Source organism: Prosthecodimorpha staleyi, assembly GCF_018729455.1.
GTDB lineage: Bacteria > Pseudomonadota > Alphaproteobacteria > Rhizobiales > Ancalomicrobiaceae > Prosthecodimorpha > Prosthecodimorpha staleyi.
The window spans coordinates 115,107-171,361 of sequence record NZ_JAHHZF010000005.1; the positions used below are offsets into that span (position 1 = coordinate 115,107).

A 56,255-nucleotide genomic window follows, 5' to 3' on the forward strand; every position below is an offset into this window, starting at 1 on the left:
TTTCCCCGCCGCCTGACAACCGCTTTCTCTGACATGCCGGCAGAAGCCTCACGCGGCCGCGACCGGCCGCGCGTCGACGGCTTCGCCGGCGCGACGCGGCGCCGATCAGTCCTTCTTCAGCTTGGCCAGCGCGGCGAATGGCGACGGCTTGGCCTCGTCCGGCTCCGCAACCCCATAGGCTGCGGCATCGAAAGCAGCCCCGGGCTTGCGCGGATAGGGATCGATGCCGAGCACGAATTGCTGCTCGGCCACCGCTCCGGGGTCGAGCGTTCCGCCCGCGAAGAAATCCGGCGGATCCTCGCCGGTCGCCTCCGGATCGGCCTCGGCGGCCGCAGCCAGCCGCTTCAGCCAGGATTCCTCCTCGGCCTCGGGGGCGAATTTCACCTCGATCGCCTCGTCGACCTTCGCCTCGATCGGCTCCAGCGACACGACGCAGGTTTGCGTGATGTCGGCCGAAACCCGGCCCTCCATGATGAAGCCGGTCCGCGACCAGGGCTTCACGGTGACTTCCGCTTCCAGGCGGTGGATCGCCGGCAGGTCGAGATCGGCGGCCAGCGCGGTGCGCTCGGCCTCGGTTGCCACGATCCGGACCGTGGTTCCGTCGCCGGGAATGTCCGCGATCGACACGATGCGCGAGAGAATCGGTTTGGGGTCGGCAGGGCTGGTCATGACGGGCTCACGGGGGTCGGCGCGGCACCGGCGTCGGGGCTCGGCGCGGTGGGACGGGAATTGGGATCGGCGAAGCTGACCGGATCCGGCCAGACGATCCGCGCCTCGATGAGATCGTCTGCGGACTGGCCGTCGAGCCGCGCGGTGGCGGCGAGCATGTAGGCGGCGACGCGGGCCGCCGGATCGGCGGCTCCGGCATCGCCGCGATAGACGTTGCGCAGCACCGCGCTCGTCAGTTCGGTCGCATCGCCGGCCGCGATCGCGCGGCTGTAGGCCTGGGACCGGCCGGCATAGGCCATGCCGAGCTTCTTCATCTTCTTTCCGACCGAAAGATCGCCGACGCCGAGCTCGCGCAGATTGCGGTCCATGTCGGTGAAGAAGATGTCGAGCACATCCTGGGCGGCAGCGCGCGTGGCGGGCGCCTCCCGGCCGAGCCGGTGGAACATCAGCGTGGCATGGACCAGGATCATCTCGAAGCGGCCCTCCACGGTATCGGGCACGGCGTGATCGAGATAGAAGGCCGGCTGCCGCGCCTGTGCCACGATCGCGCCATAGACCGCTTGGCGAGACTCGGGAATGCGTCGGCCGAAAAGTCCGAACAGCATCGGGTTTCTGGTCCTCGGGGTTCCGGAGCCGTGGGGTCCGGGTCGTCTCGTTCCGGTATCAATTGGGTACGGGCATCCAGAGCCCGGCCGTTGTCTTCCGACCTATCGCAGGATAGGGAAGATGCCAAGTCGGCCGGGATGCGCGCCCGGCAGTTCTGTCCATTCGGAGATGCGAGCATGCGGACACAAGTCGGACGACGGATCGGCGCCATGCGGGGCTTCCGGCCCGGCCGGCGGATCGCTCTCGTCGCCGCCGCGACCCTGCCGCTCCTGCTCGGCGCCTGCGCCGACGAGGTGATGCACGGGTATGTGGTGTCCGATCTGGCCCTCAGCCAGGTGCAGGTCGGTAACAGCCGCGAGCAGGTGCAGCTCGTGCTCGGCACGCCCTCGACCACCGCCACGGTCGGCGGCGAGGCCTTCTACTATATCTCGCAGAAGACCAGCCGGCCGGTCGCCTTCCTCGACCCGTCCGTGACCGACCAGCGCGTGCTCGCCGTCTATTTCGACGAGAAGGGCAAGGTGCGCGAGATCGGCAATTACGGACTGCAGGACGGCAAGGTGTTCGACTTCATCTCCCGTCGCACCAAGACCTCCGGCACCGACTACGGCTTCGTCTCCCAGATCCTGAAGGCCGGCCCCGGCCTCGGCATGATGGGCCTCGGCGGCTCGCGCTGAAGCGCGGAAACGCCTTCCGAGGCGATCTTTGCGAGCCGGCATGACGCGCCCCGTCGTGCCGGCTTTGCCATGTCGCGGCTTGGCCATGTCGCAGCTTCGCCATGGGTCGCAGGCCCTGCCCTGCGCCGGACAACCCGACGATGCCGCCGGACCGGCCGAAAGCGCTCAAAGGAAAGGCCCGCGGGATCGCTCCCGCGGGCCTTCCTGTTCGTCGTCGGCCGACCCGAAGGCCGCCTGCCTCAGCCGTGGGCCAGGATGGCCAGCAGCAGCAGGGCGACGATGTTGGTGATCTTGATGGCGGGGTTCACGGCCGGGCCGGCCGTATCCTTGTAGGGGTCGCCGACGGTGTCGCCGGTGACCGAGGCCTTGTGGGCGTCGGAGCCCTTCATGTGCCGGACGCCGTCCTTGTCGACGAAGCCATCCTCGAAGGACTTTTTGGCGTTGTCCCAGGCGCCGCCGCCCGAGGTCATCGAGATGGCAACGAACAGGCCGTTGACGATGACGCCGAGCAGCATGGCGCCGAGGGCGGCGAAGCCATGGGCCTTGGAGCCGGACGCCCACAGGACGCCGTAGTAGACGACGAAGGGCGCGAGAACCGGCAGCAGCGAGGGGATGATCATCTCGCGGATGGCAGCCTTGGTCAGCATGTCGACGGCGCGGCCGTAGTCGGGCCGGTCGGTGCCCTTCATGATGCCGGGCTTCTCGCGGAACTGACGACGGACCTCCTCGACGACCGCACCGGCCGCGCGGCCGACGGCGGTCATGGCGATGCCGCCGAAGAGATAGGGGATCAGGCCGCCGAAGATCAGGCCGGCGACGACATAGGGGTTCGACAGCGACAGGTCGATGGCGCCGATGCCCTTGAAGTAGGGCACGCCGCTATCGACGAAGTGCTTGATGTCGTTGGTATAGGCGGCGAAGAGCACGAGCGCGCCGAGGCCGGCCGAGCCGATGGCGTAGCCCTTGGTGACCGCCTTGGTGGTGTTGCCGACCGCGTCGAGGGCGTCGGTGGTGTGGCGCACTTCCTTCGGCAGGCCGGCCATTTCGGCGATGCCGCCGGCATTGTCGGTGACCGGACCGAAGGCGTCGAGGGCGACGATCATGCCGGCGAGGCCGAGCATGGTGGTGACCGCGATGGCAGTGCCGAACAGGCCAGCGAGCTGGAAGGTGACGACGATGCCGGCGATGATGACGAGGGCCGGCAGCGCGGTCGATTCCAGCGAGACCGCGAGGCCCTGGATGACGTTGGTGCCGTGGCCGGTCACCGACGCCTGGGCGATGGAGACCACCGGACGCTTGCCGGTGCCGGTATAGTATTCGGTGATCCAGACGATCAGGCCGGTGACGACGAGGCCGACGAGGCCGCAGAAGAAGAGATTGGTGCCGGTGATGTCGATACCGGCGACCGTGCCGATCTTGCCCCAGCCGATGGTCAGCGAGGTTGCGCCGGCGAGGCCGACTGCCGAAAGCAGCGAGGTCGCCCACAGGCCCTTGTAGAGCGCGCCCATGATCGAATTGTTGGCGCCGAGCTTGACGAAGAAGGTGCCGACGATCGAGGTCACGATGCACACGCCGCAGATCATCAGCGGATAGAGCATCGCGGAGGCCAGGATCGGGGTGCCGACGAAGAAGATCGCCGCGAGCACCATGGTGGCGACGACGGTCACCGCATAGGTCTCGAACAGGTCGGCGGCCATGCCGGCGCAGTCGCCGACATTGTCGCCGACATTGTCGGCGATGGTGGCCGGGTTGCGCGGATCGTCCTCGGGAATGCCGGCCTCGACCTTGCCGACGAGGTCGGCGCCGACATCGGCGCCCTTGGTGAAGATGCCGCCGCCGAGACGGGCGAAGATCGAGATCAGCGAAGCGCCGAAGCCGAGCGCCACCAGGGCGTCGATGACGACGCGGTCGCTCGGAGCATGGCCGAGCCCGCTGGTCAGAATGGCGTAGTAAACCGTGACGCCGAGCAGCGCGAGGCCGGCGACCAGAAGACCGGTCACGGCACCCGACTTGAAGGCGATGTCGAGGCCGGCGGCGAGCGACTGGGTCGCAGCCTGGGCGGTGCGGACATTGGCGCGGACGGAGACGTTCATGCCGATGAAGCCGGCGAGGCCGGACAGAATCGCGCCGATCGCGAAGCCGATGGCGACCGGCAGGCCGAGCAGGTAGCCGATGACCACGAAGATCACCACGCCGACGGCGCCGATCGTGATGTACTGCCGCTTCAGGTAGGCCTGCGCGCCTTCCGCGATCGCTCCGGCGATCTCCTGCATGCGCGCCGATCCGGCGTCGGAGGCGATCACCGATTTGATCGCCCATACGCCATAGGCGATCGACAGCAGGCCGCAGAATATGACGAGTAGAATTGACATGACGCCTCCAGTAGGACCACCGCGGGGCGACGATCTTGGCGATCGCCCGGGGCACGCGGCAACGGTTCCGATTCCTCGCTCGGATGTCGTTCTTCGTTCTTGCAGTCGGAGGAAGGGCGCCCCACCGCCGCCCCCCAAAAAAGCGCCCTACGGTAGCTTCGCGCCACGGCGCGTCAAGGTGTCGTATGGCCTGAAAAATATGCGCGAAAATCGCTACGCGCGGTCCCGGATGGCGGCGCCGGGCGCGGACCGGGAAGCGGGAGAAACGGGTCGCGCGGGCGGGATTGCGGACGGGAATTGCGGATCGCCCGATCATACCGGGCCAGATCGCGGCCGGCGGCGGCGCGGGGCGGCAAGCCCGGACCGGTTGGGCCACCCGGCCGCATGCGGGTCGTCGGCGGGTACCGTCGTGATTCGGACGGGCGCCCGCATGCTCGACCACGACCGGCATCGACCACGCGCGGCATCGACCACGACTGGCATCGACCACGACTGGCATCGAGCACGACTGGCATCGAGCACGACCGGCATCGCCGCCGGTCGGCAAGGTTGCCCATTCGTCGGACCAACCCGATCGTCGGGCCAGCCCGATCGTCGGGCCTCGCCCGGGCCGCGCGGCGACGGTGAGGCCCGACGAACGGACCGCAGGATCGGCGCGCCGTAACCCGGCGCCGGAGCGTCCGGCGGCAGGGGGCGGGGCGTCTCCGGCAGGATCGGCGGCGAACGCCGAGGCTGCGCCCGTCTGTCAGGCGGCCGACGCCACGGCGGTGTCGGTCACGCCGGCGGACGCAGCAGCTTCGAGCAGACCTCCTCGCCCTGCGGGCCGGCATTCTCCATCACGGTGCCGAACTCGATCAGTCCCCGGCCCGAGACCTTGATGTTGACGACGCAGGACGTGCGTGACGACGTGTCGATCTGCGACAGCAGGCCGGAAGCCTTCTGCCAGCCGAACAGCTTCGCGGCCTCACCGAGATCGACGCCGGCCTGTTCCTTCTTGAAGGTGAAGACCATCATGCGCGCACCACCGCTGAGCGGCTGGATGCTGGTCGGCGCGCCCCAGAAGACGATCAGATCGTCCCCCTTGCGCCCCTTCCACGCGGCCAGAACGCGTTCCGCCGGCCCCAGGGCGGCGGTGCTCACGGCCGGGGCCGGCTTGGGCGCGGGATTGACCGGCTTCGGCGCGGCGAGCCCGGTTGTGGCCGGCTTTGGCGGCGGGGGCGGCGCGACCTGCGAATCCGGCTTCAGGCCGGATTGGGCTGCGGCACCCGTGGAGACAAACGCGATGGCGGAAGCGGCGAAAAGGCATGAACTGAAAATGCGGCGCACTGCCCTCATGATTGCGTCTCCCTGAAATGCACGCAATTCAGATTAGGCGACCACAACCGACCGTCAACATTTTAATGTATTTCCAAAACGATAAAACTAAAAGTGGCGAAAGCCCTCAGCTCCGATTGCGATCGCGCGGTCGTCGGAACCGGTGATCGTCACGATCGGCGCGTCCGCGTCGACGGGCGCCGCACCGACCGTGCCGATCGCCGTGACGCCGATGCCGCAGTCGGCCGCGGCGCGCTCGAAATCCGACGCGGCTGCGGCCGGCACGGCGACGAGGAGCTCGTAGTCGTCGCCTCCGGCCAGGATGGCGCGCAGCAGTCCGGGCTCGGCCTCCAGCGCATGAGCGGCGGCGGGCGAGAGCGGAACGGCCGCCGCCCCGATCCGGATCGAAACGCCGGAGCTGCGGGCCATGCGGCCAGCATCGATGACGAGACCGTCGGAGAGGTCCATCGCACCCCGGGCATGGGCGAGGATGGCGGGCGCCAGCGCCACCCGTGGCTCCGGCAGAAGGTAGCGGGCGAGCAGGTGATCGCGCGCGGCCGGGGTGAGCCCCCAGGCCGAGGCGCGATCGGGATCGAGCCGCAGCATCAGGCCGAGCGCCGCATCGCCGAGGGTGCCCGAGACGTAGAGCCGATCGCCCGGCCGGGCGCCGCCGCGCCGGACCATGCGGCCCTGCGGCACCGCCCCGATCGCCGTGATCGAGATCACCAGCCCGTCGGGCGAGCGGATGGTATCGCCGCCCCAGAGCGCGACCCCGAAGCGGGCCTGGTCGGCGCCGAGGCCGGCCGCGAAGGCTTCCATCTGATCGACCCGCCAGTCGGCCGGCAGGGCCAGCGACAGGAGATAGCCGAGCGGGCGGGCGCCCTTGGCGGCGAGGTCGGAAAGATTGACGCGCAACGCCTTGGCGGCGACCGCGTCCCAGGGATCGTCGGCGAAGAAGTGGATGCCGGCGGCGACCGCATCGGTCTTCAGGACCAGGTCGGCGCCGGGCGGCGGCGTCAGGCTCGCGCAGTCGTCGCCGAGCCGGAAACTCGCCGGATCGGTCGCGAGCGGCCGGAACCAGCGGGCAATCAACGCGTCCTCGGACGGGCGCACCGGTTCGGCCATGTCCCCTCCCCGGGCCGACGCCGCGGTCCGCGTCAGGCGAACTCGCCCGGACGCAGGTCGCGCGCGAGCTTGTCGAGCACGCCGTTGACGAGGCGCGGCTCGTCCTCGACGAAGAAGGCCTTGGCCACGTCGAGATATTCGGAAATGATCACCTTGGCGGGCACGTCCTTGCGGGCGATCAGTTCGAAGGTCCCGGCGCGCAGGATGGCGCGCAGCGTCACGTCGATGCGCTTCAGCGGCCACCCCTCGACCAGCGCCTTGTGGACGAGCGGGTCGATGTCGCGCTGCACCCGGACGACCCCGGTGACGATGTCGCGGAAATAGGCCGGATCGGCCTCGCGGAAGGTCAGCCCGTCGATTTCCTTGCCCAGCCGGAACGCCTCGAACTCGGCGAGCACATCCCCCAGTTCGACCCCGGCGATATCCATCTGATAGAGCGCCTGCACGGCGGCGAGCCGGGCCGCGCCGCGCTTGTTGGCCGGGCGGACGGGCGCCTGCGCGTCCTTCTCTGCGTTCACAGTCCGAATCTCCGTTTGAGCGCGATCATCGCCAGACAGGCCGTGGCGGCGCCGCCGCCCTTGTCGAGCCGATCCGCCTTGGCCCGTTCCCAGGCCTGCGCTTCGTTTTCAACCGTCAGAATGCCGTTGCCGAGGGCGATCGACCGCGCCGTGGTCAGGTCCATCAGGGCGCGGGCCGATTCGTTCGACACGATCTCGTAGTGGGTGGTCTCGCCGCGGATGACCGTGCCGAGCGCGACGAAGCCGTCGAACGGCCCCGTGTCCGGCGCGGTCGCCCCGCGCGCCGCCGCCTCGACGGCATAGGCGATCACGGCGGGGATCTCCAGCGCGCCCGGGACCGTGATGGTCTCATGGCTGACGCCGGCCGCGTCGAGCGCGGCGCGCGCACCGGCCAGAAGGGCGTCGGCGAGATCGTCGTAGAAGCGCGCCTCCACGATCAGGACATGGGCGCCCTTCACGGCGGCCGGATCATAGGCGGCGGTATGACTCTTGGTGCTCATCGGCGATCCTTCGGACGGCGGCGGAACGGCGTCAAGCCCGCGCCGCGACCGTGGGGAAAGAAGTGCGGGCGTTAGCCGCATCCGCCTCGGCCAGCCGGGCGACGTAGCGGGCCATCAGGTCGACCTCGATATTGACGTGGTCGCCGGCCTGACGGGTACCCCAGGTGGTGACCGCGAGGGTGTGGGGGATCAGCATCACGGAGAATCGGTCGCCCTCGACCGCGTTGACGGTCAGCGAGGTGCCGTCGAGCGCGACCGAGCCCTTCCGGGCGACGAAGCGGGCGAGTTCGGCCGGCACCTTGAAGGTGAAGATGGCCATCTCGCCCTCCGCCCGCCGTTCGACGATCGCGGCCAGACCGTCGACATGACCGGTGACCATGTGGCCGCCCATCTCCTGGCCGAGCGTCAGCGAGCGTTCGAGATTGATCCGGGTGCCGACGGCCCAGTCTGCCATGGAGGTGACCGCCAGGGTCTCCGGCGAAGCGTCGACATCGAACCAGGCCCCTGCCCCGTCGCGGCCACGGTCGACCACGGTCAGGCAGATGCCCGAACAGGCGATCGACGCGCCGAGATCGATGCCGTCCGGCGAATAGCCGGTGCCGATGCGCAACCGCACGCCTGCCTCGAGCGGATCGCGCTGCCGGACGGTGCCGATATCGGTAACGATGCCGGTGAACATGGATTCTCCTTCAGCGGCCGAGGCGGCGGTAGGTGACGAGGCGATCCTCGCCGATGCGGCGGCGATCGATCGGCTGATAGCGGCCATCGCGGCCGGATTCGAGCCCTTCCAGGGATGCCGGTGCCGCCACGCCGCTCGCCCCAATCACCGCGCTCGAACGGAACAGCGCGACTTCGTCGACGAGATCGGCGCTGAGCAAGGCCTCGGCCAGATCGGAACCGCCTTCGACCAGAACGGACGGGATGCCCTTCCAGGACAGGCTGGTCAGTCCCTTGACGAGATCGACATGCCCGTCGGGCGCCATCGGCACCATGACGATGTCGACGCCGGCCGCGCGCAACGCCTCGATGCGGCTGCGCGGCGCCTTCTCGGTGGTCAGCAGATGCACCGGCACCTGTCCGGCGGAACGGACCAGACGGCTTTCGAGCGGCAGCCTGGCATGGCTGTCGACCACGATCCGGGCCGGCGAAGCACCCTCCATGCCGGGCAGTCGGACGGTCAGGTCCGGATCGTCGACCAGCGCGGTGCCGATCCCGACCATGACGGCATCGACTTCCGAGCGCAGAACCTGCGCATAGGCGCGCGCCGCGTCGCCGGTGACCGGAACCTTGGCGACGCCGCGCCGTCCGATCATGCCGTCGGCCGAGACCGCGAGCTTGAGGATCATGCGCGGCCGGCCGCGCCGCATGCGGGTGAAATGATTGGCGAGGCCACGTTCGGCCTCGGCCGCGCCGACGCCGACCACCACCTCGACCCCGGCGGCGCGCAGCATGGCGTGGCCGCGGCCGGCGACCCGGCTGTCGGGATCCTCCTGGGCGGTGACCACGCGGGCGATGCCGGCCTCCAGGATCGCCTCGGCGCAACCCGGGGTCGGCTTACCGTGCTGGGAACAGGGTTCGAGCGTGACGTAGAGAGTGGCGCCGCGCGCCCGCTCACCGGCCTCCGCGAGTGCGATCCGTTCGGCATGCGGCCGCCCGCCATGGGCGGTGGTGCCGCGGCCGACCACCTCCGGCCCGTCCGGCCCGGCGCGCACCACCACGGCGCCGACCGAGGGGTTCGGTCGGGTCAGCCCGAGATGGCGACGCCCCATGCGCACGGCGGCATCCATGAAGCGGCGGTCGAGGTCTGAGACCCGTCCCGCGGACATGTGGTCGGTCTGGCTCAATCCGGCACCGGTGGCGCGCTCGGCGGCGTGAACCCGACCGGACCGATCACTTGTCGCGATCGGTCTCGTCCTGGCTCAGTTCGCCGAGTACGGTTTCGAAATCCTTGGCCTCGCGGAAGTCCCTGTAGACCGAGGCGAAGCGGACATAAGCGACGTCATCCAGGCTTTTCAAGCCTTCCATCAGCAACTCTCCGATCTGCTGGGAGGGGATCTCGGGTTCGCCGAGGCTCTCCAGCTGGCGGACGATGCCGTTGACCATGCGCTCGATCCGCTCCGGATCGACCGGCCGCTTGCGCAGCGCGACCTGCACCGAGCGCATCAGCTTGTCGCGGTCGAAGGGAACGCGGCGGCCGGATTTCTTGACGATGATCAGTTCGCGCAGTTGCACCCGCTCGAAGGTGGTGAAGCGGCCGCCGCAGGACGAGCAGACCCGCCGGCGCCGGATCGCAGCCCCGTCCTCGGTCGGGCGCGAGTCCTTCACCTGGGTATCCTCGCCTCCGCAATAGGGACAGCGCATCGCTCGGCTCCGGTTCGATTCGGGTGGTCGGTCCGGCGCGAGATGTACGCGGATTCGCGAAGGAGCGGAAATCCGGCGCGGACCGATGCTCACTTCCGGACGAAGGTCACCAGGCGGGTGGTCGTGCCGATGGCGTTGGTGGTGTTGGTGAAGGTCAACGTCGCCCTGTAGGTGCCGTTGTTGAGCTTGGCGGCGGCCGCCTCGTTGATCGAGAGCGTGATCGCCGCCTCCGGATCGGTCGCGGTGCCGGCGGTCGCGCTGACCTTCAGCCATTTCGGGATGCCGGCGCCGCCGGCCGTGATCGTATAGCCGACATCGCCGTTGGCGCCGAGCACGGTGTAGCTCTTCGCCGCCATCGAATAGTCGGCGCTGGTCAGGCGGGTCACGGTCCAGCCGTCGGTCGGAGAGACGACCAGCGTGGGCGGATCGGTGACGGGCGGGATGGTCGCTGCCGGGAAGGTCGTGGTCAGGATGGTCTTCGCCGAATCGATCCGAATGCGTCGCGCGGTGACGCCCGATGCGGTGATGGCGCGGCCGGAATTCTCCAGCGCGGCCTCCATGGCATCGACCGTGGCGCCCGGCACGGCGCTGCGCAGCGCCGCAAAGGCGCCGGCGACATGCGGCGCCGCCATCGAGGTGCCCGATGCCTTGCCGTATCCGGAGAGGATCGAGGACTGGATGTCGACGCCGGTCGCATAGAGATCGACCATGTCGCCGACATTGCTGAAGCTCGCCAGCCCGTCCTTCTTGGTCGTGGCGCCGACGGTGACCGCAGTCGAGATGCAGCCCGGTGCGCTGACGCCGGTCGTGAAGCCGTTGTTGCCGGCCGCGATCACGGTCGCGATGCCGTTGGCGCGGAGCGTATCGATCGCGGTCTTCACGGCCGGCAGATCGGCGTCGCAGTTCTCATGGGCGACGCTGTCGCCGATGCTCATGTTGACGGCGGCGATTTTCACCGGATCGTAGCCGTCGCGCACGTTGTTGACCCAGTCGAGAGCGGCGACGATGTCGCTGAACCAGGCGCCGAGCGAATTGCCGGACCGGCTGAAGACCTGGACCGGAACCAGGCGGGCGAAATGGGCGACGCCGTCGCGCGAGCCGGTCTTGCCGCCGAGGCCGACCGCGATGCCGGAGACATGGGTGCCGTGAAAGCAGGCCGAACTGACCGAGGCCGCGCAGGTCTCCGCCGCTCCGATCCCGGTCTGCGTGAACTGGCCGTTGGGGCACAGCGTCGTCGCCACGCCACCGCCGCCGGAGAAGCAGGCCTGGTCGATGATCTTCGGGGCGAAGAACGGGTGGCTGGTCTTGACGCCGGTGTCGAGGACGGCCACCGCCTGGTTGGAGCCGGTCGCGCCGAGCGTCCAGGCGGCGCGCGCGCCGGTCAACTGGGTCGAGGTATCGAGCAGCGGCTGGACCGCTTCGTCCGGCTGGATGGCCGCGACGGTGGTGTCGGCCGCGAGGCGTTCGAGTTCGGCCGGGTTCGCCTCGAGCGCGACGAGCGGCAGCGTCGCGTAGCGGCGCACCTTGCGGGTGGGTTCGTCGGCGCTGCGCAGACCGAGCACTCCGGCAAGCACGCGGTTCTGGCCATCCGCGATGCGCGTCTTGCGATCGCGCCGGTCGGCGGCGTCGGGCGCCGGATCGTTCAGAACGACGATGTAGCGCAGGCGTGTCGCGGGCAGGGCCGCATCGAGCGAGAAGGTGCCGATGCCCTTGCCGAACTTCGCCTTGAGACGGGCCGACGGCTGATGGGCCTCGGCGGCGACCGATCCGGCCAGGACAAATCCGCAGACGGCAAGGATGCGCAACAGATGCCCGGACCGCATGGCTTGCTCCGACAAGGTCGACTCGACTAAGGGCAAACGTAAGCCGCAGCCGTTAACCGTCGGTTTGCCGTCGACGATAGTCATGTCGCGACCGCGCCGCGAAATGTTAGTTTGCGATGAAGCGGTTCGGCTCCGGCCGAACGCGATTCGGATGCTGTCGGCGGATCGACCGCGATCGGACGGGGCACCCGACTGGGGCCGACAGAACCGGATGCCGGCGAGACCCGGCGTCGGAGCGAGGCGATGTCCGCCGGTCGACGGCCTGTGGCAAGAAGGGGATGACGGAGGCGCATGGCCGAGATCGGGCTGAGATTGATCGGTGTGTTCTATCTGGCAGCGGCCTTCTATGTCGGACGGACCCTCATTACCGGCCGCAGCCTGACGGCGATGCTCGAGGCCCTCGCCCAGGGACCCGCGACCCGGGCAACGCGTTGGCGCGACCATTGGCTTGCCGCCGGAACCATCCCGGTCGGGCTCGGTGGCATGATGCTCGCCGTGCTTTCCTGGCTGGCCTTGCCGCTGTTTCTGATCGGTCTTGCCCAGCAGGTGCTCTATCTGGGCCTTGTTGCGCCGCGCTGGCTCGACCCGCATGACGAGCCCGTCGCGGCCGAGCGCGCGGCCACCCGCAATGCCGCCGTCGTCTATTCGGTCGCGACCGCCCTGGTGGCCATGGCCGCTGCGGATGGAAGGCTCCTCCCCCTCGGCGCCTTCGATCCCGCGCTCGTCGCAGCGATCATGACGCTCGCCGCCGTTCTGGTCGCGGGATTCGCGTTTCTCTATCTGCGCGCAGGCCGATTGACCGACTACGGCGGCGGTGGTGACGACGGCGACGACGACGCCATCGACCGGGCGGACGAACAGGCCCTGCCCGCACGGGCCTATGCGCCGCCCGCGCCGGACATGCCGCCCTCCTATAGCGTGATGGCGGATTTCGGCTGCCATCCGGTCTGGTCGATTCGTCCGGCCGACTACGGGTCGGTCGATCCCGCCGATCTCGACATCTCCCGGCAACTCGAGGCCGATCTCGCCCGCTGGGCGGATGAGTTCGAGCAGTCGCTCGATCCCGAAAACCCCGCCGAGCCGCGCTGGACGACCGAGGCCCATGCCGAGCACGAGGCGCGGGGGCGCGATCTCGCCGAACGCCTTGCCGCCGAGTTCGCCGCCTCGGGTCGCGCCGGCTGGCAGGTATTCGCCTTTTCGACCGACGCCGGGCATGTCCGGGTCTCGCCCTCGGGCGAGGTCCGGCCCCACGATGCCCATTCGTAAAGGGCGTCGGACGCGACCGGCATCGGCGTGATCAGACCCGGAAATGGCAACGGGGGCCGCAAGGCCCCCGTCCGGTCATGTCGTAATTGTTGTTTCGCTCAGCGATAGATCGGGAAGCGACGGCAGAGCGCGGTGGCCTGCTCCTTGACGCGGTTCTCGATCTGCGCGTCGCCGGCCTCGCCGTTCTTCTGCAGGCCGTCGATGACCGCGGCGATCATCTTGCCGACCTCGCGGAACTCGGCCGGACCGAAGCCCCGGGTGGTGCCGGCCGGGGTGCCGAGGCGCACGCCGGAGGTGACCATCGGCTTGGCCGGGTCGAACGGAATGCCGTTCTTGTTGCAGGTGATGTGGGCGCGCTTCAGCGCCTTCTCGGTGACGTTGCCGAAGGTGTTCTTCGGCCGCAGGTCGACCAGCATCAGATGCGTGTCGGTACCGCCGGAGACGAGCGCGAGGCCCTCCTCGACCAGGCTCGCCGCCAGCGCCTTGGCGTTCTCGACGACCTGGCCGGCATAGGCCTTGAATTCCGGACGCAGCGCCTCGCCGAAGGCGACCGCCTTGGCGGCGATGACATGCATCAGCGGGCCGCCCTGCAGGCCGGGGAAGACCGCCGAGTTGAACTTCTTGCCGAGTTCCGCGTCGCGGCTGAGGATCATGCCGCCGCGCGGGCCGCGCAGGGTCTTGTGCGTGGTGGTGGTCACCACATGGGCGTGATCGAGCGGGTTGGGATGCACGCCGCCGGCGACGAGGCCGGCGAAATGGGCCATGTCGACCATCAGCGTCGCGCCGACTTCATCGGCGATCTCGCGGAAGGTCTTGAAGTCGATGATGCGCGGATAGCCCGAGCCGCCGGCGATGATCAGCTTCGGCCGATGGGTCCGGGCGAGATCGCGGACCTCGTCCATGTCGATGCGCTGGTCGTCCTGGCGGACCTTGTAGCCGACCGGCTTGAACCACTTGCCCGACTGGTTGACCGGGGAGCCGTGCGTCAGGTGGCCGCCGCAGGCGAGATCCAGGCCCATATAGGTGTCGCCGGGCTGCAGCAGGGCGAAGAACACCGCCTGGTTGGCGTTGGCGCCGGAATGGGGCTGCACGTTGGCATATTCGGCGCCGAAGATCTTCTTGGCGCGGTCAATCGCCAGCTGCTCGGCCACGTCGACGAACTCGCAGCCGCCGTAGTAGCGCTTGCCCGGATAGCCCTCGGCATATTTGTTGGTCATGACCGAACCCTGGGCCTCGAGCACCGCCTTGGAGACGATGTTCTCGGAGGCGATCAGTTCGATCTCGTCGGCCTGCCGGCCGAGTTCGTCCTGGATCGACTGGAAGATTTCGGGATCGGAAGTGGCCAGGCTCTCCGAGAAGAATCCCGGGTAGAGCGGCTTCGTCTGGGCAACGTCGGACATCGACATGGGGGCCTCTCGGAGCGTGTCCCTTTTTTCCGGCGCCGGGCTTTCCTGACGCCGAGCGCGCGGCAGCCAGGGCTGCGGCGCTGCGTTCTCATCCGGCGAAGCGGCGGCCGGAGCCGTGCCTCGCCTGCGGATCGATCGCGCCGATGGCCGGACGGAATCCCGTCCGAACCGGCCCTGAACGCGCCGCGATGGATCTCCGGCTAACCTACCGGAGCAGGCCCGGAATCCCATCCGCCGCGTCGTGCGGCGCTTGGACGCTCCGACCGCACCGGGACTTATCGGGCTATGACGGCAGCGAATAGCACGCCGGTTTTCCAGGCGGAAGCGGCGCCGTCGTGATTCCGGCAGCCGACTGCCCTGATTTGCGTCACGGGTCTTTTTCCAGACGCTTCATCAATTTGCGCAAAGCCACCCGCTCGAGATCATGCCGCGGCACCCCGACCGCCCCGACGATCGAGACCTCGACCCCGCTCGCCGCGTCGATCGCCGCGACGCGCACCTGCGCGCCGATCACGGTGAACTCAAAATAGACAGTGCGCCCGTCGGTCATGTCGGAACCAGCGTGAGGCCGGGATGCGTCGCCATCGGCTCGAAATCGCGATCGGCATGCAGAAGCGCATGCCCGTGCCGGATGCAGAAAGTGCCGAACAGGAGATCGATGGACTTGCGGATGGTCACGCCGCGCGCCCAAAGACAGCGATAGTGCCCGGCGGCCTCGACCGCCAGGTTCACATCGCTCATGGTCGCGATCTCGAAGGTCCGCATCCGTCGTTCGAGCGCCTGTGCATGGGTATCGTCAAACGCACCCTGGAGGATTTCGAGGAGAATCAGGTCGCCGACCAGGATGTCCGACACGGCGACGCCTTGGCGCAGGACCCTCACCGACGGACCGGCTCCGCCGCGAAAGAGTTCGATCCACACCGAGGTGTCGCCGACGATCACGGGGCGGCGTGCCCCGGCCTTTCCAGACGCATCGCATCGAGGTCGCTGTTCCAGCCGATGCCATCCAGTTCTCGGAACGCCCGCTCTCGTGCCGCCCGGTCGATCAGTTGGCGCAGCGCGAATTCGATGACGGCTCTCTCGGGCTCGATGCCGACGGCCCGTCCAGCCCGGGCCAGGAGATCGCCGTGGATGGCGACCGCCACGGAGAAACGGGCCTGAGCGCGCGGAGGGCCGGCCGGGGAAGGGTTACACCTGCGACCGGCCAATGCATCCCTGAGCGCGGTCGCGACCGTCGCCGCGCCATCCTCGGCGCCGAGCGCCGCCATCGCTTCCGCGAGCAGAATGTCGTCAATGCGGACTGCGATCGCCATGGCCGCCCTCGCTGCTGCACGCACCACGCGAACACAAGACTAGCTTTTGCCCGGCGAAAGCAAAGGGCCGGCCCGCGTCGCCGCGGCCGGCCCTTCAGCGTCTTGTCGGGACCCGTGCCCGTTACTGCATGATGCCCGGCACATAGGCGAGTTCGCCGATGCCGTCGCGGGCATAGATGTCGTCGCGGAAATGCACGACGCCCTCGCGGGTCGCCCAGGCGGTGACGTAGTTGGTGTAGACCTGCACGGCACCCTTGACCTTGGCGTCGATACGCTGGCCGGTGCGGATCGCATCGTCGATCTGTTGCGGCCCCCAGTTCGGCGTGTCGCGCAGAATCCATGCGACCAGCTCGCGGACATTCTGGATGCGCATGCAGCCGGACGAATAGAACCGGTTGTTGTCGCCGAACAGGTCCTTGAAGGGCGTGTCGTGCATGTACACGTCATGGCTGTTCGGGAAGGAGATCTTCACCGTCGCCATGGCGTTGATGTCGCCCGGATCCTGCCGGAAGGCCAGGTTGGCCGCCTGATCGGTATCCCAGTTGATCGCTTCCGGCGGAATCTCGCGACCCTTGTTGTCGTAGATGCGGATCCGGTTCTTGGTCAGATACTCGGGATCGGCGCGCATCTTCGGGATCAGGTCCTTGCGGATGATCGAGACCGGGACGTGCCAGAACGGGTTGAAGTTGATCTCGCTGACCTTCGAGGTCAGCACCGGCGTCTGGCGATCGACCTTGCCGACGACTGCATTGTGACGGGCGATGACGCGGCCGCCCTCGACGGCCTCGAGCTCGGCGGCCGGGATGTTCACGAAGATGAAGCGGTCGCCGAGATTGCCGGACATCGAGCGGACGCGCACGAGATTGGTCTCGAGCTGGCGCAGGCGGATGTCGGCCGGCACGTTCATCACGTCGAAGACCGGCTTGTCGACCAGACCATTCGGCTTCAGGCCATGGCGCACCTGGAAGCGGCGCACGGCGGCGTCGACATAGGAATCGAAGGTGTCGCCGTAGCCGAACTGGCTCGGAGCCAGATCGCCGGTCACGGCGAGGCGCTGGCGCAGCACCATGACGGCTTCGGACCGGGTGCCGATGCGCAAGCGTTGCTGGTCCGGAACGCGCGGCCAGCCGCCATTGCCGGCGATCGCCTGATACTGCGGCAGCGCGGCCTCGATATTGGCGGCCGTCTCCGGCGACAGGAGCGGAACGTCGGACTTCAGCTGCGCCACCGGCGTGGAGGCGCCGGCGTCGAATTTGTCCTGCCATTCGCGCACGGTCTGGGCGCGCATCAGCACATCGATCGGAGACTCACCGGCGCTCTCGGCGAGCGCCGGCACGGCACGCAGACCGGCAAGAGCGGCGATGCCGGTCAGCAGGCCGCGTCGGGTGAGCCGCAATCCGTGATCGGGCTTCGGACGTACAAGCACTTCGAACGCTCCATCGGGTTCAGCCAAATCGGCCGGTCGCCATCGGTCGCTATACGACATCAGGATACGGACAAAGATCCGTTAATCGGGCCTTTCCGCCTATGACAGCAAACCAACGGAAAAGCGAGGGCGAGGATGCATCACGGCCAAGCGTTCGGATGGGACTCCGTGCTGATCGCGACGCTGCTCCTCGGCCTCGTGATTTTCAGTGTTTTGTGGCTGATTCATGGTCCCCGGCGCGATGCCGGCATCGTCGACTGGTGGTGGGCGGGCGGCTTTGCGGCGACGGCCTGGCTGGAATGGCTCGCGAGCGGGCGCGGCGGCGGCCTACAATTGTTCGTGACCGTCGCCGTCACGGTCTGGGCCGTCCGACTGACCGTCCATCTGGTGGTCCGTCATAGCCGGCGCGGCGGGATCGAGGATCCGCGCTATGCGGCGATGCGGGCGCGGGGCGGTCCGAACTGGCCGCGCACGAACCTGTTCACCGTGTTCTGGCTGCAGGCGGTCGTGCAATGGGCGCTGGCCGCGCCGATCCATGCCGCGCTGTTGCACCCCGAGCCCGACCCTCTCTCACCGGCCGCCGTCTGGCTGGCCTCGGCGGGATGCGCCCTCTTCGTCATCGGGTTCGCGATCGAATGGGTCGCCGATGCGCAGTTGAGCGCCGACAAGGCGGACCCGGCGCGACGCAGCCGGCTGGTCACCACGGGTCTCTGGGCATGGAGCCGGCATCCGAATTATTTCGGCGAGGCCCTGCTGTGGTGGGGGCTCGGCCTGGTCGGTGCGGCCGCCTCGGGCCTCTGGTGGGTCCTCGTGGCCCCGGCCGCCCTGACTGTGCTGCTGCTGAAGGTTTCGGGCATTCCGCCGCTCGAGGCCGTCCTGGCCTCCCGTCCCGGCTGGACCGACTATGCTGCCCGAACCAGCGCCTTCCTGCCGCGCCCGCCACGCCCCCTGCGACCCGGCTGAGCCCGGATCGTGCGGACCGGGACCACCCCGGCGGACAGGGTTCCGACGAAAAAAATCGGCTTCGCGCGGGGGGCCACGCGAAGCCAGTCTGGGTGCCTCGGACATGTCGGGTCGCTTGACCCGATCAACGGCGCGGGGGTTGGCACCGTAACGTCATCCGGCAGACCGGATGGCGCCTCCTCGGTGCCGGAACAACGCGAATAGGACGTTCGGGTTCCGAAGAAAGTCGCCTGCCGACACCCTGGCGATCCGCCGCCGGGGCGTTCCCCCGCTCAGAGCCGGCAGAGGATCTGGTCGATCCGGAAGCGCGGCTCAAGTCGGCTGTTGCCGACTTGAGAGTCCTGTGAAGGGAGCGCTTCCGCTCAGAGCCGGTAGAGGATCTGGTCGGTCCAGAAGCGCTCCAGCCTATGCAGCGACTTGTTGAGAAGCTTGAATTCGCCCGGACCGATGCCGCCGACCTGCTCGATCGAACGGATATGGCGCTCGTAGAGCTTGTCGATCACCTTGGCGACCGTCTGTCCCTTGTCGGTCAGACTGACGCGGACGGAGCGGCGGTCGATCCGAGAGCGCTCGTGCTTGACGTAGCCGCCTTCGACCAGCTTCTTCAGATTATACGAGACGTTCGACCCGAGATAATAGCCGCGGGTGCGCAGTTCACCGGCCGTCAGTTCGGACTCGCCGATATTGAACAGGAGCAGGGCCTGCACGGAATTGACGTCATCGCGTCCCATGCGGTCGAACTCGTCCTTGATGACATCGAGCAGCCGCCTGTGCAGACGCTCGACGAGCGTTAGCGCCTCAAGGTAGAGCGGCTTCAGAGCCACGTCTTCCTCTGCATGCGCCAGCGCGTCTACCGCTCTTTTTGCATTGAGCATGGGAAATCGCCTCGCTGATGGTCTTTATTGTCAGCCGCTTCTGCGGCCTTTGATAATCGGACACTAGCGCTCTGAATCTAAAATCGCCTTAAGTCGTAGTCTAAAATTTCGGTAAAATGGAAGCACTGGGCATCGTACTAAATATCTTCTGAAAGTAACTATTCAAACTTGGCCTAACTGGCCGATTCTCTCGACATTCGGCGAGATGCCGTTTGGGAAGGCATTAACGCTGGAGGCCTCCATCGGACCCGCTGCGGCGACCCGGAAGGCCTCGAACCGCCCCGACGCGCCGCTTCCCGAGCCCCCCGCGCGGACACCGCCGGGACACGGCACCCCGTATCCCGGCGTCGGGTCGGGCCGACAGCCGAACGGGGCCGATGCGGTGCATCGACCCCGTTCCATTCGTCTTGCAAGGAAAAGATTTCGAAAGCTCGTCTCGGCCGGGCCCCTATCCGCGCCGGCGTCGCCAGCCGTCAAACGCCTTGCAGCATGCGTACGATGCCGGAGAAGTCGACACCGGCATGGCCGCCCTGGACATAGAGGCGGTAGAGCTGGGCCGCCTCCGCGCCGAGCGGGGTGACGGCGCCGGCCGCACTGGCCACGTCTTGGGAAAGCTTGAGGTCCTTCAGCATCATGGCGGCGGTGAAGCCGGGCGCGTAGCCGCGATTGGCCGGGCTGGTCGGCACCGGTCCCGGCACCGGGCAGTAGGTGGTCAGCGACCAGCATTGGCCGGACGATTTCGACGCGATGTCGAACAGCTTCTGGTGGTCGAGACCGAGCTTGTCGGCCAACGCGAAGGCCTCGCTGACCGCGATCATCGAGATGCCGAGGATCATGTTGTTGCAGATCTTCGCCGCTTGGCCGTTGCCGGCGCCGCCGGCATGGACGATCGTCTTGCCCATGCATTCCAGGATCGGCCGCGCGCGCTCGAAGGCCGCGTCGGCGCCGCCGACCATGAAGGTCAGCGTGCCGGCCGCCGCGCCGCCGGTGCCGCCCGAGACGGGCGCATCGACCATCGCCATGCCGGCCTTGTCGGCGGCGGCGGCGACCTGGCGGGCCGCCTCGACATGGATGGTCGAGCTGTCGATGAACAGCGTGCCCGGCGCAGCCCGTTCGATCACCCCGCCCGGCCCGGTATAGACCGCGATGACATGGGCGCCTTCCGGCAGCATCGAGACGACCGCATCCACGTCCGCGGCCGCCTCGCCGGCCGAACCGACCACGGTCCCGCCGATCTCGGCGAAGCGCGCCGCCGAAGCCTCGGAAAGGTCGAAGCCCTTCACGGTATGGCCGGCCTTGACCAGGTTGGCGGCCATGGGGCCGCCCATATTGCCGAGACCGATGAATCCGATGCGTGCCATGACGTGTTTCCCCCGTCCGCCCGTCAGCCGAGCGTGTTCATGGTTTGCCGCCGGCGCTGGCGGCTGAGGCGGTCCTCAAGCCGTTCCTCGCGCCAGGCGAGGAAGGCGAGGACCACGTAGACGATGACGGCGCCGACCTCGATCGCGGTGAGGACGGTGTTGCCGCCATGCAGATCCGAATAGGCGGTGTGCAGCGTGACGCGGATAGCGGTATTGACGCACCACAGGACGACACCCCAGGAGGTCGCCATCCAGAGCCCGACCGAGGCGACCAGATCGACCGCCGCGAACACCGCGATGGCGTTCTTCACCGGCACGCGCTGGTCCATGAACGGCGTCGAGCCGAGATCGGTCGCGCCGATCACATAGGCCCAGCTCAGGATGCCGTAGCCGAGGATCGAGAGGGCCAGCGCGCGCATGAAGAAGAGGCGCGCGCGGCGCCAGTTCAGGCGCGGCGGTTCGACCGACGCGGCCGGCGGCTTGTTGGTCGTCTGCTGGGCCTGAGCCATGGTCTATCCGAATGTCAGGTCGCCCCCCGCGGGGGCAACGAAATGGGCCTCGATGTCGACGCTGTCGATCTCTTCCGGATCGGCCGGCCGCCAGCGCGGCGCGTTGTCCTTGTCGATGATCACCGCGCGGACGCCCTCGTAGAAGTCGTCGCCCTTCAGAATGCGCGAAACGATGCGGAATTCGAGGCGCATGCAGTCCTCGAAATCGCGCGCGGCGCCCATCTGCATCTGGCGCAGCGCGATTTCCAGCGAGGTCGGCGACTTGGAACGGATGTCGCGCGCCGTCGCGGCGGCCCAGTCGCCCGGGCTGGCGTCCAGCGCGGCCAGGATTTCGCCGACCGTCGGCCGGGCGAAGATGCGGTCGATCTCGGGCATCAGGGCGGCGATAGGCGCCGGTCCGGGATCGCCGTCGAAGGCGTTCAGCAGCGGCAGAGGATCGGCCACCTCGGCCAGATCGGCGGCGAGTTCGGCCAGCCGCGCCCGCGGCACGCAATGGGTCAGGATGCCGGCGAAGCGGGCGTCGGCCTGGCGCAGCCGGCCGCCGGTCAGGGCCAGCCAGGTGCCGAGACGGCCCGGGCAGCGCGGCAGGATGTAGGTGCCGCCGACATCGGGGAAGAAGCCGATGCCGACCTCCGGCATGGCGAAGGCAGTCTTCTCGCTGCCGACCCGGTAGCGCCCGTTGACCGCGATGCCGACGCCGCCGCCCATCACGATGCCGTCGATCAAGGCGGTGATCGGCTTCGGATAGGCCCGGATCAGCGCGTTCAGCCGGTATTCGTCGCGGAAGAACTCGATCTGGGTCGGATCGCCGGCCCGGCCGAGATCGTAGATGTGGCGGATGTCGCCACCGGCCGAGAAGGCCTTCTCGCCGGCCGCGGTGAAGACCACATGGGCGACGGCCGGATCGTCGCGCCAGGCGTCGAGCGTCGCGCGGATCCCCAGGACCATGCCGTGGGTCAGCGCGTTGAGGGCTTGCGGGCGGTCGAGCCGGATGAAGCCGGCCTTGCCGCGTCGTTCAATGGCGAGATCGGTCGGGGCGGTATCGGTCACGTCGGTCATGGTCGGGGTTCTAGCGTCCAATCAGGTCACGCGCCACGATCAGGCGCATGATCTCGTTGGTGCCCTCCAGAATCTGGTGGACGCGCAGGTCGCGCAGGTAGCGCTCGATACCGTAGTCGCGAAGGTAGCCGTAGCCGCCATGGAGCTGCAGGGCCTGGTTGACCACCTCGAAGCCGACATCGGTGGCGAAGCGCTTGGCCATCGCGGCCTGCCGGGTCGCGGCCGGATCCTTGGCGTCGAGCAGCACGGCCGCCTTGTGGACCATCAGCCGCGCCGCCTCCAGTTCGGTCGCCATGTCGGCGAGGCGGAACTGCAGGGCCTGGAACTCGGCCAGCTTGCGGCCGAACTGGCTGCGCTCCTTCACATAGCGCAAAGCCCGGTCGAGGCATTCCTGTGCGCCGCCGAGCGAGCAGGCGGCGATGTTGATGCGGCCGCCGTCGAGCCCCGCCATGGCGATGCGGAAGCCCTCGCCCTCCGCGCCGACCCGGTTGGCGACCGGCACGCGCGCGCCGTCGAAATTGACCATCGCGGTCGGCTGCGACTTCCAGCCGAGCTTCTTCTCCTGCGCCCCGAAGGAGACCCCGGGCGTGTCCTTGGGGATCGCCAGGCAGGTGATGCCGCGCGGCCCCTCGCCGCCGGTGCGCACCATCGTCACGTAGAGATCGGACGCGCCGCCGCCGGAGATGAAGGCCTTCGAGCCGGTGACCACATAGTGGTCACCGTCGAGCACCGCGCGGGTGCGCAGGGAGGCGGCGTCCGAGCCGGCATTGGGTTCGGTCAGGCAGTAGCTGGCGAACTGCGCCATGCTGGCGAGCCCCGGTACCAACCGGTGGCGCAGCTCCTCGCCGCCGAAGCGATCGATCATCCAGGCGGCCATGTTGTGGATCGAGATATAGGCCGTGGTCGACGGGCAGGCGCGCGCCAGCTCCTCGAAGATCACCGCCGCCTCGAGCCGCCCGAGCCCGGACCCGCCGACATCGTCGCGGATATAGATGCCGCCAAAGCCGAGCGCGGCCGCCTTGCGCAGGGTCTCGACGGGGAAGATCGAGCCCTCGTCCCAGCGGTCAGCATGCGGCGCCATCTCGGCACCGGCGAAGTCGGCCGCCATGTCCCTTATGGCGCCGGTCTCTTCGGAAAAGGCGAAGTCCAAGGGTCTCTCCCGGTCCCGGCGCGTCTCGTGATCGCGGCCGAAGCTATGGACCCGGCCGATGAGCGTCAATTGCCCGAGGGGATGGGGCTCGGGGGCGTACGGGTATCCTGTGCGCCCCGCGCCCGGACAGGGTTCGTCAGCCCTCCGCCCGGGTGGAGACCGATCGGGTCAAGGGTCGAGCAGGTCCTGCCATTGCCGGGCGCCGTGGACGACGCGCACGATCTCGGCATCCTGGCCGGCCACGCGATAGAGGATCAGATACCGGCCGGCCGGAAAGGTCCGCAATTCGGGTCGGATGTCCGGACGGGCGATGCCGAGGCCCGGCATGTCGCCGAGATTGCGGCAATGTCTGAGGATCTCGTCGTACCAGCGCAGCGCCGCGGCGGCGTTGTCCTGGGCGATGAAAAGGACGACCGCCTCGATGTCGGTCTCGGCCTGGGGTGTCAGCCGGAACGCCATCAGACATCCCGGGATGCGCGCTTCGCCTCGAGCACCTGCCGGATGCGGGCGAATGCCGCCTCGCCATCGGTCGCCTCGCCGCTGGCGAGCCCCGCGTCCCACAGGCGGCCCAGTTCGGCGACGGCTTCCGCGCGGTGCCTGCGGCGCCCCTGCCACTCGCGCAGGGCTTCCCGCATCACCTCGCTGGTGGAGGCATATTCGCCGGATTCGACGACCTGCCGGACGGCCGCGACCATCTCGGGGGTCAGCGCCACGCTGATCTTCTCGACATTGGCCATCGGGCGCCTCTGCTCCAGTTCAACGGTAAGCAAGCTTACCACCACCCGGGCGCGGTCGACCATCCCGGATGGCCCCGCAACCGCCGCAGCCGCCCTGCCCCGTCCCGGCATATCTGATCGTCGCCGCGACCGCCCCCGACCGGGGTTTCCAAGCCGCGCCCGTCGGGCCACTCTGGATGCCCCGCTTGGCCCAACTCCGGATTCCCCATGCAAGATTTCGTCGTCCGCGCCCTGGTCATGGGCGTCTTCGCCACGGCCGTGCTCGATCTCTGGGCCCTGCTCCTGAACCGACTGTTCGGCTTCGGCCTGCCCAACTGGGCGATGGTCGGGCGCTGGTTCGCGCATCTGCCGCGCGGGCGCTTCGTGCATGCCGACATCGCCGCCGCACCCGGCTTCGCCAACGAGCTGGCGATCGGCTGGATCATGCACTACGTGGTCGGCATCGCCTTTGCGGCGGCGACACTCCTGCTGGCCGGCCCGGGCTTCGCCAAGGCACCGACCCCGTTCTGGCCGCTTGTCGTCGGCTGGGCGACGATACTGTGCGGCTGGCTGATCCTGCAGCCCGGCATGGGCGGCGGCATCGCCGCCTCGAAGCGGCCAAACCGGACCCAGATCCGGCTCCTCAACATCCTCGGCCACACCGTGTTCGGCCTCGCCCTGTGGGCGGCAGCGCTGGCGCTGGCGCGCTAGCAGCGGCGTTCGCGCCCCCGCCATGGTGGCCGGATTGTCATCCCCGTGACAGTGCGATCCGGCGGTTCGGCTACAGTTTCCGCCATGAAGCCGGCCAATCGATCGGCTGGACACCGGGGATGCGACCATGGCGAACGGTCTCGAACGATACGGCAATGTGCGCGGCGGCGGCTTCGTCGAGCTTCGGCCCGACACGCAGGGCGTCCAGGGCGACACGCGCATCAAGCAGAAGGGCGACCGGCCCTTCTTCGGCAAGTTCGTGACCGCCTTCAAGTCGCTGAAGACCCGGCATTCGACCACCGAGAAGCAGGCCAACCGCGCCGTCCGGCGCGACCTGCTCGACAATCTCGCCAAGGCCGACCGCGGCGTCGCCGCCCGCTACGCCGACCGGCTGGTCGGCGGCGACAAGGAGTCGAAGCCTTTGAGCGCCCGGTTGGTCCGCCAGATCATGGCCGAGGTCGGCCAGAACAAGGACAACTGGAACGCCGCCGCCAAGACCGAGGGTCCCGGACGGAAGAAGGCGGTTGCCGAACAGCGCGACGGGATGGTCCAGGGCCGCTTCGACTGGCTGGCGACGGTCGCGACCCGCTTCCCCGGCCGCGTCGACGACTATCGCGAGACGCTGGCGGAAGCGGTCGACTCCGCCATGAAGACCGGCAAGATGACCCGCGACGAGGCGATCACCCACGTCGCCAAGAACCTCGCCGACCGCCTGCAGGACGAGCCGCCGCTGCCCGGCTTCGTGACCTTCGCAGGCGACAAGCCGACCGTGCCGGAGATCGAGGCCTCGATCCGCGGCAACCTCGCCGCCTATGAGAAGACCCTGCCGCAATTTCCGGTAGATTTCGCGCCGACCCCGGATCCGCTGGTCCTCGTGCTGCACGACCCCGAGGCCGTGCCGGAGAAATCGATCCTCAAGCAGACCGGCCCGGTCACTCCGGGCGAGATCCCGAACAAGAGCATTGCCGATTATACTCAGTTCCGGTCCGACGCCGAGAACGCAATCCTGGACGGGCTCGACGATCCCAGCAAGCCGCTGGTCATCCCGGGCATCAGCGGCATCCTGCCGTCGATCGAGGACATGGCGCCGCAGAGCCTGAAGGACGCGATCGACCATCACAACCGCCTGGTCGGCGACGACGGCGATAAGATCTCGCTGTCCGATCTCCTCGGCCATCCCGGCATGGATATCTACGGGCGCTGCTTCAACCGTCTGAAGGAGTTGCACGAGAAGGCCGGCAACGACGACATCCCGTCGCGCGAGGAGGTCGAGAAGCTGATCAGCGGGGCGGTGCAGAAGGAACTGGACAACGGGCCGGTCAAGGGCATCGCGACCCATATCCTGGCCAATCCGAATCTCTCGCCGAAGGAGCGCCAGATCCTGCTCGCAGAGGTCATGGACCGGAACTCGAAGCTCTACCAGCACGGTCACAATATCGGGCCGATCCCGATCGGCAAATATGTCCAGAACTATCTCGACCAGGCGGTCCGCGACTGACCACCGGCACGGCGCATCCGCGATGGGCGCTGCGGCGGGTTTCCCCCGCCGCCAAATCGGACTAGGGTCGCGGGCATCGCAGAACGGTGGCCGCGCACGCGGATCGGACGAGAGTCGGCGGGCGATCGCCATTGACGTTCGGCTCGTGCCACACGGTCGCCCAGCCCGAGCCGAAGCGCCGCCATGAACTACGAACAGCCCCGCCGCACCGCCGTCGACATGGAACCGATCCTGGCCGGCCGCCGCATGCGGCGCAACCGCCGGACCGACTGGTCGCGCCGGCTCGTGCGCGAAACCCACCTCACCGTCGACGACCTGATCTGGCCGATCTTCGTGGTCGACGGCGAAGGCCGGCGCGATGCGGTCGCCTCCATGCCGGGCGTGTTCCGCCATTCCGTCGATCTGGCCGTCGCCGAGGCCGAGAAGGCCGCCCGGCTCGGCATCCCGGTCCTGGCGCTGTTCCCGTACACGGATCCCGACCTGCGCGACGAGAACGGGTCCGAGGCCCTCAACCCGGAAAACCTTGTCTGCCGGGCGCTGCGCGCCATCAAGGCGGCGGTCCCGTCGATCGGCCTGATGACCGACGTGGCGCTCGATCCCTATACCAGCCACGGCCATGACGGCCTGCTCGCCGGCGACACCATTCTCAACGACGAGACCGTCGCCCAGTTGGTGCACCAGTCGATCGTCCAGGCCGAGGCCGGCGCCGACATCATCGGCCCGTCCGACATGATGGACGGCCGCATCGGTGCCATCCGCGCCGGGCTCGACCGCGCCGGGCACATGGACGTTCAGATCATGGCCTATACGGCCAAGTATGCCTCGGCCTTCTACGGGCCGTTCCGCGATGCGGTCGGCACCAACAAGACGCTGCGCGGCGACAAGCGCACCTACCAGATGGATCCCGGCAATTCCGACGAGGCGATCCGCGAGGCCGAACTCGACCTCGCCGAGGGCGCCGACATGATCATGGTCAAGCCGGGCATGCCCTATCTCGACATCGTGCGGCGCCTGTCGGAGACCTTCGCGGTGCCGACCTTCGCCTACCAGGTCTCCGGCGAATACGCGATGATCCATGCCGCCGCGATGAACGGCTGGCTCGATTTCGACCGGGCCATGATGGAGAGCCTGGCCGCCTTCAAGCGCGCCGGGGCCGACGGCATCCTGACCTACTTCGCGCCGGTGGTCGCCGAAAGGCTGAAGGCCGGGGCGTGACTATCGGCGGTTTCGCGGTCCGGGCCGCCTTCGTCCTGGTCCTGCCGGTATGGATTGGAGTGGCGGCCTGCGCCGATCTCGAAGCGGTGCAGCGGCGGACCTGCGAAAGCTTGCTGCCGGTGATCGAACCGGCCGGCACCCGCATCACCATCCAGAAGACTGAACCCGATCCGCGCCGCGCCGGCAACGTACGGGTTCGCTATCATGCCGAGCGCCCCGACCCGGACGCGACCTCGCCCGATCCGGCCGACGCCGCCATCACCTGCGCCTTCGGCGGCACCGGCTTCGAGGCGGGCAAGGCTGAACTGATCGGCCTGGAGACGCCGGACGGCGTCTTCTCCGACATTCGCCTGCAGATGTTGAAACGTTTCTGGCTGTCCGACCTTGGCTCCGTCTCCGAGGCCATGCGCCAGGTCGAATGGGCACCCGAGGCGCGGCCGGCCGGTCTGCTGGCGGTCTCGGGCGAGCACGGCTTCCTCCTGCAGCAACTGGTCAATGCCGGCGCACCCGCGGCGCTCTATGCGCTGCTGGCGCTGGCCTATTCCCTGGTCTACGGCCTCCTCGGCCGGATCAATCTCGCCTTCGGCGACCTCGCCATGCTGGGTGCCTACGCGACCGTGCTCGGCATCGCCGGCGGGCTGACGCTCGGCGCCGGCGCCCCGGGCCTGCTCCTGCCGCTCGCGCTCCTGTTCGCGATATCCGTCACAGCGGCCTGGAGCGGCGCGATCGGGCTCGGCATCTTCCGCCCGCTGGCCGCGCGCGGCGCACAGCCGCTGCTGGTGGCGACGATCGGCGTGTCGCTGGCGCTGCAGGAATTCGTCGGCCGCGTCCAGGGCGTCAAGGAACGCTGGCTGCCGCCGATCCTCAACGAACCGCATCTCCTGTTCGGCGGCGCCTATGAGGTGGTGGTCACCACCATGCAGATGCTGGTCGTCGTCGGCGTTTCGGCCGCAATCCTGCTGGTGCTGGCCGGCATGCGCCGGTCGCGATTCGGACGCGACTGGCGGGCCATGGCCGACGATGCGGCCATGGCGGCCCTGCTCGGCGTCGATCGGGACCGGACGCTGACCGCCACCTTCCAGCTTGCCGGCGCGCTTGCGGCCGTCGCCGGCCTGGTCATCACCACGCTCTACGGCGGAACCAGCTTTCACATGGGCACGATCATCGGCCTCAAGGCCCTGGTCGCCGCGATCGTCGGCGGCATCGGCTCGCTGCCCGGCGCCGCCCTCGGCGGCCTGCTGATCGGCCTCGCCGAGACGCTCTGGTCGGCCTACCATCCGATCGTCTGGCGCGACGCGGTGATCATGATCCTGCTGGTCGTGTTCCTGATCCTCCGCCCGGAGGGCCTGTTCGGCACCCGCTCGGCGCTCGAGGAGAAGAGCGCGCGGCCGTGATCGATATCCGGACGATTGTCTCGACCGGTAGGAAGACCCTGTCTATTAAGACCGTGATTTGGCGCCCTTCACTTGGTTCCAACGGAAGCCGAACGGCGGACTCATGCTAGTGTCCTTCCATAAGGCGTAGGCAAGCGATGAGAAGCAGGCAAGGTTCCGAACCCGAGCGGACCGACACGATGGTGGCAGCTGATGACACCGTGCTGACGCGCGGCAGTCGGCCGTTTCTTGTCACGCATTTCCATCTCACCGAGGAAGTCATGCTTCCGGGCTTCTATCCGGAAGGTGACGGCGAAAGCATCCACGAAGACACCGATTTCGACGTCGTCGAAGCCGCCCTCTGGGCGCTCCGCCGGCGATCTTCCGACCTGCCGGACCTGGAACGGACGATCCGGCATGCCCCGCGTCTGGCCGGTTTCGCGCTAGGTATCACGGTAAGGGGACGCCCGAACCACATCGGCAAGCTGATCCGGCATCCGAAAACCGGTGCCTACATCTCTGGCAAGATTGCCAGATCGATTCGTCCCTCCCGGTGGCGCGGCGGCGAAGGCCGGCGTCAGGGATAGCGGAGCCCCCATGCATCGCCCCACACTCGAAGACATCCAGGATGCCCAGCGGCTGATCGAGGGGGCGGTGATGCGCACCCCCTATCTACCGGCACCGCGGCTCTCCGACCTGACCGGCGCCCGGGTCTCGGTCAAATACGAGAACCTGCAGGTCACCAATGCCTTCAAGGAGCGCGGCGCGCTGGTCAAGCTCCTGTCGCTGACCGCGGATGAGCGCCGGCGCGGGGTCATCGCCATGTCGGCCGGCAACCATGCCCAGGCGGTCGCCTATCACGCGACCCGGCTCGGCATCCCGTCGACCATCGTGATGCCGAAGACCACCCCGCATGTGAAGGTGACGGCGACGCGCGGCTTCGGCGCCCGGGTGGTGCTGAAGGGCGAGACGGTCGCCGACGCGCAGGTCGAGGCCGAGAGGATCGCGGCCGAGACCGGGGTCGTCTGGGTTCACCCCTATGACGATTTCGATGTCGTGCGCGGACAAGGCACGATCGCGCTCGAAATACTGGCCGACGATCCGGATATCGACATCCTGGTGGTGCCGGTCGGCGGCGGCGGACTGGTCTCCGGCATGGCGATCGCCGCCAAGGCGCTGAAGCCGTCGATCGAGATCGTCGGCGTCGAAACCCAGCTCTATCCGGCCATGTGGTGCGCCTTGAAGGGACTGCCGATCAAGGTCGGCGGCACGACGCTCGCCGAGGGCATCGCGGTGCGCAATGTCGGCGCGCTGACGCTCGACATCTGCCGCGACCTGCTCGACGAAGTCGTGCTGGTCGACGAGGTCCATATCGAGCGGGCCGTGAACGCCTATCTGACGCTGCAGAAGACCATGGCGGAGGGGGCGGCGGGCGCCGGCCTCGCCGCGCTGATGACGACGCCGGAGCGGTTCCAGGGCCGCAATGTCGGGCTTGTCCTGTGCGGCGGCAACATCGACCCGCGCATCCTGGCCTCGATCATGGTCCGCGAACTCGCCCGCGAGGAGCGGATCGTCGGCATCCGGCTGATCATCCCGGACCGGCCGGGCGTGCTCGGCGAGATCGCCACGATCATCGGCGACATGGGCGGCAACATCCTGGCGGTGGAGCACCACCGCACCATCCTGAAGGTGCCGGCCAAGGGCGCGACGCTCGATGTCGCCTTCGAAACCCGCGACGGCGGCCACGCCAACGAGATCATCGCGGCGCTCGAATCGCGCGCCTTCGTGGTCGAGCGGCGCGAGGCCCCCGACGAATTCTGAGATCTGCGGGAAATGGCGCCGCCGCGGCCACTTTCTCGCCGGCCGCGGATCTGTATGATTGTCTCGAATGGAGCCGCTTCGGATCGTCCCAGGCGGCCATCGGAAGGTCCGCCGTCCGTCCTATGACGCAGCATCCCGTCGACGCCCCGCAATTCTACCTGACCGCGCCCGCGAGCTGCCCCTATCTGGCCGGCCGCCAGGAGCGCAAGGTGTTCACCCATCTGGTGGGCGAGCGGGCCGCGCAGCTCAACGATGTGCTGACTCAGGGCGGGTTCCGGCGCAGCCAGAACATCGCCTATCGGCCGGCCTGCGAGGCCTGCCGCGCCTGCGTCTCCGTACGCATCGCGGTCGAAGAATTCGATTGGCTGAAGAGCTTCAAGCGCACCATGCGCACCAACGAGGACCTGTTCGGCGCCGAGCAGCCCGCCGCGCCGACATCTGAGCAGTATTCCCTGTTCCGCCGCTATCTCGACGCGCGCCACGGCGACGGCGGCATGGCCGACATGACCGTGCTCGACTATGCGATGATGATCGAGGACACCCATGTCGATACCATGGTGGTCGAGTATCGCCGGCGCGGCATCGACACCGCCGTCACGGGACGTGGCACGGGACCGCTGCTTGGCACGGCCCTGACCGACATCCTCTCCGACGGCCTGTCGATGGTCTATTCGTTCTACGATCCCGAACCCGGCTGGCGCGGCCTCGGTACCTACATGATCCTCGACCATGTCCGCCGTGCCATCGCCCACGGCCTGCAATATGTCTATCTCGGCTATTGGGTCGCCGGCTCGCGCAAGATGGACTACAAGCGCCGCTTCCAACCGCTTGAATATCTGAGCCCGCAGGGCTGGAATCGGAAGCCCGAATAGGCCGCCCATCGGTTCCGGGAAGACCGGCATCGCGCGTCGGAAAGGCCCGCACTGTCTCGGGACCCGGCACAGCGGAAGTCGCGACCGTTCCTGCATCTTCCCCGGCCGGACGGGCGGGAACCAATGCGGACCGCCTCAGTCTCCTTAGGTATGCCGGGACAGCAGGAACATCGGATTGGCAGGTGGACCGGGCCGGCGCCGTGCCGCGTGGCGTCATGCTCGCCAACCGGACCCACGAGCGGCGACGTCACCTCACGGCGCAGTGGCCGCCGTTTCCGCGGCAGTCCGGCCCTTGGATGCCGCGCGGGATGCCGCCTTGCGGCTGTCCCACCGCGTCGACCGCGGCGAGGAGGCCCCAGCGCGGTCCGGTCACCACATCGGCGATACCCTGCCCCGACGATCAGGCCGAGGGCTGACCCGCCCTTTGCGAAAGGCCCGCTTCAGGACGCCTTGGACGGCAGGAAGCGGGAGAAGAAGCCCGAGGGGGAACCGGTCCGACCCGCGTCGCCATGGCGGCGTGGCGGGCGATCGCTGACCGTAGCCATAGCCTTCAGGTCGGCGACCACGTCGGGCGACGAACGGGCGACGAACTTGCGGCCGTCATGCAGCACGACCACGAAGACGCGTTCATGGCGGAAGCTCTGGTCGAGCAGTTTGTCCAGGCTCTGGCCGACGCGGCGCAGCCAGCGATCGAGATAGGCCGACACGTTGCCTTCGCTGTGCTCGGCACATCCCGCTACCGCATTCTGCAGTGCAATATCTTCAACGTCACCATTGGCGCAGGTCAAACGCAAGACGGGGCGACCCGTCGCGCTCCGACGAATACGTACCACCCCCGGTGCAAAATCGCCCAATACGATTTCGATGGCAGACATCGGAATGCCCTCAACGTCGCGCTGAATACGCTGCGCGGCTCCGATCTTACAAAGGTACGACGAGTTTCGGATTCGCGATTCGTTGAATGAGGATATCCACAAGGATATTTACTTTACAATGCGGCAAGTGCCGATGTGGTAAAGGTTTTTTCTGAACTCCACAGACGTTCTTCCGTTCACTGAGTGTTCTGTTCGGGACAACAACCAGAATTCCAAGGATAGCGGCTGGCGACTCGAGGTTCCGTGCGTCGTTCCGCTCGCGAGACGGTGACATTCTCAATCGAGCATGAATAGCCATGCGTCGGAATCCCTGCCCTGTTCGGCAAGCACTTGACGCAACGGGCATCGATTGATTCGCGATCTGGCGGGCAGCCGAATTCGGACCGGCCGTTCGGGCGTTGTCGAACCGGTTCGATACTCCGACGCCTCAGGCGTCATCGAACCGGTTCGATACTCAGACGCCTCAGGCGTTGTCGAACCGGTTGGTGGCCGGAAAGCCGCGCGGCGGCAGGCGGCCGGCATCGGCGCGGTTGCCGAGCCAATCCTTCAGGTCGTCGAGCGAGCGCGTGAAGCTCGATCCGCCGGAACTGGTCCAGACCAGCCCCTCGGCGCCGTTGAAGCATTTGAGATCGGCCAGACCGCCATCCTTGAAGCGCTGCAGGCGCACGCCGGAACCGCGCGCCATCTCGGCGACCTGCTCGATGGGGAAGACCAGGAACTTGCGATTGTCGCCGATCGTCGCGACATGGGTCGCGCCCGGCGGCACGGTGCGCACCAGGCGGACCTCGTCCTTGGCCGCGACATTGACCACCTGGCGCCCCTTGCGGGTCTGCGCCACCACCTCGGCCTCGGGCACGATGAAGCCCTTGCCCTCGCGCGTGGCGACCAGCAGGCGGCGGTCCGGGCGATGGACGAAGACATCCAGCACGTCCTGGTCCTCGTCGAGATCGACCTGGATGCGGATCGGCTCGCCATGGCCGCGCCCGCCCGGCAGCTTGGAGGCATCGAGCGTGAAGACGCGGCCGGCGGTTGAGAAGACGACAATCTTGTCGGTGGTCTCCGCCTTGAAGGCGACCCGGAGCTTGTCGCCCTGCTTGAAGTCGAGCCGCGCGAAATCGTCGAGATGGCCCTTCAGGGCGCGGATCCAGCCCTTCTCGGAGACCACAACGGTGATCGCCTCGCGCTCGATCATCGCTTCCTTGATGTCCTCCTGGGCGTGGCCGGGCGCATCCGCGAAGGTCGTGCGGCGCTTGCCGAGCTTGGTCTCCGGTCCGAAGGTGGCGGCGACCTCGCGGATCTGCAGCGCGACCACCTTCCACTGCTTGTCGACCGAGGCCAGCAGGTCGCGGATCTGCCCGGCCTCGATGGTCAGCGCCTCGTGCTCCTTGCGGATCTCGAATTCCTCGAGCTTGCGCAGGTTGCGCAGCCGCATGTCGAGGATCGCATTGGCCTGGACGTCGGTCAGGTCGAAGCGGGCCATCAGCACCTGCTTCGGCTCGTCTTCCTCGCGGATGATGCGGATCACCTCGTCGATGTTCAGATAGGCGATCAGCAGGCCGCCGAGGATTTCGAGCCGCTTCTCGATCACGCCGAGCCGGTGGCGCGAGCGGCGCAGCAGCACCTCGCGGCGGTGGTCGAGCCATTCGACCAGCACGTCCTTGAGGCCCATCACCTTTGGGACGATGCCGCCCGACAGGACGTTCATGTTGAGGGAAATGCGGCTTTCGAGCTCGGACAGCTTGAAGACCGATTCCATCATCAGGCCGGGCTCGACATTGCGGCTCTTGGGCACGAAGACGACGCGCACATCCTCGGCGGATTCGTCGCGCACGTCGTCGACCAGCGGCAATTTGCGCTCGTTGATCAGGTCGGCCAGTTTCTCGATCAGGCGGCTCTTGGCGACCTGGTAGGGGATTTCGGTGACCACCACCACCCAGGTGCCGCGGCCCTGATCCTCGGTGTGCCAGCGCGCCCGGACCCGGAAGGCGCCGCGTCCCGTCCGGTAGCTCTCCAGGATCGAGGCGCGGCTTTCGACGATGATGCCGCCGGTCGGGAAGTCCGGCCCGGGCACGATCTCGACCAGGTCCTCGATACCGGTCTCCGGTGCCTCGATCAGCTTCAGGGCGGCGCGACACAGCTCATGCGCATTGTGCGGCGGGATCGAGGTCGCCATGCCGACGGCGATGCCGGACGAGCCGTTGGCGAGCAGGTTCGGGAAGGCGCCGGGCAGCACGACCGGCTCCTCCTCGGAGCCGTCATAGGTCGGGCGGAAATCGACCGCGTCCTCGTCGATGCCTTCGAGGAGGAGCGCCGCCACCTCGGTCAGCCGCGCCTCGGTGTAGCGCATGGCGGCCGGGTTATCGCCGTCGATATTGCCGAAATTGCCCTGCCCGTCGACCAGCGGATAGCGCTGCGCGAAATCCTGCGCGAGCCGCACCATGGCGTCGTAGACCGACTGGTCGCCGTGCGGATGGAACTTGCCGATCACGTCGCCGACGACGCGGGCGCATTTCTTGAAGGCCGAGCCGGGATCGAGCCGCAACGCCCGCATGGCGTAGAGCAGGCGCCGGTGCACCGGCTTCAGCCCGTCGCGCACGTCCGGTAGCGCGCGATGCATGATGGTCGACAGGGCATAGGCGAGGTAGCGCTCTTCCAGCGCGTCGCGCAGATTGACCGGCAGCACCTCGCCGCCCGGCCCGCTCTCGTCGCCGCCATCGGACGGCGGAATCACCCTGTTTCCCATATGTTCCCGTTACGCCATCTCCCCCCGAAGGGCAAGCCTGGACGCCCCGCCGTCACGCACCGCCGGCGCCCCGCTGGATCAGCGCCAGCAGCCGGTCGCGCGTCTCGGGCAGGTCGCGCCCGCGCTCCTGCGCGGCATGGCGGGCGAGAAAATGGCCGGTCAGCCGGAATCCGGCCGCAAGATCGGCCCCGTCCGGCGGCGGATGGTTCGACCCGTCCGCCGGCGCCAGGAAAGCGGGCAGCGGCAACAGCCGGTCGGCGAAGGGCGCGCCGGCCTCCCGGCTGGCGGCCCGGCCGGTCTTCGGGCTGACCCAGGCCAGATCGCGCGTCGCCCCGGTCAGGGCGCAGGCGGACAGATCCAGCCCGATGCCGAGCCCTTCGAGCAGCATCAGTTCGAAGCGCACGACGAGTTCGCCGGTCTCGACCGGGTCGCCGATGCGGTCGAGCACCTCGTCGAGGGCGGCATAGAGCTCGGGATGCGGGTCGCGTTCCGAGACGAGCCGGAGCAGCGCCGCGAGGGTCTGCGCCGCCAAGAGCGCGATCGGGCTCTCCATGAAGCCGGCGGCGCGGAAGCCGATCGGCTCGACCGCGTAGCTGCCGAGATGCTCGTCGAGCCGCGCGCGCCAGACGAGGCGCAGGCGGTTGCCGGTCTGCAGCGCGGCGGCGAGCTTCTGCGAGCGCGCGCCGCGCACGAGACCCAGATGCCGCCCCCGTTCGCGCGTCATCGCCTCCAGCACGGCGTGGGATTCGCCCTGCCGGCGCAGGCCGAGCACGATCGCCTCGTCGGTCCACTCCATGGCGCCAGTCTATCCGGCCGGCCCGTCCGGCAGAAGGCGGGCGGCGGACACGATACGGGCATCGGTTGCCGTTGCCGGATCGGTCACGGACGCGGCCCCTCCCCGGCGACCGCGTCGATCAGGTCAAGCCAGGGCCTGACCCCGATCCGGGCACGGTCGTAGCGCGCCGCGATGGTCTCGCGCGCCGCCCCGCGCAGGGCCGTGAAATCCGCCGGCCGCCGGCAGGCCGCCGCCATGGTGTCGGCCAGTGCCGCGCGATCGAAGAAGTCGACCAGCAGGCCGTTGCGGCCGTGCTCGACCACCTCTTGGACCGGGGCGGTCGCCGAGCCGATCACCAGAGCTTCCACCGCCATAGCCTCGAACAGCGACCAGGAGGCGACGAACGGATAGGTCAGATAGACATGCGCCGCACCGGCCCGGATCGCATCGAGCATGCGGCCATGCGGCAGGGTACCGACGAAATGCACGCGGCGCGGATCGACCGCATCCGCGATCTCGGCCCAGAAGATGTCGCGCCAGGTCCGGCCCTCGGGCGGCGGCGTGCCGTAGCCCTTGCCGTCGGCGGCACCGATCAGCACCACCTCGGCCTCCGGCACCGCGGCCAGGAAAGCCGGCAGCGCGCGGACGAAGACATGCGCGCCGCGCAGCGGCTCGAAGCGGCGGTTGACGAAGGTGACGAAGGGCGTCGTTCGATCGAGGATGCGGCCGTCCGGCAGCGCGAAGCGGGCGGCGGGATCGGGCCGGATCGCGGCGAGGTCGACGCCCTCGTGGATGACATGGGCATCGCGCGCGAGCCGCGGCGGCAGCATCGACACCTGGAACCGGCTCGGGGCAACGACCGCGTCGGCCTCGGCCAGCGCCAGCAGCATCGAGGCGTTCTTGGCGTGGACGCGGCAGAGCTCGTCCAAGGTCTCCTTGGCGAATTCCCGATCGAAACCGACATCGCCGCCGCGGCTGCGGTAGTAGAACTCGGCATATTCGATGCGCCGCGCCGCCGGGAAAATCTCGCCGAGGAACAGCGTCTCGCCCCAGCCCGGATGGCCGACGATGACATCCGGCGCGAAACCCTTGGCCTTCAGCGCCTCCGCGGCCCGCGCCGCCGCCCGCCCGCGCAGGAAATCGGCCTCGGCCCGGACCGCCGGCTCGAAGATGCCCTTGGTCGTGCCGCGCTTCAGCCCCCAGCGCATGATCGGCACGCCCGGCACCCCCGGCGCCCCGTCCTGCGCGATCGCCGCCACCCGGTCCCCGCGCGCGCGCAGGGCTTCGGCCAGAAAACCGAACTGGCCGGGGAAGTTGTTGTGCACCAGGAGGACGGAGAGCGGCATGGCGGGTCGAGCCTAACCGATCCGGACGACCGCCGTCACTCGGTCGGGAACTCCAACCCCATCTCGCGGTAGCGTTCCGGGTCGTCGGACCAGTTCTCGCGCACCTTCACGAACAGGAACAGGTGCACCGGCTTCTCGGCGATCTCGGCGATCTCCTCGCGCGCGGCCATCGAGATGGCCTTGATGGTCTGGCCCTTCTCGCCGAGTACGATACGCTTCTGGCTTTCGCGCGCGACGTAGATGACCTGCTCGATGCGGATCGAGCCGTTGCGCATCTGCTTCCACTGCTCGGTCTCCACGGTCGATTCGTAGGGCAGTTCGTCGTGGAGACGCAGGAAGACCTTCTCGCGGGTGACCTCGGCGGCGAGCTGGCGCAGCGGCAGGTCGGAGATCTGGTCCTCCGGATAGAGCCAGGGTCCGGTCGGCACATGCCGGCCGAACCAGGCCAGCACGTCCTGGACGCCGTCGCCGTTCATCGCCGAGACCATGAACACCGCCTCGAAGGCGGCCTTGGCGCTGGCCTGCGCGGCGAGCGCCAGGAGCGCGTCGCGGCGGAGCAGGTCGATCTTGTTGAGGATCAGCACCTTCGGCTGGCGCACTTCGGCGAGGCGCTCGAGTACGGCCAGCGCGCCGTCGTCGAGACCCTTCTTGGCGTCGATCAGCAGCGCGACCAGATCGGCATCGGCCGCCCCGCCCCAGGCGGAGGTGACCATGGCGCGGTCGAGCCGGCGGCGCGGCCGGAAGATGCCGGGCGTGTCGACGAAGATGACCTGCGCGCCGTCCTGCATGGCGATGCCGCGGATCAGGTTGCGGGTCGTCTGCACCTTGTGGGTGACGATCGAGACCTTGGCGCCGACGAGCTGGTTGAGCAGGGTCGACTTGCCGGCATTGGGCGCACCGATCAGGGCGACGAAACCGGCCCGCGTCGAAGACGCCGCCGCCTCGGCCCGACGCAGCGCCGCCTTGGCCTTCTTGTTGAGCGGTACCGGCTCGAAATCGTCGTCGGCGGAGATGTCTTCGGGCTCTTCGGCCATGGGTCGTGTCCGTTCCGGATCTGATGAGGCGCCGGTCCGGCGGATCATATCGCGATCGGACGGCGCAGTCGTGGGATGAATGGGCGGAGGTCTCAGCGCTCGGACGCCGCGACGATCGGGCCGTCTTCCGACCACAGACCCTCACGCACCAGAATGGCGGTGGCGGCGTTCTGCTCCGCCTCGCGTTTGGAGCGCCCGCGGCCTTCGGCGCCTTCGAGACCGGAGAGATCGACCGCGATGGTGAATTCCGGATCGTGATCGGGTCCGCAGCGGCCGACCTCGCGATAGACCGGTGCCGGAAGTCCGCGGCCCTGGACCCACTCCTGCAGCGTCGTCTTGGCATCGCGCAGCGGACCGCGCGCGGACATCATCATATCGCGCCAGTGCCGCTCGACGAAGGCGCAGGCCGGCTCGAAGCCGCCGTCAAGATAGATCGCGGCGATCAGCGCCTCGGTCACGTCGCCGAGGATGGCGGTGCGGTTGCGGCCGCCGGTCTGGGCCTCGCCGGCGCCCAGCCGCATCACGGCGCCGAGTTCGAGCCGGCGGCCGACCTCCGCGCAAGTCTCCCGCTTGACCAGCGCATTCAGCCGGCGGGCGAGCTCGCCCTCCTCCGCGCGCGGATAGGTCTCGTAGGCCATGGCGGCGACGGACAGGGCCAGCACCCGATCGCCGAGAAATTCGAGCCGCTGGTAGCTGTCGGCCGGGTTGGAGGTTGCGCTGGTGTGGGTCAGGGCGCGCGTCAGCAGCTTCCGATCGGCAAAGCCGTAGCCGATGCGCGCTTCCAGCGCCGCCAGCGGTTCCATACCCTGCGCCATCAGAGCGTGCCGAGCAGGCGGTTCCAGCGGATCGACCAGGGCCAGTTCCAGAACTGCCAGGCAACGCCGTCGATCGAGAAGAAGATGATCTCGGCACGGCCGATCAGATTTTCAAACGGAACCGGACCGACATCGCGCGTAAAGCGGCTATCGGTGGAGTTGTCGCGGTTGTCGCCCATCATGAAATAGTGGCCGGCCGGAACGACATATTCTTCGGTATTGTCGGCACTTCCGTCCTGATACATATCGAGAACGGTGTAGCTGACGCCGTTCGGCAAGGTCTCGCGGTAGCGTCGGATATGGAACGAGGTGCCGAACGCATCGGTCTCGACGAAATCCGCGACCGGCGTGCGCGGCACGGCCTCGCCGTTGATGTAAAGGATCGAGTGCTTCACCTGGATGCGGTCGCCGGGCAGGCCGATCAGCCGCTTGATGAAGTCGGTCCCCTCCTCCTTCGGATTGCGGAACACGATCACGTCGCCGCGCTTCGGCTCGCTCGCCCAGATGCGGCCGGAGAAGTTCGCGATCGGCGTCTGGAACCCGTTCAGCGGATTGCCGCCAAAGGAGAATTTCCCGTAGCCGTAGGAAAATTTCGAAACGAACAGATAGTCGCCGACCAGGAGCGTCGATTTCATCGAGCCCGACGGGATGCTGAACGGCTGGTAGAGGAAGGTGCGCACGAGCAGCGCGAGGATGAGTGCGTGGATGACGACCTTGATGGTCTCGCCGACGCCGCCAGCCTGCTGGTCTTTTCCTGTTGTGGTCACGCTCATGCGCCTTTTTTCCAACCTCGCCCGTACCGGCCACGTGATAGCCGGTCATGCCAGCCCCCGCAACCGCCCCCGGATGCCTCGTCTTTCGGGCGGATCGGCCGGACGGTCACATTCCTGTGGTCCCGCGCGCTCATCCGGCCGCCTTGGGCCAGCCCAACGGCACCGCCGAGATGACCACGAAGGCCTGTGCCAGCGGATAGTCGTCCGTGATGGTCAGATCGATGCGGGCCTCGAAGCCCTCCGGCGTCAGCGCCGCCAGCCGCTCCGCCGCACTGCCGCCAAGCAGGATGGTGGGCTTGCCGGATGGCAGATTGACGACGCCCATCTCGCGCCAGTTGACGCCCATGCGGATGCCGGTACCCAGCGCCTTGGAACAGGCCTCCTTGGCGGCGAAGCGCTTGGCATAGGAGGCGGCACGCTGGTCGCGTCGGTCGGATTTGGCACGCTCGACATCGGTGAAGACGCGATGGGTGAAGCGCTCTCCGAAGCGGGCGAGCGTCTTCTCGATGCGGCGGATGTCGATCAGGTCGGACCCGATACCGATGATCATGAAGCCCTCACGATGCGGCGACGAGCCCGCGAGCGACATCCATATGGTGGCGCATGGTCCGGATCGAGGCCTCGAAGCCGATGAAGATCGCCTCGCCCACGAGGAAGTGACCGATATTCAGTTCCTTCACCTCCGGCAGCGCCGCGACCAGTTCGACCGTGTCATAGGCGAGGCCGTGGCCGGCATGAACCTCCAGGCCGAGTTCGGCGCCGTGCCGGGCGGAGGCGGCGATGCGGGCCAGTTCCTGGTCGCGCTCGGCGAAGCGGCCTTCATTGTGCAGGTCGCAGTAGCGGCCGGTATGGATCTCGACGACCGGCGCGCCGAGCCGGACGGCCGCCTCGAACTGGCGCGGATCGGCCTCGATGAACAGCGAGACGCGGATGCCGGCCGCCGCCAGGCGGGCGACGATCGGCTTCAGATGGGCTTCCTGGCCGGCGGCATCGAGCCCGCCCTCGGTGGTCCGCTCCTCGCGCCGCTCCGGCACGATGCAGGCGGCATGCGGCCGGTGGCGCAGCGCGATCGCCGCCATCTCGTCGGTGGCAGCCATTTCCAGATTGAGCGGCAGGTCGATCTCGGCCATCAGCCGCTCGATGTCGGTATCCCGGATGTGGCGGCGGTCCTCGCGCAGATGCGCGGTGATGCCGTCGGCGCCGGCCGCGGCAGCGAGCTGTGCCGCGCGCAGCGGATCGGGATGCAGGCCCCCGCGCGCATTGCGGATGGTCGCCACATGGTCGATGTTGATGCCGAGCCTCAGAGAGCCGGGCCGTCCGTCGCGCTGCATGCCAATGCCTCCCGTCCGCGCCGCGTCGCGATCCGGCGCGCCTTGTGCTTCTCCTGATAGGCACGCACGGCGGAGAGGACAACGCCGTAGACGGCAAGGCTGGTGAGACTTCCCGCCACGGCAAGCCCAACCGCCGCCGGCAGGGCGAGGTCGGCGAGCCGTTCGAGCGCGATCGGCCCGAGCCCGGGCCGGCCGAGCAGCCACAGGCCGAGTTGGACCGCGCCGACGAAGATTAGCGGATAGACCAGCGGGTTGCCGACGTGGCTGCCGACGATGGCGGCCATCGGGTTGACGCGCAGCAGCGAGGCGAGGCCGGCCGACAGCACCACGCGGCCGCCGAGGAACGGCGTGAAGCTGACGAAGCAGCCGATCGCCGTGCCGGCCGCCACCGAACGCGCCGATCCGGGCAGATGCAGGAGGCGGGTCCAATACCAGCGCGCCAGCCCGAGCCAGCGGCCGGGCCGGCGCAGGATCCGCCAGCTTCGCTTGAATTCCTTGCCGATCTTCCTGCGCACGTTCATGGCCGCATCCTGCCGGAAGTCCGACCCTTAGGGAAAGCCCGGATCACGCCCCGTCGGCACGATCCGCGCGGCAGGGTGAACGGGGCATCGGGGGCGGATGCGGCGGACGCTCGTGCGCGGCGCGCGCCGGCACGCACGGCCTCAGGCCAGGTTGCGGCTGCCGGGTTTGACCGGCGGCAGGGCGGCGAGTTCGGGCGGCAGCTGGTCGGCCGGATAGGCCGGCACCTTGAAGCCGGCGAGCGCGATCAGCGGCACGCCGACCTCCGCCTCGCCGTCGGAGCGGTCGATCAGGCAGGCGCAGGCGACCACCTTGGCGCCGAGCGCCTCCAGGGCCGCGATCGTCTCGCGCGAGGAGAGCCCGGTCGTCACGATGTCCTCGACCACCACCACGCGCGCGCCCTCCGGCAGTTCGAAGCGCCGGAGCCGCATCTCGCCGCCCTCGCGCTCGACCCAGACCGCCGGCACGCCGAGATGGCGCGCCGTCTCGTAGCCCGGCACGATGCCACCGAGCGCCGGCGATACGACATAGTCGACCCCGTCCGGCACCGCGGCGCGGATCTTCTCGGCCAGCGCCTTGCAGACGATCTCGGTCTTGTCCGGATACTGGAACACCCGCGCCTTCTGGATGAAGACCGGCGAGCGCAACCCCGACGACAGAATGAAATGCCCCTCCAGGATCGCCCCGCAGGAGCGGAACACATCGAGCACATCGTCACGGGTCATGGGCGGGGTCTCCGGCAGGTTTGGGCCGGGGGCCGGGTATAGGGGGCGATGGCGCGGATGTCGAGGGCGGCGGGGCCGGGTAATTCGACTCTACAATAAATCTGGCATCAGAGTCTCAATTGAATTTTCTATGCTTTCATTTCAAAGTTATAACTTACAGAGCCCTCAGATCGTTGCTTTTTCGTATTCTCCCATGCCCATTTCGGTATTTGAGGCGCATCTCGATTTATTTCATTCAGCCTTTGACGATACAACTGTACGCATTTGACCGCATCTACACAAAGACTGGAGTCAGGAAAGTCTGTGTTCCAGTTTCGGCAATCACGCGAAAGCGCATTAAGATTTTCTGCTGCCGTACGGTGGCGCGCAGCTAACTCGTTCAAATTCAGAAAGGCGCTCAGCCCACTCAATATAGACACAATTAGACTCAATAAAACCTGCAATTGCAACGATGAGATACCGAACATCAACTCGTCGCCAACGCCCGATTTCGCGTGACTGGACACAAGCCAAGTTAATATTATTGAAAACAGCGTCGCAGGAATACCAATAAGGAACTTATTATATTTTTCATATACCTCAGCGGCATACCAATGACCTAATTTTGATGTTTCTGTATCCTCTAGATGCCTCATGACTTCTAGACAAACGGATTCAAAGTGATTGCTATCATTAGCCATTCAAAATCTCCAACCTAACGATTGAGACCGGATTCGATTAAAGTACAGGCATTTTCAAGAATAGCCAAATCAGATTCATCGATTTTACAATATTGATCCCACTCAGCCATTGTTCCAATCGAATATGCGATAATTATATTCTCAGCAACCACACTTAATTCAGCACTTAAAATAGCAATGCGCAGCGCTTGCTCTGTTGAATAAAAATCATTTCCACGCGCACTTACCCAACTTAATATCTTATATCTAACCGAAAGCCAGCGAAGCACCGCAGATTCTCTAAAAAAGCCAAGTTTCTGCAATTCATAAGAGGCAGTATCACCATTCGAAAAACCGTTAGAAATCTCACTCAAGTCGAAACTCCACCCCTGTTCGACGTATATTCCTAACAAACTGACTATCACTAAGATAGTAGTATCTTTCATGTAGAGGGAAACATGAAATAAATGAATTAAATTCTTCGATACTCTCTCTAAGTAACGGCGCCATACAATTTATAACATCGAATAAATTTGAATTATCCTGCAATACTATTACCATATCAATATCAGAACTTGATATATTCAAGTTACAGCCAGACCCATATCGTACTATAAACTTTCCACCCGAAACGCTCCTTAACAATTTTGTACAGATAGAATTCAGATCTTCATTTGAAACAGATTTTATCATAGCGAACCGTCGCAGGATTAAAACAACACACGAATTTCCAATTCAGCAAATGCTTGACCGCACCTTCTAATCAGAATTGTAACCTCTCTCCCTCGTTTGGTGCAATCACAAAATTCCGACACCTTTCCCATACAGCACCTCACCCGTTCACCCGCTCCACGCTCGAGATGATCGGCTTGGAGCGGAGCTGGTTGGTGATGCGGGTCAGGTGCTTCAGGTCCCAGACCTCCAGGTCGATCAGGATCTCGTGGAAGTCGGCGCCCTTGCGGATCATCTTGATGTTGTCGATGTTGCCGTCGTTGTCGGCGATGATCTGGGCGATCTGGGCGAGCGAGCCGGGTTCGTTGAGCGAGGTCAGCGCGATGCGGGCCGGGAAGCGGATCGGGTCGGCGGGGTCGATGTCCCAGCGCACGTCGAGCCAGCGGCCGGGCTGGTCGTCGAATTCCTTCAGGTCCGGCGACTGGATCGGATAGATGGTGATGCCCTGGCCGGGGGTCAGGATGCCGACGATGCGGTCGCCCGGCACGGCGCCGCCATTGGGGGCGAAGATCACCGGCAGGTCGCCGGCGAGGCCGCGGATCGGGATCGAGCGTTCCGCATCCGGCGCGGAGGCCGCACCTGGCACGCGGAACTTCATCTTGCCGCCGGCGCCGACGCCGAACCAGCCCTCCCCGGCCCCGGCCTTCGGATTGGAGCTGGCGCGCTCGTCCTGATAGTCGGGATAGACCGCCTTCAGCACCGCCTCGGAGGTCAGTTCGCCGCGCCCGACCGCGGCGATGATGTCCTGGATCGAGGAATGGCCGAGCCGGTGGATGACCGGCTCCAGCGCGGTCTCGGCAAAGCTGCGGCCGGCGCGGTCGAAGCTGCGCACCAGAATTTGGCGGCCGAGCCCGCCGAACTGCTTGCGCACCGCCTCGCGGGTGGCGCGCCGGATCGCGGCGCGCGCCTTGCCGGTGACCGCGATCTGCTCCCAGGCCGGCGGCGGCACCTGCGCCTTGGAGCGGATGATGTCGACCTCGTCGCCATTCGAGAGCTCGGTCATCAGCGGCATGATGCGGCCGTTGATCTTGGCGCCGACGCAGGTGTTGCCGACATCGGTGTGGACCGCATAGGCGAAGTCGATCGGCGTCGCGCCACGCGGCAGGGCGATGATCTTGCCCTTCGGGGTGAAGCAGAAGACCTGGTCGTGGAACAGTTCGAGCTTGGTGTTCTCGAGGAATTCTTCCAGGTTCAGGTTCGGGTCGTTCAGCCGCTCGATCGTGTCGCGCAGCCAGGCATAGGCGCCGGAGGCCTCGGTCAGCCGCGCGATGTTGCGCCCGCCGGAAATGCGGTCGCCATCCTTGTAGAGCGCGTGGGCGGCGATGCCGTATTCGGCGATCCGGTGCATCTCCTCGGTCCGGATCTGCAGTTCGACGCGCTGCCGGCCAGGCCCGACCACGGTGGTGTGGATCGAACGGTAGTCGTTCTGCTTCGGCGTCGAGATGTAGTCCTTGAACCGGCCCGGCACCATCGGCCAGGTCGAATGGACGATGCCGAGCGTATGGTAGCACTCGTCCAGGCTCGGCACGAGCACCCGGAAGCCGTAGACGTCGGAGAGCTGTTCGAACGAGACGCCCTTGCGCTGCATCTTCACGAAGATCGAATAGGGCCGCTTCATGCGTCCCTTGACCTTGGCGGCGATCGCAGAGGCGCCGAGCTTCTCGGTCAGGGCCTGTTCGATGACGGTGGCGAGGTCGCGATTGCGCTCGCTCAAGGCTTCCAGCCGGGCCTGGATGGTCTTATAGGCCTCCGCATTCATATAGCGGAAGGCGAGATCCTCGAGCTCTTCGCGCATGCCCTGCATGCCGAGCCGGCCGGCGAGCGGCGCATAGATCTCCATCGTCTCCTCGGAGACGCGGAAGCGCTTGGCCTCGGGCACGAAATGCAGCGTGCGCATGTTGTGCAGCCGGTCGGCCAGCTTGACGATCAGCACGCGCACGTCGTCGGCGACGGCGAGCAGCAGGCGCCGGAAATTCTCGGCCTGCTCGGTCTTCTTGGAGACGAAATCGAGTTTCTTGAGCTTGGTCAGACTCTCGACCAGGCTGCCGATCTCCTCGCCGAACAGGGCGTCGATCTCCGAGCGCGTCGCATCGGTGTCCTCGATCGTGTCGTGCAGCAGGGCGACGGCGATCGAGGCATCGTCGAAACGCAGGTCGGTCAGGATGGCGGCGACTTCGAGCGGATGCGAGAAATAGGGATCGCCGGAGGCGCGCTTCTGCGCTCCATGCTTCATCATTCCATAGACATAGGCCTTGTCGAGCAGCGCCTCGTCCGCATTCGGATTGTAGCGCTTGACCCGCTCGACCAGTTCGTATTGCCGCATCATCGCGTTTCAGATCCGCTCAAGCTGCCGTTCGCCGCGCCATTTCGGAGGGCGCGGCCGGCCCGTTCTTCGTCTTTCGGCACCGAGGCGCCATCGCAAAAAGGGCACTCGGCGACGGATCCGGCGCTCAGCCTTGCCGTCCCGCCCGGCTGCTCTCGGACCGTCGTGCCACGGGCGGACCGACGACGGGAAGATCGTGGTGGGATCCGACCGAAGCGGCCGAGGGGCCATCATGCCATAGGAATTGCGGCGGAAAACCCAATTCGTCCATCGATTTCGCGCGTCCGTTGCGCGCAGCGTCGTAACGGCAACAGCGGCCGCCCGCTGCTTGACCGGGCGCCGACGAAAAGGCCGGTCTCGCGACCGGCGGCAACGAAAAAGGCCGGTCATGCGACCGGGTGGAAACGCAAAGGGCCGGTCCTGTGACCGGGCGGAAACGCAAAGGGCCGGTCTTGCGACCGGGTGGAAACGCAAAGGGCCGGTCTTGCGACCGGGTGGAAACGCAAAGGGCCGGTCTTGCGACCGGCCCGGGCATCCGCACGACGGTGGAGGCAGGACGATCAGTCCTCCTCCTCCTTGTCCGGGGGAACGAGGCCTTCGAGGCCGCGCAGCAGTTCTTCTTCCGACATCCGGTCGAACTGCGGCTCGGCATCGTCGTCGCCCGACGAGGCCGACGCGATCAGCGGAACGGCTTCGGGTTCCGGCTCGTCGACCTCGACGAACTTCTGAAGGGAGTGGATGAACTCCTCCTTCAGATCCTCCGGGCTGACCTTCTCTTCCGCGATCTCGCGCAGGGCGACGACCGGGTTCTTGTCGTTGTCGCGATCGATGGTGATCGGCGAGCCGGAGGAGATCGTCCGGGCCCGATGGCTGGCCAGAAGGACGAGCTCGAACCGGTTCTCCACCTTGTCGATGCAGTCCTCGACGGTGACACGCGCCATAATTCATACTCCAAGGGAATCGAGCGGACTGATAGGGGAACGGCAGCCGGAAAGCAACCATTTCCTGGGATCGGCGCATTTGCCCATGCCGCCGGACAGGGCTTCCCGGGTGAGCCGCGCCAGACTGCGCCTTGAATCGTCACGCGATACACCCCGGCGCGGTCAAGTGCCCGACCGGACAGAAGTCAGATGCACGTCAGACGAATAGAGGGAACACTGGATTGCCGACGATTGCGCAACCAAGCCACGAGCATTACCGCGACGGAAACGTTTCCAGATTACAAATCATGGCATACCGCTTACAGAACACCTGCAGGGGACCACGGTTGGGCTAACAAAGGGTCCAGAAAACCTGGGTAATTTCGAATTTTTGTTGTAAATTTTGATCGGCTATGCCATTGCGGCGTCATAGTGCGCCCGCGTCTTAAGAGCGGGACATAAAAACCCATCGTTTGGCACGTTTCAGAAGCCGTCGCTGGGTCCCCTGAATCAGAATTCAGAAAAGAAGCAGACAGTATGGCCGACATGCGAGAAAAGATCGCACTGTTTATCGACGGTGCCAATTTGTATGCAACATCGAAGTCGCTTGGTTTCGACATCGACTACAAGCGACTCCTTCAGGAATTCCATGGACGCGGCTACCTTCTTCGCGCCTATTATTATACCGCACTCATCGAAGATCAAGAATACTCCTCCATTCGCCCGCTGATCGATTGGCTTGATTACAACGGCTACAAGGTCGTGACCAAGCCGACCAAGGAATTCTACGATTCCTCGGGTCGTCGGAAGATCAAGGCGAACATGGACATCGAACTGGCCGTCGACGCCATGGAGATTTCCGACGCCGTCGACCACATCATCCTGTTCTCCGGCGACGGCGATTTCCGACGTCTGGTCGAAGCGCTGCAGCGCAAGGGCAAGAAGGTTTCGGTGGTCTCCACCCTGCAGACCCAGCCGCCGATGATCGCCGACGACCTGCGCCGTCAGGCCGACCATTTCGTCGAACTGGGCAGCCTGCAGGGCCGGATCGGCCGCGACCCGGCGGAGCGCGCCGCGCGCATGGCCGAGCGCGAAGCCCAGCGCCGCCAGCAGGCGCCGGAATTCGAGGACGACTTCGACGACGTCTGATCCGATCCCGGCGCGCGCCGCGGGACGCGCACCGGGGCCGTCACATCCCGGACGGATCGGCCGCCCGACACCCTGCCCTGCTCTCGGGCATGGCCATCACGGCCCTCGCCCCGGGCAGGCAGCTGCGGGTAGCGCCTGGACCGGCGGCGCGCGTTCATCGGTAGCGCGCGAAGCACGCCGTGCGGCCTCGCCGATCGTTGCCGCAACAGACTGTCGCCGCAGCAGGCCGCCGCCCTGCCGACGATCTCAGGGCGCGGGAACATCCCGTCCCGCGCCGGCCGGAAGCGGTCCGCCCGAAACGCCATCGCCGAAGCGTCATGCCCGAAGCACAATCCATCGATCCGCCGCACGACTGCCCGGTCTGCCCGCGTCTGGCCGGCTTTCGGGCCGACTGGAGCCGGCGCGAACCGGAATGGTTCAACGGGCCGGTGCCGGTCTTCGGCGATCCCGACGCGCGCCTGCTGGTGGTCGGCCTCGCGCCCGGACTGCGCGGCGCGAACCGCACCGGCCGCCCGTTCACCGGCGATTTCGCCGGCGACCTCCTCTACGAAACCTTGATCGCCTTCGGTTTCGCACGGGGCCGCTACCAGGCCCGGCCGGACGATGGCCTGGCGCTGGTCGACACGGCCATCGTCAACGCGGTGCGTTGCGTGCCGCCGGAAAACAAGCCGACGCCTGCAGAGATCGGCAACTGCCGGCCGTTCCTGAAGGCGGCCATCGCCGACCGGCCGCGACTGCGCGCCGTGGTGGCGCTCGGCAAGATTGCCCATGACAGCGTCACGCGCGCCTTCGGCCTGCCGGCGGCGCGGCTCGCCTTCGGCCATGGCGCGCGCCATGTCCTGCCGACCAGGATCACCCTGTTCGACAGCTATCATTGCTCCCGATACAACACGAATACCGGGGTCCTGACGCCCGAGATGTTCCGGTCGGTATTTGCGGCCGTGCAGACCTATCTCCAGGCCTGCGAATAGCCTGGGGCGGCGCGCCCATGCCTTGACCCGCAGATCCAGCGATGGTCACTGGCCCTGGCTGCGCGGGTCAGGCCCTCAGTCGCGCTGCTTCAGCAGCCGGCCCTGCTCGCGCTTCCAGTCGCGTTCCTTCTCGGATTCGCGCTTGTCGTGCGCCTTCTTGCCCCGGCCGATGGCCAGCTTGACCTTGGCGCGACCCTTTTCGTTGAAATAGATCTCGAGCGGGACCAGCGTCATGCCCTCACGCTCGACGGCGGCAGCGAGCTTGCCGATCTCGCGCCGGTGCATCAGCAACTGGCGCGGCCGGCGGGTCTCGTGGTTGAACCGGTTCGCCTGCAGGTATTCCGGGATATAGGCGTTGTAGAGCTGCAGGCTGCCGCCGCGGGCGGCCGCATAGGCATCCGTGATGTTCGACTTGCCGCCGCGCAGGGACTTGACCTCGGTACCGGTCAGGGCAATGCCGGCCTCGAACACGTCCAGGATCTCATAGGAGTACCGGGCTTTCCGGTTCTCGGCGGCGATCTTGCGATCGCCGCCCTTGTCGGCGGACATCGTATGCTCCTCGTCAGTTCAGGATGCCCGCATGGCGCATGGCCGCCTCGACCTCGGCCCGCGGACCTTCCGACATGGCAACGAGCGGCAGGCGCAACTCATTCTGCATGCGACCGAGCCGCGACAGGGCGAATTTCGGCCCGGCCGGGTTGGGTTCCAGGAACAGGGCCCGATGCAACGGCATCAACCGGTCCTGATAGGCCAGCGCGGTGCGGTAGTCGCCGCGCATGCAGGCCTCCTGGAATTCCGCGCAGAGCTTCGGCGCCACATTGGCGGTGACCGAGATGCAGCCGGCGCCGCCATGCGCCATGTAGCCGAGCGCGGTGCCGTCCTCGCCGGACAGCATCAGCCAGTCCGCCCCGATCGTCATCCGCTCCAGCGAAGGCCGGTTCAGGTTCATGGTGGCGTCCTTGACGCCGACCACGTTCTTGCAGTCGCGCTTGATGCGCGCCAGCGTTTCGACCGAGATGTCGATCACGCTGCGCGGCGGGATGTTGTAGACGATGATCGGGATGCCGACCGCGGCGTCGATGGCCCGGAAATGCTGGTAGACGCCTTCCTGGCTCGGCTTGTTGTAATAGGGCGCCACGACCAGCACCCCCTGGGCGCCGGACGTTTCGGCATGCCGGGCCAGGTCGATCGCCTCGGCGGTGTTGTTCGAGCCGGCCCCGGCAATCACAGGCACACGACCGGCTGCGACCTCTATGACCAATTCGACGACGCGCTTGTGTTCGGCATGGGACAGCGTCGGGCTCTCGCCCGTCGTGCCGCAGGGCACCAGGCCATGGCTGCCCTCGCGGATCTGCCACTCGACGAAATCGCCCAGGGCTTTCTCGTCGACCGCGCCGTTGCGGAAGGGCGTGACGAGGGCGGGGAGCGATCCCTTGAACATCCTGATGGTCCTCCGGATGCCGGTCGGCGGCGTCCTGCTGGCGTTGTGGTTGGCGCGGTCGTGTTTTCGACGTATTGGGTCTTCAAGACGGCGCAAGTCCGGCTCGAAGCTGCGGGTAAACCCGGCGCGGGCCGCGACAATAGTGGCTGCGACAGGCGTCGGCAAGCCGAGAGGATGGCGCGGGGGAGTCTCGGGAAACGGCAGGCGGTCAACCCTTTGTTCACCCTCCTCCGACAAGGTCGGGACGTCCGGCCGGGGCGATCGATGGAGGGCGTCCGGGTGCAGAACGTTTGTCAGTAGGAGTTGAGAGTATGCTCGGACCGATTCGGCGCCGGCTCGCCGCCATGGCCTTTGCCAGCGCGATCGCCATTCTCGCCGGAACCGGCCAGTCTCATGCCGGAGACGCCGAGCTTGCGCGCGCCATCGAACTGGCCAGCCGGGGCGATGTCTCGGGTGTCAACGGCATGCGCTCGCAGCTCGACGTGGTCGAGGCCAAGATCGCCGACTGGCTGATCATCCGCCTGGGCACTCCGGAAATCTCATCGCAGTCGATCACCCAGTTCGCGCTCGCCAACCCGCATTGGCCGGACCCGGAGATGTTCCGTCGCCGGGCCGAGCAGGCGCTGGAGCGCGAGAAGCCCCCGGCCGACATCATCATCCAGGCCTTCCAGGGCAGTCGGCCCTACTCCAATCGCGGCCGGATGATGCTGGCGCGCGCGCTCCTCGAAAAGGGCCGCACGCAGGATGCCGCCGCCTGGGTCCGCCTCGCCTGGCGCGACGAATCCCTGTCCGAGCAGGACGAGGCCGCGATCCTGGCCGAATTCGGATCCCTGCTGCCGGCGTCCGAGCACCGCGCCCGGCTGGAGCTGGCGCTGCTCAAGGGCCGCAGCTCCGATGCCGTGCGCATCGCCCGGCGCATGAGTCCTGCCTACCAGAAGCTGGCCGCGGCCCGTTTGGCGGTGGAACGCAAGGCCGGCAATGCCGGCAAGCTGCTCGACCAGGTCCCGTCGGAAATCAAGAGCGAGACCGCCTATCTGTTCGGCCGCGCGCAATGGGCCAGGCGCAGCGAGCGCTGGCAGGAGGCCGCCGAACTGCTGCTCCGGGCGCCGCGCGATCCCAAACAGATGGTCGTGCCGGACGAATGGTGGGAGGAGAAGCGCATCGTCTCGCGCAAGATCCTCGATGCCGGCGACCCCAAGACCGCATACCGGATCGTCGCCGGCCATACCGGTTCGAGCCCGGCCATTCAGGCCGATGCGGATTTCCACACCGGCTGGCTGGCCCTGCGCTACCTGAAGGAACCGCGCACGGCGATGAGCTATTTCGCGCGCGTCGCGGAAGCCTCGTCCAAGCCGGTCACCCAGGCCCGCGCCTATTACTGGCTCGGCCGCGCTTCGGAGGCCGGCGCCGGCGGCACGGCCCGCGACTACTACGCCAAGGCGGCGCAATATGGCTTCACCTTCTATGGTCAGCTGGCGCGCGCCAAGCTCGGCATGACCGACCTCGGGCTGCAGCGCACGATCGTGCCGAGCGGAGCCGATAAGGCGGCGGCCGAGCGCGACGACCGCTTCGCCGCGCTGATCAAGCTGCAGCGCGTCGGCCGCAAGGATCTGGCCGCGGCCTTCTACCGGCATCTCGCTGACACCCTGCCGACTCCCGGCCAGGTCGCCATCCTGATCAACATTGCCGAGGGTCAGGGCTGGGTGAACTATGCGGTCATGGCCGGCAAGGCCGCAGCGCAGCGTGGCCTCGACATGGAGGTGCTCGCCTTCCCGCTGAAGGGCCTGCCGGCCGACATCGACACGAGCGGGCTCGAAAAGGCGCTCACCTTCTCGATCACCCGGCAGGAGAGCGAGTTCAACCAGTCGGTCGTCTCCAGCGCGGGTGCGACCGGGATCTTCCAGGTGATGCCGGTGACCGGCCGCGAGGCGGCCAAGAAGCTCGGCATCGGGTTCGATGCCAACATGTGGCGCAACGACGTGCGCTACAACGTTCGCCTCGGCGCGGCCTACGTGAACAATCTCGTGCAGAACTACGACGGCAACTACGTCATGGCGATCGCCGGCTACAATGCCGGTCCGGGGCGCATCCGCGAATGGGTCCAGGCCTATGGCGATCCGCGCGATCCGGCCGTCGACCCGATCGACTGGATGGAACGCATCCCCTTCTCCGAGACCCGCAACTACGTTCATCGCGTCCTGGAGAATCTGCAGGTCTACCGCTTCCGCATGGAAGGCCAGCGTCTGCAGATCGCCGACGATCTGCGCCGCGGTGTCGGTGCGCGCGGGGCGACCGTCACCGGTTCGATCGGCGCGACGGCGACCGGGAACTGATCGACAGGACCGTCGTCACCCCCTCGACGCGTCGCAGCTATCATGCGATGGAGGGCGGCCGTTCGGGGGGACCATGACCAACGGCATCGAAAGCCCGCGGACTCAGGCATCGGACGCAATCGGACCCCGGCCTGCCGACTGGCTGGCCATGGGCGGGCAGCAGTGCGACGTGCTCGGCACGCCCTATCGGCCGTTCCGCTATTTCAGCATGGACGGCCTGGCGCTTGCCGGACGCGACTATCGGGCGGACGGCCAGAACGGGCCCCCTCTCCTCTGTCTGCCCGGCCTGACACGCAACGGGCGCGACTTCGAACCCGTGGCGGCGCGATTCGCAGCCAGCCGGCGGGTGATCTCTTTGGATCTGCGCGGTCGCGGCGCCTCCGAACCGTCGCCGGGCGGCCGGGGCTACGACCCGGCGACCGAAGCCGGCGACGTGATCCGCGCCATGGACGGATTGGGGATCGACCGGGCGGTCTTTCTCGGCACCTCGCGCGGCGGCATCGTCAGTATGGTGGCGGCCGCGATGGGACCGGACCGGATCGTGGCAGCCATCCTGAACGACATCGGCGCGCGCATTGAAATCGACGGCCTGATCCGAATCCGCAGCTATCTTGCCGGCGCGACTGTCCCGGGAGACTGGCCCGCGGCGGGCGAGGCCGCAAAAGCCGCGGTCGGCGCCACCTTTCCGGACCTCGACGCGGCGGCCTGGGATCGCTTCGCCCGCCGGCTCTGGCGCGACCGCAACGGCCGGCCCGCGCTCGACTACGATCCGGACATCGCCCGCAGCCTGGATGCCCTGACGCCGGACATGCCGCCGATCGATCTCACCGGCGCCTTCGCGGCGCTCGGCGCCAAGCCGGTCATGGTCATTCGCGGTGAGTTCTCCACCATCCTGTCGGCCGGGACCGTCGACGACATGGCCGGTCTGCATCCGGGCCTGATCGCCCACACCGTCCCGCGGCAGGGACACGCGCCGCTGCTGGAAGACGACCCGACGCTCGACGCGATCACGGCCTTTCTCGGCACCCTGCCCGCCTGATCGATCCCCCCCCCCCGCTGGCGGATGCTGCCTGCAGACCCGCGTCTGCCTGCAGACCCGCGTCTGCCTGCAGACCGCCCGACGGTCGGATCGTTCCGCAAGGGTCCGATGCGGACGACGCCCCCCGCCGGACATCTCCGCCGCCGGCGCCAGGTGTTGGCGATCCGCAGAGGCAGCGGCTGCTTCCGGACCGGGCCGCAAGGCTCCCCAATCAGACACCGCATCCGCCGACCGCTTCGCGGCCGGTCGCGCCCGTACCGATCGACAGCCCGCATGGACCCTATGGGCCATTCCGAAATCAAGACGAAAAAACCCAGCGGTTGCCCGCTGGGTTTCTCGTGTCCGTCAGAGGACTTTCCGATCCTTGTTAGGATCAGAAGTTCCGCTGGAAGCGGAGCAGACCGACCAGGGCGTCGGTGTCGCCGCCCTTGGTGAAGTCGATCTTGCGGTATTCGAGTTCGCCACCGATGGTCATGCCGGGAACGATCGTGTAGACGATGTTCGCCTGCGCGTCCAACTGCTTGTAGTCCAGGAAGGACGTGGTGGCGGTGTCGACCTTCAGGTACGAACCGTTGACCGCGGTGGAGATCTTCGGGGTCCAGTAGTGGACGAAGCCACCGGCGACCGACCAGGCAGTGCTCTGGGCGAGGTTGTTCTTGCCGGTCTGGACGAAGTCGAGAGCGCCCATCGAGAGGTCGGCGCCGGCATAGGCAACCGCGCCCTTCGAGTAGACGGCCTGCAGGTTGATGGTGTCGCCGGCGGCGAGCATCGGCAGGTTGACGGTCACGCCACCGCCAACCGCATAACCCCACTTGGTGGTGTTATTGAAGTTGTTGGTGTTCTCATGAGCAGCGGCCATCAGCTGGGCAGAACCCCAGGCCTGGGCGATGCGCACGTTGCCGACCACGTCGAGCATCTTGACGCCGCCGTAGCTGGTCGGGCCCGTGATGGTGAACGGAGCGGCGAACATCGACGACAGGCGACGGCTGTTGGAGCCGGTGGTCGGGTCTTCCAGCGAGAGGCTGGCGGACACGCCGTTGCCGAACGAGAAGGTGTAGGCGAGCAGGTTGACCTTCGTGTCCGAATGCGCGGCTTCGAAATACGAGCCGTAGGTCGTGCCGGTGTAGAAGTCGAAGAACGACTGGGCGCGACCGGCGGTCAGGCCACCGAACTGGATGTAGGCGTTCCAGAGGGTGACGGTCGGGGAGGACGAGCCCGAGTCGACGGTCCACCAGGCTTCGGTGAACGAACGCAGCAGACCGAACTCGGTGTTGGTGCGGGCGTCGAGGGTCACCTGAGCGCGAACGCGGGTGGTGAAGTCATGATGGGTCGGGTCGTTGGTGCCGACCGTCTTGCCGGCGAGAGCGGCGAAGGCGTTGTCGAAGTCGTAGGCGCGATACTCGGCGCGGACGTAGCCGCCGATCTTGAGGCAGGTCTGGCTGCCCGGGATGTAGAAGAAGCCGGCGCCGTAGGCGTCGCAAACCTTGACGTAGTCGACCGCGGCCGGGGCCGGACGGCCCAGGTCGGCCGCCGAGGCGGCACCGGTGGCGGCGAACATGGCGGCAGCCATGGTGGCGAGCTTGAACTTCATGTGGTGAACCCCCTGTTGGTTCGTGTCTGCCGGTGACCAATCCTGACCCGATTGGAGGTTCACGTGGACCCTCGCGTCACCGATCGACACGACATTACGCACCGGCCGCATATTTTGAAGATGCAATGTCTTGGAATTCAGGTTCATAGACGCATTCGAAATTGTCAGTAGCCGCAAAAACACAGTACTAATTTATATATATGAATTTCTCGATGTTTTGTTTTCCAGCGTCACCTGGACCCTGCCAACGCCCCCGGGGACCCTGGAATACCATCTAAGTTATTGCATAATTATAATTTTTTCAAACTGACCAACGGACGCTGCAGCCATCCCGATGCTGGTCGCCCGCCGAAACGGGGAATCGTTCGGACTGAAAGGTATTGTCCGGCCGAACCGACCCTCGGGCCGCGCGCCTTCACCCCGATGCCTGCTATCCGGGTGGATAGCCGTCAAAATCAACGCAGGGCAGCCGCCTGCGGATGTTCGATTCGAGTCGGAGCCGCGATCTGCGATCATCCGGCGGATGCAGACCGCGAATCCCGACCGAAGGGGATGTCGGACAGATCCGAAAACCCTGCGCTGGGTCCGATCGTGTCCCGCGTCCGGCACCATCCGACCGTGACCGTGGGCAAGACGGGGCGGGAGAGGACAAGTGCGACCGGCCC

General features: G+C 67.1%; 55 protein-coding genes. 14 read left to right on the forward strand and 41 right to left on the reverse strand.

Features of this window, described 5'->3' with window-relative positions:
* Positions 1-105: 105 nt before the first annotated feature.
* Both KL771_RS11190 and KL771_RS11195 read right to left on the reverse strand, forming a co-directional pair.
* Entirely contained in the window at positions 106-669 is a 564-nt protein-coding gene (locus KL771_RS11190) for a YceD family protein (RefSeq protein WP_261968644.1), read from the reverse strand.
* Complete coding sequence (locus KL771_RS11195) at positions 666-1,274, reverse strand: ubiquinol-cytochrome C chaperone family protein (protein WP_261968645.1); 609 nt, start codon at positions 1,272-1,274, stop codon at positions 666-668. Before KL771_RS11195 ends, KL771_RS11190 begins: the two co-directional genes overlap by 4 nt.
* Before the next feature lie 177 nt (positions 1,275-1,451).
* On the opposite strand from KL771_RS11195, the gene KL771_RS11200 reads away from it, so the two are divergent.
* Complete coding sequence (locus KL771_RS11200) at positions 1,452-1,949, forward strand: outer membrane protein assembly factor BamE (protein WP_261968646.1); 498 nt, start codon at positions 1,452-1,454, stop codon at positions 1,947-1,949.
* Positions 1,950-2,188: 239 nt separating this feature from the next.
* Here KL771_RS11200 and KL771_RS11205 read toward each other — a convergent pair whose 3' ends face one another.
* The 9 genes from KL771_RS11205 to KL771_RS11245 form a co-directional block, all read right to left on the reverse strand.
* Positions 2,189-4,321, reverse strand: coding sequence for a sodium-translocating pyrophosphatase (locus KL771_RS11205; protein ID WP_261968647.1), 2,133 nt, complete (start codon positions 4,319-4,321; stop codon positions 2,189-2,191).
* A 774-nt stretch (positions 4,322-5,095) separates the two neighbouring features.
* Positions 5,096-5,656, reverse strand: a complete 561-nt coding sequence (locus tag KL771_RS11210) for a hypothetical protein (protein ID WP_261968648.1) — start codon at positions 5,654-5,656, stop codon at positions 5,096-5,098.
* An 87-nt stretch (positions 5,657-5,743) separates the two neighbouring features.
* Positions 5,744-6,760 (reverse strand): thiamine-phosphate kinase, encoded by a 1,017-nt coding sequence (thiL, locus tag KL771_RS11215; RefSeq protein ID WP_261968649.1) that lies wholly within the window; start codon positions 6,758-6,760, stop codon positions 5,744-5,746.
* Positions 6,761-6,792: 32 nt separating this feature from the next.
* Positions 6,793-7,287, reverse strand: coding sequence for a transcription antitermination factor NusB (gene nusB, locus KL771_RS11220; protein ID WP_261968923.1), 495 nt, complete (start codon positions 7,285-7,287; stop codon positions 6,793-6,795).
* Entirely contained in the window at positions 7,275-7,778 is a 504-nt protein-coding gene (gene ribH, locus KL771_RS11225; RefSeq protein ID WP_261968650.1) for a 6,7-dimethyl-8-ribityllumazine synthase, read from the reverse strand. Before ribH ends, nusB begins: the two co-directional genes overlap by 13 nt.
* Before the next feature lie 31 nt (positions 7,779-7,809).
* The gene (locus KL771_RS11230; protein WP_261968651.1) at positions 7,810-8,457 is read right to left on the reverse strand and encodes a riboflavin synthase; all 648 of its coding nucleotides are present in this window, start codon (positions 8,455-8,457) and stop codon (positions 7,810-7,812) included.
* Positions 8,458-8,467: 10 nt separating this feature from the next.
* Entirely contained in the window at positions 8,468-9,604 is a 1,137-nt protein-coding gene (gene ribD / locus KL771_RS11235; protein WP_261968652.1) for a bifunctional diaminohydroxyphosphoribosylaminopyrimidine deaminase/5-amino-6-(5-phosphoribosylamino)uracil reductase RibD, read from the reverse strand.
* A gap of 64 nt (positions 9,605-9,668) precedes the next feature.
* Positions 9,669-10,139, reverse strand: a complete 471-nt coding sequence (gene nrdR, locus KL771_RS11240; protein ID WP_054361116.1) for a transcriptional regulator NrdR — start codon at positions 10,137-10,139, stop codon at positions 9,669-9,671.
* 89 nt (positions 10,140-10,228) lie between these two features.
* Positions 10,229-11,962: a S8 family peptidase gene (locus KL771_RS11245; protein WP_261968653.1), complete on the reverse strand. Its 1,734-nt coding sequence runs from the start codon at positions 11,960-11,962 to the stop codon at positions 10,229-10,231.
* A gap of 291 nt (positions 11,963-12,253) precedes the next feature.
* Between KL771_RS11245 and KL771_RS11250 the strand changes: the two genes are divergently transcribed.
* A complete protein-coding gene (locus KL771_RS11250; RefSeq protein ID WP_261968654.1) occupies positions 12,254-13,228 on the forward strand; it encodes a hypothetical protein in 975 nt (324 codons plus the stop codon).
* 98 nt (positions 13,229-13,326) lie between these two features.
* Here the strand turns inward: KL771_RS11250 and glyA are convergent, their stop codons facing one another.
* From glyA to KL771_RS11275, 5 genes are all read right to left on the reverse strand, one after another.
* Positions 13,327-14,628, reverse strand: coding sequence for a serine hydroxymethyltransferase (gene glyA, locus KL771_RS11255; RefSeq protein ID WP_261968924.1), 1,302 nt, complete (start codon positions 14,626-14,628; stop codon positions 13,327-13,329).
* 373 nt (positions 14,629-15,001) lie between these two features.
* Positions 15,002-15,184, reverse strand: a complete 183-nt coding sequence (locus tag KL771_RS11260; protein ID WP_261968655.1) for a DUF6898 family protein — start codon at positions 15,182-15,184, stop codon at positions 15,002-15,004.
* Positions 15,181-15,576, reverse strand: coding sequence for a type II toxin-antitoxin system VapC family toxin (gene vapC, locus KL771_RS11265; protein WP_261968656.1), 396 nt, complete (start codon positions 15,574-15,576; stop codon positions 15,181-15,183). Before vapC ends, KL771_RS11260 begins: the two co-directional genes overlap by 4 nt.
* Positions 15,573-15,947 carry a hypothetical protein gene (locus KL771_RS11270; RefSeq protein WP_261968657.1) on the reverse strand — a complete coding sequence of 125 codons (375 nt, stop codon included), beginning with the start codon at positions 15,945-15,947 and terminating at the stop codon, positions 15,573-15,575. The genes vapC and KL771_RS11270 overlap by 4 nt, the downstream gene beginning before the upstream one ends.
* Before the next feature lie 121 nt (positions 15,948-16,068).
* Positions 16,069-17,373, reverse strand: coding sequence for a L,D-transpeptidase family protein (locus KL771_RS11275; protein ID WP_261968658.1), 1,305 nt, complete (start codon positions 17,371-17,373; stop codon positions 16,069-16,071).
* Between the two features lie 168 nt (positions 17,374-17,541).
* On the opposite strand from KL771_RS11275, the gene KL771_RS11280 reads away from it, so the two are divergent.
* A complete protein-coding gene (locus KL771_RS11280; protein WP_261968659.1) occupies positions 17,542-18,336 on the forward strand; it encodes a DUF1295 domain-containing protein in 795 nt (264 codons plus the stop codon).
* Positions 18,337-18,698: 362 nt separating this feature from the next.
* Here KL771_RS11280 and ldtR read toward each other — a convergent pair whose 3' ends face one another.
* From ldtR to KL771_RS11315, 7 genes are all read right to left on the reverse strand, one after another.
* Positions 18,699-19,211: a transcriptional regulator LdtR gene (ldtR, locus tag KL771_RS11285; protein ID WP_054361109.1), complete on the reverse strand. Its 513-nt coding sequence runs from the start codon at positions 19,209-19,211 to the stop codon at positions 18,699-18,701.
* A gap of 473 nt (positions 19,212-19,684) precedes the next feature.
* Positions 19,685-20,572, reverse strand: coding sequence for a 3-hydroxyisobutyrate dehydrogenase (gene mmsB, locus KL771_RS11290; protein WP_261968660.1), 888 nt, complete (start codon positions 20,570-20,572; stop codon positions 19,685-19,687).
* A gap of 23 nt (positions 20,573-20,595) precedes the next feature.
* Positions 20,596-21,081: a DUF6163 family protein gene (locus KL771_RS11295; RefSeq protein ID WP_261968661.1), complete on the reverse strand. Its 486-nt coding sequence runs from the start codon at positions 21,079-21,081 to the stop codon at positions 20,596-20,598.
* 3 nt (positions 21,082-21,084) lie between these two features.
* The gene (locus KL771_RS11300; RefSeq protein ID WP_261968662.1) at positions 21,085-22,140 is read right to left on the reverse strand and encodes an enoyl-CoA hydratase/isomerase family protein; all 1,056 of its coding nucleotides are present in this window, start codon (positions 22,138-22,140) and stop codon (positions 21,085-21,087) included.
* Between the two features lie 10 nt (positions 22,141-22,150).
* On the reverse strand, positions 22,151-23,290 hold the full coding sequence (locus KL771_RS11305) for an acyl-CoA dehydrogenase family protein (protein ID WP_261968663.1): 1,140 nt from the start codon (positions 23,288-23,290) through the stop codon (positions 22,151-22,153).
* Between the two features lie 168 nt (positions 23,291-23,458).
* The gene (locus KL771_RS11310; RefSeq protein ID WP_261968664.1) at positions 23,459-23,749 is read right to left on the reverse strand and encodes a type II toxin-antitoxin system RelE/ParE family toxin; all 291 of its coding nucleotides are present in this window, start codon (positions 23,747-23,749) and stop codon (positions 23,459-23,461) included.
* Positions 23,749-24,027 carry a type II toxin-antitoxin system ParD family antitoxin gene (locus KL771_RS11315; RefSeq protein ID WP_261968665.1) on the reverse strand — a complete coding sequence of 93 codons (279 nt, stop codon included), beginning with the start codon at positions 24,025-24,027 and terminating at the stop codon, positions 23,749-23,751. Before KL771_RS11315 ends, KL771_RS11310 begins: the two co-directional genes overlap by 1 nt.
* A 207-nt stretch (positions 24,028-24,234) precedes the next feature.
* On the opposite strand from KL771_RS11315, the gene KL771_RS11320 reads away from it, so the two are divergent.
* From KL771_RS11320 to KL771_RS11350, 7 genes are all read left to right on the forward strand, one after another.
* Positions 24,235-24,717, forward strand: a complete 483-nt coding sequence (locus tag KL771_RS11320) for a DUF2938 domain-containing protein (RefSeq protein WP_261968666.1) — start codon at positions 24,235-24,237, stop codon at positions 24,715-24,717.
* Positions 24,718-24,844: 127 nt separating this feature from the next.
* The gene (locus tag KL771_RS11325) at positions 24,845-26,215 is read left to right on the forward strand and encodes a hypothetical protein (RefSeq protein ID WP_261968667.1); all 1,371 of its coding nucleotides are present in this window, start codon (positions 24,845-24,847) and stop codon (positions 26,213-26,215) included.
* Positions 26,216-26,398: 183 nt separating this feature from the next.
* A complete protein-coding gene (hemB, locus tag KL771_RS11330; RefSeq protein ID WP_261968668.1) occupies positions 26,399-27,430 on the forward strand; it encodes a porphobilinogen synthase in 1,032 nt (343 codons plus the stop codon).
* A complete protein-coding gene (locus tag KL771_RS11335; protein ID WP_261968669.1) occupies positions 27,427-28,824 on the forward strand; it encodes a branched-chain amino acid ABC transporter permease in 1,398 nt (465 codons plus the stop codon). Before hemB ends, KL771_RS11335 begins: the two co-directional genes overlap by 4 nt.
* A 179-nt stretch (positions 28,825-29,003) precedes the next feature.
* Complete coding sequence (locus KL771_RS11340; protein ID WP_261968670.1) at positions 29,004-29,390, forward strand: hypothetical protein; 387 nt, start codon at positions 29,004-29,006, stop codon at positions 29,388-29,390.
* A gap of 10 nt (positions 29,391-29,400) precedes the next feature.
* The gene (locus KL771_RS11345; RefSeq protein WP_261968671.1) at positions 29,401-30,624 is read left to right on the forward strand and encodes a threonine ammonia-lyase; all 1,224 of its coding nucleotides are present in this window, start codon (positions 29,401-29,403) and stop codon (positions 30,622-30,624) included.
* Positions 30,625-30,746: 122 nt separating this feature from the next.
* Entirely contained in the window at positions 30,747-31,496 is a 750-nt protein-coding gene (locus KL771_RS11350; RefSeq protein WP_261968672.1) for an arginyltransferase, read from the forward strand.
* 440 nt (positions 31,497-31,936) lie between these two features.
* On the opposite strand, the gene KL771_RS11355 is transcribed toward KL771_RS11350, so the two are convergent.
* From KL771_RS11355 to rpoZ, 15 genes are all read right to left on the reverse strand, one after another.
* Entirely contained in the window at positions 31,937-32,371 is a 435-nt protein-coding gene (locus KL771_RS11355; protein WP_261968673.1) for a hypothetical protein, read from the reverse strand.
* A gap of 463 nt (positions 32,372-32,834) precedes the next feature.
* Positions 32,835-35,114: a DNA topoisomerase IV subunit A gene (parC, locus tag KL771_RS11360; protein WP_261968674.1), complete on the reverse strand. Its 2,280-nt coding sequence runs from the start codon at positions 35,112-35,114 to the stop codon at positions 32,835-32,837.
* A 52-nt stretch (positions 35,115-35,166) separates the two neighbouring features.
* Positions 35,167-35,910 carry a DNA repair protein RecO gene (gene recO / locus KL771_RS11365; protein WP_261968675.1) on the reverse strand — a complete coding sequence of 248 codons (744 nt, stop codon included), beginning with the start codon at positions 35,908-35,910 and terminating at the stop codon, positions 35,167-35,169.
* 83 nt (positions 35,911-35,993) lie between these two features.
* The gene (locus tag KL771_RS11370) at positions 35,994-37,235 is read right to left on the reverse strand and encodes a glycosyltransferase (RefSeq protein WP_261968676.1); all 1,242 of its coding nucleotides are present in this window, start codon (positions 37,233-37,235) and stop codon (positions 35,994-35,996) included.
* Positions 37,236-37,270: 35 nt separating this feature from the next.
* Positions 37,271-38,269: a GTPase Era gene (gene era, locus KL771_RS11375; RefSeq protein WP_261968677.1), complete on the reverse strand. Its 999-nt coding sequence runs from the start codon at positions 38,267-38,269 to the stop codon at positions 37,271-37,273.
* A 92-nt stretch (positions 38,270-38,361) separates the two neighbouring features.
* The gene (gene rnc, locus KL771_RS11380) at positions 38,362-39,084 is read right to left on the reverse strand and encodes a ribonuclease III (protein WP_261968678.1); all 723 of its coding nucleotides are present in this window, start codon (positions 39,082-39,084) and stop codon (positions 38,362-38,364) included.
* On the reverse strand, positions 39,084-39,857 hold the full coding sequence (lepB, locus tag KL771_RS11385; protein ID WP_054361090.1) for a signal peptidase I: 774 nt from the start codon (positions 39,855-39,857) through the stop codon (positions 39,084-39,086). Before lepB ends, rnc begins: the two co-directional genes overlap by 1 nt.
* Positions 39,858-39,987: 130 nt before the next feature.
* Positions 39,988-40,407 (reverse strand): holo-ACP synthase, encoded by a 420-nt coding sequence (gene acpS / locus KL771_RS11390; RefSeq protein ID WP_261968679.1) that lies wholly within the window; start codon positions 40,405-40,407, stop codon positions 39,988-39,990.
* Positions 40,408-40,414: 7 nt separating this feature from the next.
* A complete protein-coding gene (locus tag KL771_RS11395; protein ID WP_261968680.1) occupies positions 40,415-41,188 on the reverse strand; it encodes a pyridoxine 5'-phosphate synthase in 774 nt (257 codons plus the stop codon).
* Positions 41,158-41,709 carry a DUF2062 domain-containing protein gene (locus KL771_RS11400; protein WP_261968681.1) on the reverse strand — a complete coding sequence of 184 codons (552 nt, stop codon included), beginning with the start codon at positions 41,707-41,709 and terminating at the stop codon, positions 41,158-41,160. Before KL771_RS11400 ends, KL771_RS11395 begins: the two co-directional genes overlap by 31 nt.
* A gap of 141 nt (positions 41,710-41,850) precedes the next feature.
* Entirely contained in the window at positions 41,851-42,432 is a 582-nt protein-coding gene (pyrE, locus tag KL771_RS11405; protein ID WP_261968682.1) for an orotate phosphoribosyltransferase, read from the reverse strand.
* Between the two features lie 128 nt (positions 42,433-42,560).
* Positions 42,561-43,112 (reverse strand): SLATT domain-containing protein, encoded by a 552-nt coding sequence (locus KL771_RS11410; RefSeq protein WP_261968683.1) that lies wholly within the window; start codon positions 43,110-43,112, stop codon positions 42,561-42,563.
* 14 nt (positions 43,113-43,126) lie between these two features.
* Positions 43,127-43,465, reverse strand: coding sequence for a hypothetical protein (locus KL771_RS11415; RefSeq protein WP_261968684.1), 339 nt, complete (start codon positions 43,463-43,465; stop codon positions 43,127-43,129).
* 458 nt (positions 43,466-43,923) lie between these two features.
* A complete protein-coding gene (locus KL771_RS11420; protein WP_261968685.1) occupies positions 43,924-46,149 on the reverse strand; it encodes a RelA/SpoT family protein in 2,226 nt (741 codons plus the stop codon).
* A gap of 557 nt (positions 46,150-46,706) precedes the next feature.
* Positions 46,707-47,087 carry a DNA-directed RNA polymerase subunit omega gene (gene rpoZ, locus KL771_RS11425; protein ID WP_054361083.1) on the reverse strand — a complete coding sequence of 127 codons (381 nt, stop codon included), beginning with the start codon at positions 47,085-47,087 and terminating at the stop codon, positions 46,707-46,709.
* Positions 47,088-47,603: 516 nt separating this feature from the next.
* Between rpoZ and KL771_RS11430 the strand changes: the two genes are divergently transcribed.
* A complete protein-coding gene (locus KL771_RS11430; protein ID WP_261968686.1) occupies positions 47,604-48,215 on the forward strand; it encodes a LabA-like NYN domain-containing protein in 612 nt (203 codons plus the stop codon).
* A gap of 317 nt (positions 48,216-48,532) precedes the next feature.
* Positions 48,533-49,186 (forward strand): uracil-DNA glycosylase, encoded by a 654-nt coding sequence (locus KL771_RS11435; protein ID WP_261968687.1) that lies wholly within the window; start codon positions 48,533-48,535, stop codon positions 49,184-49,186.
* A 75-nt stretch (positions 49,187-49,261) separates the two neighbouring features.
* Here KL771_RS11435 and smpB read toward each other — a convergent pair whose 3' ends face one another.
* Positions 49,262-49,735: an SsrA-binding protein SmpB gene (gene smpB / locus KL771_RS11440; protein ID WP_261968688.1), complete on the reverse strand. Its 474-nt coding sequence runs from the start codon at positions 49,733-49,735 to the stop codon at positions 49,262-49,264.
* A 13-nt stretch (positions 49,736-49,748) separates the two neighbouring features.
* Positions 49,749-50,627 (reverse strand): 4-hydroxy-tetrahydrodipicolinate synthase, encoded by an 879-nt coding sequence (gene dapA / locus KL771_RS11445; protein ID WP_261968689.1) that lies wholly within the window; start codon positions 50,625-50,627, stop codon positions 49,749-49,751.
* A gap of 311 nt (positions 50,628-50,938) precedes the next feature.
* Here dapA and KL771_RS11450 point away from each other — a divergent pair, with 311 nt between their 5' ends.
* The gene (locus KL771_RS11450; protein WP_261968690.1) at positions 50,939-52,960 is read left to right on the forward strand and encodes a lytic transglycosylase domain-containing protein; all 2,022 of its coding nucleotides are present in this window, start codon (positions 50,939-50,941) and stop codon (positions 52,958-52,960) included.
* 73 nt (positions 52,961-53,033) lie between these two features.
* A complete protein-coding gene (locus tag KL771_RS11455; RefSeq protein ID WP_261968691.1) occupies positions 53,034-53,999 on the forward strand; it encodes an alpha/beta fold hydrolase in 966 nt (321 codons plus the stop codon).
* Between the two features lie 373 nt (positions 54,000-54,372).
* Here KL771_RS11455 and KL771_RS11460 read toward each other — a convergent pair whose 3' ends face one another.
* Entirely contained in the window at positions 54,373-55,590 is a 1,218-nt protein-coding gene (locus KL771_RS11460; protein ID WP_261968692.1) for a porin, read from the reverse strand.
* Positions 55,591-56,255 lie beyond the last annotated feature (665 nt).

What these genes read in the sequence shown, in the direction of transcription:
- KL771_RS11190 (WP_261968644.1), bottom strand. Translation starts at nt 669, where the DNA reads ATGACCAGCCCTGCCGACCCCAAACCGATTCTCTCGCGCATCGTGTCG.
- KL771_RS11195 (WP_261968645.1), bottom strand. Translation starts at nt 1,274, where the DNA reads ATGCTGTTCGGACTTTTCGGCCGACGCATTCCCGAGTCTCGCCAAGCG.
- KL771_RS11200 (WP_261968646.1), top strand. Translation starts at nt 1,452, where the DNA reads ATGCGGACACAAGTCGGACGACGGATCGGCGCCATGCGGGGCTTCCGG.
- KL771_RS11205 (WP_261968647.1), bottom strand. Translation starts at nt 4,321, where the DNA reads ATGTCAATTCTACTCGTCATATTCTGCGGCCTGCTGTCGATCGCCTAT.
- KL771_RS11210 (WP_261968648.1), bottom strand. Translation starts at nt 5,656, where the DNA reads ATGAGGGCAGTGCGCCGCATTTTCAGTTCATGCCTTTTCGCCGCTTCC.
- thiL (WP_261968649.1), bottom strand. Translation starts at nt 6,760, where the DNA reads ATGGCCGAACCGGTGCGCCCGTCCGAGGACGCGTTGATTGCCCGCTGG.
- ribH (WP_261968650.1), bottom strand. Translation starts at nt 7,778, where the DNA reads ATGAGCACCAAGAGTCATACCGCCGCCTATGATCCGGCCGCCGTGAAG.
- KL771_RS11230 (WP_261968651.1), bottom strand. Translation starts at nt 8,457, where the DNA reads ATGTTCACCGGCATCGTTACCGATATCGGCACCGTCCGGCAGCGCGAT.
- ribD (WP_261968652.1), bottom strand. Translation starts at nt 9,604, where the DNA reads ATGTCCGCGGGACGGGTCTCAGACCTCGACCGCCGCTTCATGGATGCC.
- nrdR (WP_054361116.1), bottom strand. Translation starts at nt 10,139, where the DNA reads ATGCGCTGTCCCTATTGCGGAGGCGAGGATACCCAGGTGAAGGACTCG.
- KL771_RS11245 (WP_261968653.1), bottom strand. Translation starts at nt 11,962, where the DNA reads ATGCGGTCCGGGCATCTGTTGCGCATCCTTGCCGTCTGCGGATTTGTC.
- KL771_RS11250 (WP_261968654.1), top strand. Translation starts at nt 12,254, where the DNA reads ATGGCCGAGATCGGGCTGAGATTGATCGGTGTGTTCTATCTGGCAGCG.
- glyA (WP_261968924.1), bottom strand. Translation starts at nt 14,628, where the DNA reads ATGTCCGACGTTGCCCAGACGAAGCCGCTCTACCCGGGATTCTTCTCG.
- KL771_RS11260 (WP_261968655.1), bottom strand. Translation starts at nt 15,184, where the DNA reads ATGACCGACGGGCGCACTGTCTATTTTGAGTTCACCGTGATCGGCGCG.
- KL771_RS11270 (WP_261968657.1), bottom strand. Translation starts at nt 15,947, where the DNA reads ATGGCGATCGCAGTCCGCATTGACGACATTCTGCTCGCGGAAGCGATG.
- ldtR (WP_054361109.1), bottom strand. Translation starts at nt 19,211, where the DNA reads ATGCTCAATGCAAAAAGAGCGGTAGACGCGCTGGCGCATGCAGAGGAA.
- mmsB (WP_261968660.1), bottom strand. Translation starts at nt 20,572, where the DNA reads ATGGCACGCATCGGATTCATCGGTCTCGGCAATATGGGCGGCCCCATG.
- KL771_RS11295 (WP_261968661.1), bottom strand. Translation starts at nt 21,081, where the DNA reads ATGGCTCAGGCCCAGCAGACGACCAACAAGCCGCCGGCCGCGTCGGTC.
- KL771_RS11300 (WP_261968662.1), bottom strand. Translation starts at nt 22,140, where the DNA reads ATGACCGACGTGACCGATACCGCCCCGACCGATCTCGCCATTGAACGA.
- KL771_RS11310 (WP_261968664.1), bottom strand. Translation starts at nt 23,749, where the DNA reads ATGGCGTTCCGGCTGACACCCCAGGCCGAGACCGACATCGAGGCGGTC.
- KL771_RS11315 (WP_261968665.1), bottom strand. Translation starts at nt 24,027, where the DNA reads ATGGCCAATGTCGAGAAGATCAGCGTGGCGCTGACCCCCGAGATGGTC.
- KL771_RS11320 (WP_261968666.1), top strand. Translation starts at nt 24,235, where the DNA reads ATGCAAGATTTCGTCGTCCGCGCCCTGGTCATGGGCGTCTTCGCCACG.
- KL771_RS11325 (WP_261968667.1), top strand. Translation starts at nt 24,845, where the DNA reads ATGGCGAACGGTCTCGAACGATACGGCAATGTGCGCGGCGGCGGCTTC.
- hemB (WP_261968668.1), top strand. Translation starts at nt 26,399, where the DNA reads ATGAACTACGAACAGCCCCGCCGCACCGCCGTCGACATGGAACCGATC.
- KL771_RS11340 (WP_261968670.1), top strand. Translation starts at nt 29,004, where the DNA reads ATGGTGGCAGCTGATGACACCGTGCTGACGCGCGGCAGTCGGCCGTTT.
- KL771_RS11345 (WP_261968671.1), top strand. Translation starts at nt 29,401, where the DNA reads ATGCATCGCCCCACACTCGAAGACATCCAGGATGCCCAGCGGCTGATC.
- KL771_RS11350 (WP_261968672.1), top strand. Translation starts at nt 30,747, where the DNA reads ATGACGCAGCATCCCGTCGACGCCCCGCAATTCTACCTGACCGCGCCC.
- KL771_RS11355 (WP_261968673.1), bottom strand. Translation starts at nt 32,371, where the DNA reads ATGTCTGCCATCGAAATCGTATTGGGCGATTTTGCACCGGGGGTGGTA.
- parC (WP_261968674.1), bottom strand. Translation starts at nt 35,114, where the DNA reads ATGGGAAACAGGGTGATTCCGCCGTCCGATGGCGGCGACGAGAGCGGG.
- recO (WP_261968675.1), bottom strand. Translation starts at nt 35,910, where the DNA reads ATGGAGTGGACCGACGAGGCGATCGTGCTCGGCCTGCGCCGGCAGGGC.
- KL771_RS11370 (WP_261968676.1), bottom strand. Translation starts at nt 37,235, where the DNA reads ATGCCGCTCTCCGTCCTCCTGGTGCACAACAACTTCCCCGGCCAGTTC.
- era (WP_261968677.1), bottom strand. Translation starts at nt 38,269, where the DNA reads ATGGCCGAAGAGCCCGAAGACATCTCCGCCGACGACGATTTCGAGCCG.
- rnc (WP_261968678.1), bottom strand. Translation starts at nt 39,084, where the DNA reads ATGGCGCAGGGTATGGAACCGCTGGCGGCGCTGGAAGCGCGCATCGGC.
- lepB (WP_054361090.1), bottom strand. Translation starts at nt 39,857, where the DNA reads ATGAGCGTGACCACAACAGGAAAAGACCAGCAGGCTGGCGGCGTCGGC.
- acpS (WP_261968679.1), bottom strand. Translation starts at nt 40,407, where the DNA reads ATGATCATCGGTATCGGGTCCGACCTGATCGACATCCGCCGCATCGAG.
- KL771_RS11395 (WP_261968680.1), bottom strand. Translation starts at nt 41,188, where the DNA reads ATGCAGCGCGACGGACGGCCCGGCTCTCTGAGGCTCGGCATCAACATC.
- KL771_RS11400 (WP_261968681.1), bottom strand. Translation starts at nt 41,709, where the DNA reads ATGAACGTGCGCAGGAAGATCGGCAAGGAATTCAAGCGAAGCTGGCGG.
- pyrE (WP_261968682.1), bottom strand. Translation starts at nt 42,432, where the DNA reads ATGACCCGTGACGATGTGCTCGATGTGTTCCGCTCCTGCGGGGCGATC.
- KL771_RS11410 (WP_261968683.1), bottom strand. Translation starts at nt 43,112, where the DNA reads ATGGCTAATGATAGCAATCACTTTGAATCCGTTTGTCTAGAAGTCATG.
- KL771_RS11420 (WP_261968685.1), bottom strand. Translation starts at nt 46,149, where the DNA reads ATGATGCGGCAATACGAACTGGTCGAGCGGGTCAAGCGCTACAATCCG.
- rpoZ (WP_054361083.1), bottom strand. Translation starts at nt 47,087, where the DNA reads ATGGCGCGTGTCACCGTCGAGGACTGCATCGACAAGGTGGAGAACCGG.
- KL771_RS11430 (WP_261968686.1), top strand. Translation starts at nt 47,604, where the DNA reads ATGGCCGACATGCGAGAAAAGATCGCACTGTTTATCGACGGTGCCAAT.
- KL771_RS11435 (WP_261968687.1), top strand. Translation starts at nt 48,533, where the DNA reads ATGCCCGAAGCACAATCCATCGATCCGCCGCACGACTGCCCGGTCTGC.
- smpB (WP_261968688.1), bottom strand. Translation starts at nt 49,735, where the DNA reads ATGTCCGCCGACAAGGGCGGCGATCGCAAGATCGCCGCCGAGAACCGG.
- dapA (WP_261968689.1), bottom strand. Translation starts at nt 50,627, where the DNA reads ATGTTCAAGGGATCGCTCCCCGCCCTCGTCACGCCCTTCCGCAACGGC.
- KL771_RS11450 (WP_261968690.1), top strand. Translation starts at nt 50,939, where the DNA reads ATGCTCGGACCGATTCGGCGCCGGCTCGCCGCCATGGCCTTTGCCAGC.
- KL771_RS11455 (WP_261968691.1), top strand. Translation starts at nt 53,034, where the DNA reads ATGACCAACGGCATCGAAAGCCCGCGGACTCAGGCATCGGACGCAATC.
- KL771_RS11460 (WP_261968692.1), bottom strand. Translation starts at nt 55,590, where the DNA reads ATGAAGTTCAAGCTCGCCACCATGGCTGCCGCCATGTTCGCCGCCACC.